This window comes from Arthrobacter rhombi, from assembly GCF_900163545.1.
Lineage (GTDB): Bacteria > Actinomycetota > Actinomycetes > Actinomycetales > Micrococcaceae > Arthrobacter_H > Arthrobacter_H rhombi_A.
This window is the reverse complement of the sequence record NZ_FUHW01000012.1, coordinates 1-42661: the sequence shown is the minus strand read 5'-3', so window position 1 is coordinate 42661 and position 42661 is coordinate 1. Positions and strand designations below refer to the sequence as shown.

Here is a 42661-nt window from a genome sequence, read left to right as displayed (position 1 = left end):
AGGTCTTCCCTATTTCAACTACCCCGGAGCGTTACCAACGTCCGTGGTCAATACAGCTAGCCCTCAAGTTGACTCGATGTTTCTGTATGGTGGAATTTTTATTTCGTTATCTACTGTAACCCCGCTCACATATCGATTGTCAAGACGCCGAGTGGCGATTCTTCACTTCTCTGACTCGCCGGTAGAGCGGTTGTCATGAGGCACTCCTCTGTTGGGAGCAAAAAAATCCCAGGACCCCTTGCCAGCCCAGTGAATCACGTCCATACTTATTCCATATTCCAAAAGTATTTTTCCGACAGACGGAAATTCGTATATCGAGGAGGACCGCATGACCACAGATCAGGATCGCCGGGACGACACCGGGCACCAGCCACGGGTCAGCCACTCGTCGCCACGTCCGTGCACCGAGCCCTTCTACGCCGTCGGGGGCTTGGATCCCGACTTTGCCCCTCCGTTGCACACTCCCAATAAGCCGGGGCTCTTCTCCCGCCTGGGTGCCGGCTGGCGCCGGGTCACCACTCTTCGCTAGGAGATGCAAGGGCCCTCAGCAGGGCTCCCAGACGCTCCAAACCGACCGCGGATGACTGGCACGGCAGAGTGCTCCCGCGTCAGGGACCGAGCGGCACAAGAGAATAATCAGGACAGCACAGCGCTGGCCGGGGAGCATGTGGCCCTGTCCAGCGCTTTTGCGATTCCGGGGACGGGCCCAGCGTTCCGCTGCCGCAACGTTGCGGACAGGAAGTCCACAGCGACACATCGGAAGACCCTGCGGCCCTCGGGATCCGCCTCAACAGCCGCCCTCCGGGACCCGGGCTGATATTGGCGCATTCGATGTCCCACCCCTGCGCATGACACCCCACATGAATCCGCCGTCCGCCCCCGGCAGGGGATGGGCGGCGGACAGCTACGTGATCTACCGAGCGGTCTGGCCGAAGCCGTAACGCTCGTGGGCCTGGCGGGCCGCCGAGGCCTCGACGTCCCCGCGACGCGCGAGCATCTGCAGTGTCCGCACCACCACCGACTGGGCATCAATCCCGAAGAAGCGTCGGGCAGCCGGGCGGGTGTCCGAGAAACCGAAACCATCGGCGCCCAGGGTCGCGAAGTCGTTCGGGACGAACTGGCGGATCTGGTCAGGGACCTGGCTGGCGTAGTCGCTCACCGCGATCACCGGCCCCTGGGCGTCGGCGAGCTTCTCGGTGACGTAGGCCTGCCGCACTCCCTTTTCCGGGTGCAGGAAGGCGTCCCGCTCTGCGGCGACGCCGTCGCGGCGCAGCTCGTTCCAGCTGGTCACCGACCAGACATCTGCCGAGACGCCCCACTCCTCGGCGAGGATCTGCTGGGCTTCCAGAGCCCACGGAACCGAAACGCCGGAGGCCAAGAGCTGGGCCTTGGGGCCTTCGCTCTGAGCGGGCGACAGCAGGTAGATGCCCTTGAGCAGTCCCTCCACGTCCAGGCCCTCGGGCTCTGCAGGCTGGGCAATGGCCTCGTTGTAAACGGTCAGGTAGTACATGACGTTGGGGTCTTCATGCTCGCCCCCATACATGCGCTCCAAACCGTCCCTGATGATATGCCCGATCTCGTAGCCGTAGGCCGGATCGTAGGTCACCACTGCGGGGTTGGTGGAAGCAAGGATCGGGGAATGCCCGTCCGCGTGCTGCAGGCCTTCACCGGTCAAGGTCGTCCGACCGGCGGTTGCTCCGATGATGAAGCCGCGGGCCATTTGGTCGCCGGCGGCCCAGAAGGCGTCACCGGTGCGCTGGAACCCGAACATCGAGTAGAACACGTACACCGGGATCAACGGCTCACCATGTGTGGCATAGGAGGTCCCTGCCGCGGTGAAGGCAGCCACCGCCCCGGCCTCGTTGATGCCGGGGTGGATCAGCTGGCCCTGCGGGGATTCCTTATAGGCCAGGACCAGATCGCGGTCCACCGACAGATATTCCTGTCCGCCGGGGTTGTAGATCTTTGCCGTGGGGAAGAAGGCATCCATCCCGAAGGTCCGCGACTCATCGGGAACGATCGGCACCACGCGGTTGCCGAATTTCTTATCCCGCATCAAGTCCTTGAGTAGGCGGACGAAAGCCATCGTGGTGGCCGCCTGTTGCTTGCCGGAGCCGCGTTTGGCGACCTCGTAGGACTTGTCTTCGGGAAGGTGGAGTTCTTCATGCTTGGTCCGACGTTCGGGGACCGCTCCGCCCAAAGCCGCACGACGTTCCATCATGTACTTGATCTCGGGGGCGTCCATCCCCGGGTGGTAGTACGGCGGGGAGTACGGGTCGGCTTCGAGCTGCTCATCGGTGATCGGGATCCGCAGCAGATCACGGAAGGCCTTCAGGTTGTCTGCCGTGAGCTTCTTCATCTGGTGGGTCGCGTTGCGCCCCTCGAAGCTGGTGCCCAGGCCGTAGCCCTTGACCGTCTTGGTGAGAATGACCGTGGGCTTGCCCTTGAACTCGGTCGCCGCCTGATAGGCAGCGTAGACCTTGTGGTAATCGTGGCCGCCACGCTTCAGGTTCCAGATCTGATCGTCGGTCAGATCCGCAACCATTTCCTTGGTCGCCGGGGTCTTCCCAAAGAAGTGTTCCCGCACGAACCCGCCGGACTCGGCCTTATAGGTCTGGTAATCCCCGTCGGGGGTGGTGTTCATGATGTCCACCAACGAGCCGTCAGAGTCCTTCTCGAGCAGGTCATCCCACTCGCGACCCCAGACCACCTTGATGACGTTCCAGCCGGCACCGCGGAAGAAGGCTTCGAGCTCCTGCATGATCTTCCCGTTGCCCCGCACCGGTCCATCAAGGCGCTGCAGGTTGCAGTTGATCACGAAGGTGAGGTTGTCCAGCTTTTCATTGGCCGCCAGCTGGAGGAAGCCGCGCGACTCCGGCTCGTCCATCTCGCCATCGCCCAGGAAGGCCCACACGTGCTGATCGGAGGTGTCCTTAATGCCACGGTTCTGCAGGTAGCGGTTCGACTGGGCCTGGTAGATCGCATTTGCCGGACCGATACCCATGGAGACCGTGGGAAATTCCCAGAAGTCGGGCATGGAGCGTGGGTGCGGGTACGAGGGAAGGGCATGGCCCTTCTTGGATTTTTCCTGGCGGAACCCGTTGAGGTCTTCTTCGGTCAGCCGGCCTTCCATGAAGGCGCGGGCGTACATGCCGGGGGAGGCGTGGCCCTGGAAGAAGACCTGGTCACCACCACTGGGGTGGTCTTTTCCACGCCAGAAGTGGTTGAACCCGACCTCATACATGGTTGCTGCGCCGGCATAGGTGGAGATATGCCCGCCGACCCCGATATCGGGGTGCTGGCCGCGGTGGACCATGATGGCGGCATTCCAGCGCATCCAGGCACGGTAGCGGCGTTCGACCTCCTCGTCACCGGGGAACTCCGGCTCGCGATCCACGGCAATGGTATTGACGTAGTCGGTGGTCAGTGGCCGCGGAACATCCACGCTGCGGTTGGAGGCGCGCTCCCAGAGGCTACCCATGATGTCCGAGGCATGCCTCGTCCCCCTGGCCTCCACCAGACCGTCAAAGGACTCCAGCCATTCGGCGGTCTCCTCCGGATCGGATCCAGCGGTGGTCGGGGAATCGTCGATGATACTCATGCATGCCTCTCTGACGTGTCCGGAACGGGTGACATTCCGCGGTCAACACAATTCATATTGAATCTCGCCATGTGGAAGTTTCTTCTCACAGAGCAATATCCAGTGAACGCGGTCACAGCCACGCTGTCAATCCGTTCACGAAATATTGATTCTCCATTCTTCGCATCATAAGTATTGCCCGAGCCCGAATCCGGTGATGCACTTCTCCCATGACCACCACAGTGATTGCCATCGGCACGAAGAAGGGCCTCTGGATCGCCACGAGCGAGAACCGTCGTGACTTCACCCTGGGCGAGCCGCATTTCCTGAATTTGGAAGTGCCGTCCGTCGCCATCGACAACCGCGGCCCCCGACCGCGTATTCTTGCCGGCATCAATGACTGGCATTGGGGTCCGACGGTTGTCCACTCTGACGACCTGGGCGTCACCTGGTCCGAACCCGAGGACGGAGCCATCGCCTTTCCCGCCGATACCGGGGCCGCCCTGGAGCGGGTTTGGCATCTTCAACCGGATACCGACGAGCGTCCCGGCGTCATCTGGGCTGGCTGTGAGCCGACCTCCGTCTGGAAATCGACCGACGGCGGGGAGAGCTTTGAACTGAACCGAGGGCTCTGGGACCACCCGCACCGCCCGGACTGGGGCGCGGGATTCGGAGGCGCTGCCGTCCACACGATCATTCCTCATCGCGTCGACCCACAGACGGTGCACGTGGCGATGAGCACCGGCGGGGTCTACTGCAGCCATGACGGAGGCACCACCTGGCAACCACGGAACCGGGGAATCTCTGCGGGCTTCATGCCCGACGAGGAGCCTGAGTTCGGCCAATGCGTGCACCGCATCACCGCCGATGCGGCCAACCCCGACAGGCTCTATGCCCAGAACCATGGTGGCGTGTATCGCACCGACGACGCGGGCGAACAATGGAACGATATCGCCGCCGGCCTCCCCTCCGATTTCGGCTTCACCTTCCTGGCCCATCCCCGCACCCCGGACACGGCATGGACATTGCCGCTCGTGGCCGATATCCAGCGCGTACCGGCCGGCGGACGCCTCAGCCTCTACCGGACCAGCGACGCTGGCGCCTCGTGGACCGAACAGCACCACGGTCTACCGGATAACGAATACAACGTCGTTCTGCGAGACGCCGCCGATATTGACGCACCGGACCCCGAGGGCTCGGCCGGACTGTACCTGGGCACCCGCGGAGGCGAGATACACGCCAGCAACGACGAGGGCAACACCTTCCACCAGGTGGCGTCCCGGCTGCCTGACGTTCTCAGCCTGCGCGCCGGATCGGTGGGGTGAGGGCGTGGCCAGTGCCAGCCTTGAAGTTCCCGGGACGTTGGCACCGCTGTGGGGAGAGCAACGCCGGGCCGTGATCGAATTCGATACCGGAGCCCCCCTGGCCGACTTCCTGGATCAGGCCGCACAGGGACACCCACGATTCGCCCGACGCATCCGCGACGAGACCGGGGCGGTCCGCCGCTACGTCAACGTGTTCATCGACGGTGAGAACGCCAGGGCCTTGGAAGGTTTGGCCACGGTGGTCCCGGACGGGGCCAGCGTGCTGATCATCCAGTCGGTCGCCGGAGGCTGAATCCGACAGCCGAGGATAAGCTGACATCACCCGCCAGCAGCCCGAAGGGATCCAGACCATGCCAGCCGCTCCACACTCTTCGACCCGGCACAGTCCCCACGACACGCCGCCACCCGGGGTCGCCGGAAGGTTCCAGGCAGTGATTGCCGACCTCCCGTCGTCGTGCTTCGCCTTCGTCATGGCCACTGGAATCGTCTCGGCCGCTCTGTTGAAATCTGGTCGGGCTGTTCCGGCGGAAATCCTTTTCTGGGTGGCGATCTCAGCGCTGGTACTCCTAATCGTCGCCACGATTTGGCGAGCTATTGCGTATCCGGGACGGTTCGCTGCTGACATCATCTCCCCCGCGAAAACCTTCGGGTTCTTCAGCTTCGTGGCGGGTCTCAATGTCCTCGGGCTCCACTACGTCATGACCGGACGCCCCGGTATCGCCCTGGCGCTAGGCGGTGTGGCGGCAACAGCATGGCTGGTCCTGACCTACCTGATCCCTGGCGTGCTGTTACTGCGCCCGCAGAGCACCCCCATCCTTAATTCGGCCAACGGCAGCTGGTTCCTCTGGGTCGTGGCCACCCAGTCCATGGCCTCCGCGGCCGCCGCCGCGGCAGGGGCGCATGACAGCGGGGGTCTGGCGACCCTGGCAGCGGCCTTCTGGGGCATCGGAGTCATGCTGTATCTCCTCATCGGCACGCTAATCACCCTGCGATTGATCACCCGCGCCAACCGGCCCGCGGACCTGAGCCCCACCTATTGGATCTTTATGGGCGCGACAGCAATTTCGGTTTTAGCCGGCAGCGCCCTGTTGAAGCTGCCGGATACCTTCGAGGCCATCGCTGCGATGCGTTCCTTCGTCCGCGGTTCCAGCTTCATCCTCTGGTCCCTGGGCCTGTGGTGGGTACCGCTGCTGATCCTCTTCGGCATCTGGCGTCACGTCGTCCACCACCACAACATGCGCTATGAGACGGCCCTGTGGTCCATCGTCTTCCCCCTGGGCATGCTAGCCACATCGTCCATGATGTTCGGCCAGGGGCAGTCGATCGAGATCATCGACCAGATCGGCCACGTGACCGTCTGGGTCGCGGTCCCGGCCTGGAGCATCGCCGTGATCCTCATGGTGGCCGCTGCCATCCGATGGCTGCGCAACCCGCCCCAGGAGCCCAGCCCGAGTCCCGCGTGGGCGGACTCCACCCACGTCGGCGAGAATCAACCGTAGGAAGACGCCGCCGATAGCGAGTCCGCTCCGTCGGTTAGAACCCTCCGCCGCCTTCGGTGGCCATGTTGTTGAAGCGCTGGTAGTGGCCCTGGAACGCAACGACGATGTTCTTGGTCGGACCGTTACGGTTCTTGGCCACGATGATGTCGGCTTCGCCGGCGCGGGCGGATTCCTTGTCGTAGATATCCTCGCGGTGCAACAGGATCACCAGGTCGGCGTCCTGCTCGATGGAGCCGGATTCACGCAGGTCCGAAACCATCGGCTTCTTATCGGTACGTTGCTCGGAACCACGGTTGAGCTGTGAGAGGGCCACGACGGGGACGTCGAGTTCCTTGGCCAGCAGCTTGAGTGCACGGGAGAACTCCGAGACCTCTTGCTGGCGCGATTCCACCTTCTTGCCCGAGCTCATCAGCTGCAAGTAGTCCAACACCACGAGCTTGAGGTCGTGGCGCTGCTTCAAACGGCGGCATTTAGCGCGAATTTCCATCAGCGACATGTTCGGGGAGTCGTCGATGTACAACGGGGCCTCGTTCAACCGCCCCATGGTGGTGGCGATCTTTCCCCACTGCTCGTCCTTGATGGTGCCCTTGCGGAGGTCCTGCAAACCGATGCTCGCTTCGGCGGAGAGCAAACGCATGGCGATCTCATTGCGGCCCATCTCCAAGGAGAAGACCACGGTGGTCATGTTGTTCTTGATGGAGGCCGAACGGGCGATATCCAGGGCGAAGACCGACTTGCCCACGGCAGGGCGTGCCGCGACGACGATCATCTGGCCGCCGTGGAGGCCCTGGGTCAGTTCGTCGAGTTCATAGAGACCGGTCGGCACCCCGATCATCCCCTCCCCGCGCTGGCCCGCCGATTCGATCTCGTCGACGGTGCCTTCGATGATGTCGCGCAGTGGGACGTAGTCTTCGGAGGTGCGGCGTTCGGCCACGGCGTAGATCTGGGCCTGCGCGTCGTTGACGATCGCGTCGACCTCGCCGTCTTGGCTATAGCCCATCTGCACAATCTTGGTGCCGGCTTCAACCAAGCGGCGCAGGACCGCCCGTTCACGGACGATCTCCGCGTAGAAGCCGGCGTTTGCCGCGGTCGGCACCGACTGGATCAGCGTGTGCAGGTACGCGGGGCCGCCGACACGAGAGATCTCGCCGCGTTTGGTCAAGTGGTCCGAGACCGTCACCGCATCTGCTGGTTCACCCCGACCATAGAGGTCGACGACGGCCTCGTAGATCGCTTCATGTGCCGGACGGTAGAAATCGACACCCCGCAGGACTTCGACACAGTCGGCAATGGCGTCCTTCGAGAGCATCATGCCACCGAGCACGCTCTGCTCCGCCACGAGGTCCTGGGGCGGAGTCCGCCCCATGTCAGATGAATTCGACGACCCTGATTCGGTGTGCGTGAGCGTCACGTCCGGTTCCTTCCCTCTCAACGCGGCGCCGGTGATACGGCCCCGCCACGTCCCTTCAGTATCCCAGTGAATGCGCCCTCCCAACACAAGGGTGGCGGGGGTGGTTGCAGACCGGGGAAATCGACCCGGTTGGAGCCGGGGACCCTGTCACCCTATGCTCCCAACCCGTAGAACCAAAGGGAGTTATCCACAGCCCATGTGGAGAACCTGTGGGTGACGCGGCGTGTTGTGTGCACAGACTGGGGATGAGCCTGTGGATTACATTTGATTTTTCTTGATTAATGCGGTCTGACTAGGGGTTTTATCTGTGGATAACATTTGATGGAAATATGTTTTTGGTCAACATTCACCCTGTACTTGCAGGTTGCCAACCAGCACGCCTGTGTGCCTTAGCGACTTATCCACAAGTTGGTACTAGTTCTCCACAGACACGCCGCCTGCTGTGGGTTGCTTTGACATGAGCGATATCCGGCCGAGGCCGGACGCCTCATGCCGCGGATCAGCCGACCTGGCAGACACACTGCATGCCAACAGCCAGCGGCAGCCCTGCGGTGATGTGGGGACCGCGCATCATCGGCTTCGGTGCCTACCATTTCCGTTACGCCGCCGGGCGCGAAGAAGATGCCCCGGCCATCGGGTCCTCTCCCCGGGCCTCGTCATGGACCCCCTCTGGGCTGACGGGCCCCCTCGTGTCCGCGGACCTCTGCGGCGCACTGGGCAAGCACCGACGCGGCGCCTCCTGCCGCTACGTCAGTACCTTGGTCGGCGTCGACCTCGGCATCCTGCGTGACCTCATGGATACTGGACATCACTCCGTGATGGCCGAACTCCACCAGCCCTGAACAAGCATGGGGGGCGGGCAAGTGCCATGATGGACGCAAGACCGTCGTCCGGGCGGCGGCACCTGAACCCCAGGAGGGGACATGTTTGAGATCAGCGGTTCGGAACTGCTCACCACGATCATCGCCATCGTTGTCCTATTCGCGGCTTTTGGCGCCTTGACATGGGTCTTCAAGACACGGCCTTCGGGTCACCCCAACGACGCCGACCAATACATCGCCCGGCTGAACGCCGCCGCAGCCCACCAACAGCAAATCGATACCCAGAAGGCTGAGAAGATCCGAGCGGCCACGACGGCCCGCGCCGCCCAGGCAGCCAGCACCTCCCCCGGACGTACCGGCCAGAGCACCGGATTCGACCACGAGCACCCCCAGGGGATGGCACCGGGGCCCGGAAATCCTAACTTTGAACGCGTGATGCAGCTGGTCAATGAAGGAAACTACGTCTCCGCGGTCCGTAAGATCAGACAGGACACCGGTCTGGGTCTGCTCGAAGCGAAACGGTACGTGGACTCCCTGCGCGGCCTGTAACCGCACCATCGGGCCTTAGACGAGGGCGTCTGCCTGCAGGGTACGGAAGGCCGAACCGTGGAAGACCAGGGGGTCGTTAGCCCCATCGTGGGTGGCATGCCCGTGGACGCGCAACAGGACCACATGGTGGTCCCCGGCCGGGATTTCGTGTTCCACGCTGCAGTCCAACCACAGCGCTGCCTCCTGCAGGAAAAGCGCCCCCTCGTCGGTGGAATCCAGCCTCAATCCGGCGAACCGGTCACCGGATTTGGAGGCGATCTGCCGACAGACCCGCTCATGGGCTTCCCCGAGGACCGAAACACCGATCCGTCCCGCGCCCCGAACAATCGGCCAGGTACGGGAGGTGTTTTGTACAGCGAACATCACCAACGGAGGGTCCATGGAGACCCCGACGGTGAAGGAGGAGGCGACCAGGCCCTGCGGCTCGCCGTCGATGATCGCACACAGTGCAGCGATCCCCGAGGGGTGGCGGGCGAAGGCCTGACGGAGTGCGTCGGGTTGAAGATCATGGGACAGTGTCATCTGCTCTGCTTCCGGCGTTTGGCACGCCCCATGGGTCCAAAGAATCCAAACGGCGTGCGGTACTTGCCGTTCGGGAAGCCGAACGGCCGAATCATCACCTGGAGCACCCCACTACCGTGAGAGGGTTGCCGGCCACCGAGCCAGGGCTTGGAAGGTGGCGCTCTTGATTCACGTTCCACGCTAGAGCCGGTAGGTACACGGGGTCAAAGATCTCCGCAATATTTCGCAAGGTCCATCCCCGGCAGTGACCGGTGGGGCAAGCCAGCGAACTCGGGGGCACCCTTAAACGCCCGAGGGGCCCCACGCTGACGCGTGGGGCCCCTCGGTTCCACCGTGGCCGGCGCACGTCCCCTGGACGAAGCCGGCTACCGGTGGTGGCTACTTCTTCGCGGCGACGACCTGCAGGTCGATGGTCGCGGAGACGTCCTCGTGCAGACGGACGGTTGCCTGATAGTTGCCAGTCGACTTGATGTGCTCGGGGATTTCCACCGTGCGCTTGTCGATCGAGCCAAGGCCTGCGGCCTCGACTGCGTTGGCGATATCGGCGGTCTTGACGGTGCCGAAGAGGCGACCACCCTGGCCGGCCTTGACCGTGATCTTGACCGCCTGGGCGGACAAGCTCTTGGCCAGTGCCTGGGCATCCTCGAGGGATGCGATGGCGCGAGCAGTGCGGGCAGCCTTGATGGACTCGACCTGCTTCTCACCACCCTTGCTCCAGAGCAGCGCGAAACCGCGGGGCAGCAGGTAGTTACGTGCGTAACCATCCTTTACCTCGACGACCTCGCCAGCGGTACCAAGACCGGTTACTTCGTGGGTCAGAATCAGCTTTGCCATGGTGTTATCCCTTCCTAGCCGCGGCCAGCGCCGGAGTAAGGCAGCAGGGCAACTTCACGCGCGTTCTTGATGGCCTGGGCGATCTTGCGCTGCTCCTGGACGGAGACGCCTGTCACGCGACGGGCACGGATCTTTCCGCGGTCGGAAATGAACTTGCGCAGCAATGCTACGTCCTTGTAGTCGATGACAGTGATGTCAGCGGCCTTCAAGGGATTGGACTTTGGTTTGGGCTTACGGAGTTCAGCCTTAGCCATCGTGGAGCTCCTTTATCTGGTGGAGCCCGCAGAATTTTTCCGCGGGATGGTGAATAAATGGTGTTGCGTTAGAAGGGAGGTTCGTCGGACCCGCCGGCGTTGCCCCATCCCCCACTGTTGGAGGAGGAAGCCCAAGGGTCCTCAGCTGGAGCATTCCAGGTACCGCCCTGGTTTCCGCCGGGGTTGCCCCCACCGAAGCCAGCGTTGCCGCCCTGGTTTCCGCCACCGAAGTTTCCTCCGGCATTACCGCCACCGAAGCCGCCACCACCCGAGTTATTGCGCTGGGTGCGGGTGACCTTGGCGGAAGCGTAACGAAGCGAGGGGCCGATCTCGTCGGCATCCAACTCCATGACGGTGCGCTTCTCGCCTTCCTTGGTTTCGAAGGAACGCGACTTCAACCGACCCTGGGCGACTACTCGCATGCCCTTGGTCAGCGTCTCGGCGACATTTTCGGCAGCATCGCGCCATACCGATGCGCGCAGGAACAGCGTTTCGCCGTCCTTCCACTCATTGGTCTGGCGGTCGAAGGTCCGCGGGGTCGAGGCAATGGTGAAGTTCGCCACTGCAGAACCTGACGGGGTGAAACGCAATTCCGGGTCAGCGGTGAGATTTCCGATGACCGTGATGACGGTTTCGCCTGCCATGGTGCCTCCTTGAGTCGGTTTCTACGAACAGTCGGCGCAGATTACTCTGCGACGACCTTCTGGTCTTCCGGGCGGGTGATCTTGGTGCGCAGGATCGTCTCATTGAGCGAGAGCTGGCGGTCAAGTTCCGCGGAAGTAGCCGGGGTTGCGGTGAAGTTAACCACCGCGTAGATGGCTTCTGCCTTCTTCTTGATCTCGTAGGCCAGCCGGCGGCGGCCCCAGATATCAACATTGTCGACGGTGCCACCATCGTTGCGGACGACGTCAAGGAACTTGCCAAGAGTCGGTTCCACGGTACGTTCGTCGACCTCGGGGTCGATCAGTACCATCAGTTCGTATGCACGCATGTGAACCCACCTCCTTTGGGCTAAACGGTCACGGTCTTTCCGTAACAGGAGGTTCTGTGCGTTGGCCGCAGGCGTTTCAGGGGTCAGAAACGGCACAAACAGCCTGACACATCCTACCCGATGTCTGTTCGACCACCCTAACCCGGGTCTGCGGCGCAGCGGACAAGGCCCCTGTAGGCTGTGGATGACCTCCGCTGCCGGTGTCCGGAAGCCATCATCTCCTCCCGTCATCGGGCCACAGCGGTGAGCGCTGCCCTCAGAGGCCAGCACGGGCCGCCAAACCATCTTGACGCAGGGTAGCGGTCAACTGCCGTTCAAACTCCGGAGCGACGGTCGCCATATAGGTATCCGAGATGTGGTTCTGGTCCCGGTAGACCAGCACGTTGCCGACCACCGCCGGGCAAAGTTTTTTCGTACAGAACTGGTCGGTGAAATCCAACAGTTCCACCCGCGGTTCTCGTTGCCGTGCTGCGCCGAACCAATCGTCGCCGGCCAGCGCATCGTCTCGGTCTCGGCCGCAGTGGCGCAACCGGTCCCAGTTCTTGGCAACGCAGTCCCTGGCCATGATGTTCTGGCTTGGGGTGGGGGTGTCCCGGATGGCGATGACCTCCGTGCCGGAGTCTTCCAGCTGCCTCCAATAGTCGGCGGCCCCCTTTTCGGCGGCCACCGCCCCTCCTGCGAACTCGGCACCGGTCCATCCTGCGGTGAGGACCACATCGATATCCTGGCGCCCGGTCAGTTCGTTGAGCCGGGCTCCGTTGGCATCGACGCAGTCGATGAAGCCCTCCTTCTGTGCGGTGCGAACGGCTCCGGTAAAGGCGCAGGAATTCTTCAAATGGGTGATAATCCGCCAGTTATGCTGCCGTGCCAGCGGCTCCAGGGCCTCCCACCACTGGGTGGCATGTGAGTCGCCCACCAGGGCAATGGTGAAGTCGGCTTCCGGCCCTGCCCCGAATTCGCAAGACCCCGACGTGCGGGCCGCCGGGCTGGCAACGCAGCTCCCCAGATCAGGGAAGTCCTGACCCGCGGTGGCGGGTACCGGAATGATCTGATGGTTCCCGGACGCGAACGCCGCGCCGGTGGCAATGGATGCCGCCCCGAAACCCTTCGGCGGTGAATTCCTGAGTTCCTGGACCTCGCCGTCCTGGGCTGCCATGACCTGCTGTTGGCCGATGCTGGGAACCAGCGACAACACGGTGGCCAGGAGTACTGCGGTGGCACCGACCAGCAAGGCCCGGATGTTGTTCTGGGCCACAGGGCGCCACGCGCGAGCCGGGGTTTCGACATACCGGTAACTGATCCAAGCGGCGGCGAGGCTCAGGCCCAGGAGTCCGATGCTTTCCAGCGGGCGGGGCTCCTTCCCGGTGATGAGAACGAAGAAGATGAAGACCGGCCAATGCCATAAATAGAGCGAGTAGGAAAGATTTCCGACCGCCTGGATCGCCGGGTGGTCGCTGAGACGGTTCAGGCTCAAGGGTCCCGAGGTCCTGCCCGCCAGGATGATCGCCGCGGTCCCCAACACCGGCACAAGCGCCGCATAGCCGGGGAAGGAGGTTTCGGCGTCGTACCCGAAGACCGAGCAGCAGATGGCTGCCAGCCCGCCCAGAGCCAGCAGCGAACGGGCCAGGGGGGAGGTGAGGGCCGGTACCGCACGCCACGGGTAGGATTTCGCGCGCGGAGCCATCACGACGGCGAGTATCCCGCCGACTCCCAGTTCCCACATCCTGGCGGGAGTCACGAAATAGGCTGAAGCGTCCCCGGAGGCGGTCAGCTCAATGCTGTAGATCAGAGATGCCGCCGAGCCGACGCCGAAAAAGACGAGCAGCAGGGGGACCACGTCCCTGCTCCTCGACACCCTACGGCCCTGCCCGCGGGGTTTGCGGACCAGCGCCAGGGCCGCCAGAACCAACAACGGCCACAGCAGATAGAACTGTTCCTCCACAGCCAGCGACCAGAAGTGCTGCAATGCGGTGGCAGGGTTTTCGGCGGCGAGGTAGTCCACCGAATCGGCGGCCAAAACCCAGTTCTGCACCGAGAAGACCGAGGCCAGCGCCTGGGTACCGATGGTCCCCCACAAGGTGACTGGGCCGAAGACCAGGGTGGCCGTGACGACGGCGGCGATGGTGACGAGGGCGGCCGGCAGGATGCGTCGGACGCGTGCCGCCCAGAAGGCCGGCAGGCTGATCCTTCCGGTCCGACGTGCTTCGCGCAGTAGATGGCCGGTGATCAGGAAACCGGAAATCACGAAGAACACGTCGACCCCGACGAACCCACCCGGAACCACCCGTGGTTCGAAGTGGTAGGCAACGACCACGAGGACGGCCAGGGCACGCAATGCCTGGATTTCCGGGAGGTACGACCTGGGGCCGGCGGATGGTGAACTCATGCCCGTGAGCACACCATCCCCGGATGGCCCGCGCGTGACCATCCGGTGTCCACCGGACGGCCATCAGGATACGTCTACTTAGCCGGCGAAGAATCCCCGGGTCACGCGGGCCAAGGCCAGCGGATCCTCGACGGCACACATTTCACGTGCCGAGTGCATCGAGAGCAGGGCGATGCCGACGTCGACGGTGCGGATGCCCAAGCGGGTCGCGGTCAGCGGTCCGATGGTCGATCCGCAGGGCATGACGTTATTTGAGACGAACTCCTGATAGGGGACGTTCACGGCTTGGCAGAGGGCAGCCCAGAGACCGGCGCCTACCGCATCGGTGGTGTACCGCTGATTGGCGTTGATCTTCAGCAACGGGCCGCCTCCCAGAACCGGGCGGTTGGCCGGGTCATGGCGTTCTGGGTAGTTCGGGTGGACCGCATGACCGGCATCGGCAGAAATGCAGACGGAGTCGGCGAAGGCCCGGGCCCGTTCTTGGACCCCGCCGCCGGCAGCGTCCACGATGCGTTCAAGCACATCCTGCAGGAAGGGCCCGCTGGCCCCCGAGCGGGAGGCCGAACCGACCTCTTCGTGGTCGAAGGCGGCCATCACCGCAATATGTCCTGGGCCGTCGTCGTTCTCCGACGTGGCTTCAGGACCCCAGCCACGGTGTTCTGCATGGTCGATCAGTGCGACCAGTGAGGCGTGCACCGAGGAGAGGTTGTCCAACCGCTGGGAGGCCAGGAACTCGCCCCGGCCACCGAAGAATGCGGGTTCCTGGGCAATGGTGGTGACGATGTCGTACCCGGTGATCGTTTCCGGGTCGACCCCCGCATCCGCTGCCAGGATGGCGAGCAGGTCCGCTTGGCTCGGGTCCCCGAGCCCCCACACGGGGTTCATATGTTGCTGCTTATCCAGGGTGAGCCCGTCGTTGACCGCCCGGTCCAGGTGAATGGCCAGCTGCGGGAAGCGCAGCAGGGGGCCGGTCCGCACCAGGTGTTCGGTGCCGCCGGAGGTGACCACCCGGCCGGAGAGGATCAGTTCTCGATCGAGCCAGGAATTCAGCAGGGGTCCACCGTAGATCTCGACGCCTGCCTGCAGCCAGCCTTCACGTCCGGTCGTCGGTTTCGGTTTGAGTTTGAACCCGGGGGAGTCGGTATGGGAACCCAGGATGTGGAATCCGGTGGTGGCGGTGGCTCCTGCGGGAATGAACCAGGCGATGACCGCACCGTCACGCACCGTGTAGTAGCCGCCGGGGGTGTGGTCCCAGGTATCGGACTCTGCCCGGGCACTGAACCCGGCGGCGGCCAGCCGGCGGGCGACCTCGGCGGCGGCATGGAAGCTCGACGGCGATGCCGTGACGAACGCCCCCAGATCCTTGGCGTGTTCCTGTGCTTCCGACGTGGCCATACCCATCCTTAGGTGTTGTGTGTTCCGTAACTCATCCGCGGTTCCTGCCATTCCACCCGCCGTGACGATAAACGGCAAATGCCACCGCCACCACGCCGACGCCCATCACGACCGGTCCGGCCACCGGCTGGTGGAGTACCGCGACGAGGAAGGCCCCCGAAGCAAAGAGCACCACGGCCAGCATGAACCACGGATTGCGCAGGAATTCTATGTTCATGTTCTAGTAGTCCAGACCCTGGCTCGGGACCACCAGGCCGGTCTCGTAGGCGTAGACGACGGCCTGGACGCGATCGCGTAGATGCAGTTTCGTGAGGATCCGCCGCACATGGGTCTTCACCGTTGCTTCGGAGAGGAAGAACCGGTGGGCGATCTCCGCATTGGAAAGACCCTCGGAGATGGCTCCGAGGACCTCGAGTTCGCGGGGGGTCAGATCCTGCAGGAGGGGGTCGCGTTCGGGGTGTCCGGCGGACGTCGCCCCCGTTCCCGCCCCGTGCTGCTTCGTGCCATCCGACGGCGCACCATCGGGACGTCTGACATAGGTTTCGAGTAGCCGGGCGGTGATCCGCGGGGCCACGACGGCATCACCGCTGGCCACCAGCCGGACGGCGTTGACCAGTTCGGCGGGGGCCACGTCCTTGAGCAGGAACGCCGAGGCGCCGGCCCGCAGACCGGCAAAGGCATATTCGTCCAGGTCGAAGGTGGTCAGGATGATGATCTTCGCGCACGGGACCTGCTCGGCGATGCGACGGGTGGCCTCGATCCCGTCCACCTTGGGCATCCGCACGTCCATGAGCACCACGTCGGGGGTGGTTTCCAGCGCGAGGGCCACCCCCTCCTCCCCATCGGAGGCCTCCCCGGTGATGAAGAGGTCATCTTCGCCTTCGAGGATGAGCCGGAATCCCATGCGCAGTAGCGGCTGGTCATCGACCAGCAGGATGCGGATGGGGTCCCCGGGTCGACGTTCGGGAACCTCCCCCTCGGGCGTCTGGGCTTGAGGCTGTGGTTTTTCGGTGCCGGATGGTCCGGGGCTCTCGTTCATCGTGTGGCTTCCCCCTGGGATGGCTGGTGTTCGGTGGCCTGTTCGGGAACGGTCAGAATCGCGTGGACGACCCACCCTCCGCGTGGTCCGGGGCCGGCGTACACGGACCCGTCGTAGATGGCTGCACGTTCGCTCATGCCCTTGAGGCCCTGGCCGCTGCCGATGGCATCACGTTTGGCGCCCAACAGTTGGCCATTATCGGTGACCTTGATCCGCACGGTGTCCTCATCGCGGGAGAGATCTACGTGGACCCGGGTCACCGCTCGCCCGTAGCGCAGCACGTTGGTCAACGATTCCTGCACGATCCGGTACGCGGTCAGCTGGAATGCCGCATCCACCGGCAGGGCGGAGCCGGTATGAGTGATCTGCAGGGGGAGCCCGGCGACCCGGAACCCCTCGAGCATGTCGCTCAGTGAGGACGACGCCGGTTGGGGCGCCAAGGGGGCATTGGAGCCATCGCGGAGCACACCGATGACCCGGCGCATATCGGCCAGGGCGCTACGGCCCGTGGAGGAGAGTTCGTCCAGCACCTCGGCGGCCCGTTCGGGGTCGCGACGCAAGACGACCCGCGCCCCGTCGGAGAGGGCGATCATCACCGACAGTGAGTGGGCGACGACGTCGTGCATTTCCCGGGCTATGCGGTTGCGTTCTGCCACTTGGGCCAGTCGTTGGACCCGGGAACCCCAGTTGGCCAGCTCGGCTTCGTGGAGCCGCTTATTGCGGATGGCGGCGCCGATGCCCACCACGGAGAAATTCGACAGGACGGTCAGCGCAGCCATCATCCAGACGAACGTTTCCGCCGGAGGGGTGTCTTCGACCAGGAACCGGGTGGCCGCCTCGGGGACTTGGAAGGCCGGCAGGACGACGACGAACTGCACGAGGAGCTGCATGGCACTCAGCAGCGCAGCCATCGTGAACATACGCCGAGCGGTATATAGGGTTGCCGTTGTATAGAGGACGAGCCAAACGGCGATGCTGGTCGCCGAAAAGTAGGGGTCCACGAGTTGCATCCCGATTTCAATCAGGAAGACGACCCCCAAGACGGCCATCGGCCAGCGCCGCCGGACGACGAGCAGAACCGCAATGAGCAGCACTCCGGCCCACGGCACCCACCGGCCGTTGAGCGCCGATTCCAGCCCCGAGGCGGCGGTGACCAGGAAGTAGGTGACGGCCAGCAGGACGTCCATGAGCGTGCGGTGTGAACGCATGAAACGACGCGCTGGACCTCGCCGTTGTTCGGTGAGCTCGGCAAAGGTCTGCGCCGGTGCGTCCTGGGCCTCCCCCAGCGGTGCTGTGCTCATGTTCTCAGCTTAGCTTTCGGTCGCAGCAGGTGGGTGGGCCCACGAGAACCGCGGATGGTGGCGGCCGTTCGTTCCGCCACCATCCGCGGTGGTTCGTGGCGCCGGCCGGGGAAACCCCGGGCGGCGGTGTCGGTCTAGACGTCGCGACGCCGAATGACCAGCAGGGTGACGACCACCGGAACCAGCGCCCACAGCCCCAGGACCACCCCTGACTGCCACTGCTCCAGGGCGCCCTCGGCGGGCGTGGCGCCGATGAGGTTGCCGAAGGCGGCATCCGGCAGGAAACGGCTGGCGTCCTGGATGAAGTCGTTGGTAATCAGGGCCAGAACATTCGGCAGGACGAAGACGATGCCGACGAGCGTGACGATCGCCCCTGCCGAGTTGCGCAGCAGACCACCCAGCGACATGCCGAGCAGGGCAATGACGGCCACATAGGCGGCGCCGATCCAGAGGTAGCGCTGGAACGTCTCACTGGAAAGGTCCTGTTCCAGCGAATAGTTGGACAGGATCGGCATGATCACCAGAGCCGCCAGCAATGTCGAGACCACGGTGACCACGAGGGACACCACCGCGACCAGCAGGGTCTTGGCCAGGACGACAGGGAACCGTTTCGGGATGGCGGCGAAGGTGGCCCGGGCCATGCCGGTGGTGAATTCCGAACTCATGACCAGCACGCCGATGGAGCCGACGATGAGCTGGGAGAACATGATGCCCGAGGAGGCAATCGAGTTGCCGAGCGCTTCCATATCTCCCATGGCCGCCGCGGCCTCGGGATCACTGCTGAGGGCCTCCTGCGAGGAGCCGATGCCCCAGGCTGCCACTGCGGCGATGCCGATCATGATGACCAGGGTGGTCAGCAGCAGGATGAGGGAGGAGGGCACCGAGGTGAATTTGATGGTCTCCGAGCGGACGGCCCTGCCGAAGGAAGTTCCCTTGCCCTCGGTGGCCCTGGACTGCTGGGCCGCGGGTGCCTGGTGGGTTTCGGTGCTCATTTGCTGGCCCGCCTTCCGGTTTCACGTTCTGGCTCGGCCCCGGTGACGGGACCCGAATGGTATTCGACGTCGTCGCGGGTCATATCCATGTAGACGTCCTCCAGGGAGGCCTGCAGCGGGGTGAGTTCATAGACCAGCACGTTGGTATCCAGCGCCCTGCGGGCGATGTCGCGGGGGGTGATGCCCTGGATTTCGAGGGCATCGGGGCCCGTGGTGGTGACCGTGACTTCCGGTGCTGCCAGCGATCTGACCAGTTCGTCGGGGGTGTCGGTGCGCACCCTGGTGCGGGCCCCGCCGGCCCCGGAAAGGACGTCGGCCATGGGGGCGTCGGCCAATAATTTGCCGCGTCCGATGACGATCAGGTGGTCTGCGGTCTGCGCCATTTCGCTCATCAAATGTGAGGAGAGGAAGACGGTGCGGCCCTCGGCGGCCAGGCCTTTGGCCATGTTCCTGACCCAGAGGACGCCTTCGGGGTCCAGCCCGTTCACCGGCTCGTCAAGGATCAGGGTGTGGGGGTCCCCCAGCAGGGCGGCGGCGATGCCGAGGCGTTGGCCCATCCCCAGGGAGAACCCGCCGACGCGTTTGCGGGCCACGGGCGCCAGCCCGGTGAGTTCGATGACCTCGTCGACCCGGCGGTTGCCGATCCCGTGGGTGGCGGCCAGGGTGCGCAGGTGGTTGCGGGCGGAGCGCGATTTATGCACCGCCTTGGCCTCGAGCAGCGCCCCGACTTCACGCAGCGGGGCGGCGTGCTCCGCATAGCGTTTGCCGTTGACGGTGACGTCGCCGCCCGAGGGGCGGTCGAGGCCCACGATCATGCGCATCGTCGTGGATTTGCCGGCGCCGTTGGGGCCGAGGAAGCCCGTGACCTTACCGGGCTGGACGGTGAAGGACACGTCGTCCACCGCGCGTTTCGAGCCATAGTTCTTGGCGAGAGAAGTTGCCTGGATCATGCTTCCACGCTACGCACCCGCGCCGGTGCCGTCGCCGCCCCTACGGATGATCTTCGGCCGTGGCGGTGTACGACTTCAGGAGGATGCCCCGTCTCCCGTCAGTTCCCCGGACCGGCCGCTCAAGGTTTCACCTGATGAGCCGTAGCGTGCGGGCCTGGTCGATGGCGGCGGTGCGCGTATCCACCCCGAGTTTGGCGTAAATGTGGATGAGGTGGGTCTTGACCGTCGATTCGGAGATGAACAATTCCTTGGCGATCTGTCGGTTGACCAGCCCTCGGGAGAGCAGGCCGAGCAGTTCGAGTTCGCGCGGGCTCAAATCGGTGGCCGCGTTGCGGGCCGCGGGGTCCATTCTGGCGGCCACGTCTTCGGAGAGGACCCGACGCCCGCGGGCCGCATCCCTGACAGCAGCGGTCAGCCGTTCCAGCGGGGCATCCTTGAGCAGGTAGCCGGCGGCCCCGGCGTCGAGGGCGGTCCGGATATCGGAATCTGAGTCATAGGTCGTGAGGATGAGGACGGGCGGTCCGCCGGCCGTGCGGATCCTGCCGGTGGCCTCGACACCGTCCATTCCGTCCATCTGCAGGTCCATCAGCACCACGTCCACGTGTTCGCCGAGGGTTTCCAACCGGTTCAATTGGGCGATCGCCGCCGCACCGTCGGCGGCCTCTGCCACGACGTGTAGTCCTGCCTGTTCGGTCAGGACTGCCTTGAGCCCGGCCCGGACGACCGGGTGGTCGTCCACCAGCAGCAGATTTAGTTCATCCATGTCCATCCTCCGTTGCGCAGGGGATCCTTACGGCCACCACGGTGCCCTCCCCGGGCGCCGATTCGACCTCCACGGTTCCGTTGAGGGCACCGATCCGCGCCTTGAGTCCGCTGAGCCCGAATCCCGTCCCATCGTTCCTCGGCGCGGCGGGCAGCGTGTCGGGATCAAAGCCGACCCCGTCGTCGTACACATCCAAGGTGACCTCCCCGGCCAGGTAGCCCAGACTGAGGATGGCCCGCGAGGCGCGGGCGTGGGCCAGGACGTTGGCCAGACAGGATTGGGCGGCCCGCAGCAGGGCGCCGGCGACGTCGGGGCTGAGGGCCTGTGCCTCGCCATCCTCCCGGAACCGGCATTCCAGCTCATCCCCGGAGGCCTGTGCGGTGCGTTCGGTGGAGGCGCAGAGCCGGGCGAAGCGTCCGGCGAGTGCCCCGGCGGCAGCTTCGGCGGTTCCTGCGGACAGTCCACGGACGAAGTCGCGGGCCTCACCCAGGTTATCGGAGGCCGTCGTGGCCACCGTTTCGAGGCGGTGGCCTGCCAGTTCCGTATCCCCGGCGTCCAGGGCGGCGCGGGCCGACCGGGAGACCAACACAATGCTGGAGAACCCCTGGGCGAGGGTGTCGTGGATATCGCGGGCGAGTCGCTCGCGTTCGGCCAGGACGCCGGCCCGGTGCTGTTCACCGGCCAACGCTGCCCGGGTGCGGCGCAGTTCATCCAGGGCCCGGCGCTGGTTGACGCCCTCGGTGTAGAGGGCCTGGTAGGCGAATCCCATGACCACGGAGAACGTTGCCCCGAAGACCGGCCCGAGGATGCCGGCGACGGTGACCGACCCGGCGTGCGCCCATTGGGCGCCGATGACGACCAGGGTCAGCCCGATAATGGCGAAAAGTGCGGTGCGGGTGCGCAGCAGGTGCATCTGCAGGAAGAACAGCGGGAAAGCGAGCCAGCTGAAATCCGGGTGCAGGGCCATCAGCGCCAACCAGAGGACGACGACGATGAGCAGCCAGCTCCGTGAAAACCGGTTGGGGTCCGAGGTCAGGCCGCGGGCGAACCGGTTTTCCCAGGTGGTGCCCCAGAGGTAGATCGCGGCCAGGACCCCAGCCAGCAGAATCGAAGCCAGGCGCGTGGAGGCGCTGGTATCGGTGACCAGGACCCTGATGACGCCCACGCCGAGCAGCAAGGCGAAGCCCACATGCAAGGACACCCTCAGCACGCGCAGGACGACACCACCGGGGGTCGCCGGCAGCGCGGTGGCCTCGGAGCCCGGTGGGTTGGCCTGCTGATTCGGTGCGTTCACGTTCCCAGCCTAGGGCGATTGAGCGGCAGGTGGTTCAACCGTTTGGTGGACCCGCTTCCGCCGCGGCCTGCCGATCCACCGGAAGGCCGGCAGCGGATCACGTTCTGCCCCCGCATAGGGTCCTGCCTGCGGGTCGTCCTGGCCGACCCGTCGCACCGGATCGGTCTGCGGATCCCAGATGCTGCGCGCGACCCGATACATCAGGTACGCGGTGGCCAGCATATGGGCGGCTACCGCCAGGACGTAGAACGCCTCGGGGAAGGTGTTTTGCTCCTTGACGCTGGTACTGCCCGTATACAGATACATCCAGATCGCCCAGAAGTGCAGGGCCTCAACGAGCTGCCAGATCAGGAAATCGCGCCAGCGCGGCCAGGCCAAGGCAGCCAGCGGGATGAGCCAGACCACGAATTGGGGCGAGTAGACCTTATTGAAGAGCACGAAGGCAGCGACCACCAGGAAGAGCAGTGAGGCCACCCGTGGCCGCCGGGACGCCAGCAGCCCCAGTACCGCGATGCCTGCACAACTGGCGGCAAAGAGCCAGAAGGCTGCCGAGTTGATGACCTCCGAGGTGAAGGTGGGGGCACCGGGAAGCACGGTGGCCGTGACGTTCCAGGCATGCCAGAGGGAGGACAAACCCGCCCCGCGATCACGCGTGAATTCCAGGAAGTAGCTCCAGGCCCCGAAGTTGGCGATCATGAACGGCAGGTTCACCAGCAGCCAGGAACCCGCGGTACCGGCGCTGACGATCAGCAGGGGGCGCCATCGCCCGGTGCGCAGGGCCAACACCAGCACGACGCCCAAAAAGAGGATCGGGTAGACCTTCATGGAGGCGCCCAAACCAATGAGAATTCCGGCCAGCAGCGGTTTCTCCCGGGCGAAGGCCAGCAAGGCGAGGGCCAGGAACGCGACCGCCCACAGATCCCAGTTGATGGTGGAGGCCAGGATCATTCCGGGGGCCAGGGCGACCATGGCAGCATCCCAGGGCCGTCGCCCCGCGGCTCGGGACGTGGCAATGACGATGATGAACCAGAGCACCACCACCATCAGCAGGTTCACGTCGAAGAAGGCCAGCGTCCGGTCATAATCCCCGGGTACCACCAGTAGTGCCGCGAAAGAGGCGACCGCCGACATGAGCACCGGGTATTCGAAGTGGGCGCCGTCGGCGAAGGGGGCGAAGGCGTTGGTGTCGAAGCCGCGGGCGGTAAAGAGGGCCGACCAATCCGAATAGCAGGCCCAAATATAGGCGTTGGAGCCGCCCCACCCGAGGGTGCGGCACATGTTTTTGGCGAGGATGGCCACGATGGCGGCGACGATCGTCAGGGCCACGAGGACCCGTTCGATGGTGAAGAATCCCGGAGACACCCGCCCCGGGGAGCTGAATCGTCCCAAGGGGCCGCCAATGACCTCGGTCAGCCGGCGCAGCAACGGATCATTGCGGCTGGGTACGGTGATTCGCAGCGGCCCACGGCGGGACCCCCGAGATGTGGAGGATCCCCGGTCCGTTCCGTGGCGGGCCGGGGGCCTGGGCTTCTCGCTCATGGAATCAGCCTATCCGGCGCGACCGCACCGAGGATCGCCCCCGGATGTATTGCACACCACACTTTGCGTTAACCCACTGGTCGGTCTGACGACACCTCGGCTCCCTAGCGTCGAAGACATGCAGAAGCCACAGAGTGAAACCGTCCTGGTCGTCATCCCGGCCCGTGGCGGATCGAAGGGCCTCCCGTTGAAGAACCTCCGTCCGGTGGGCGGCAAGTCGCTGTTGGCCCGCGGCATCGACGCCGCCCTGGCCGCCCCGTCGGTCACCGATGTCGTGGTCAGCACCGACCATTCGCAGATCCGCAATGAGGCCCACGCCCAGGGTGCCCGGGTCATCGACCGTCCGGCGGCGTTGGCCTCCGACGGGGCCAGCAGCGAATCGGCTCTCGGCCACGCCCTGGACACCCTCGAGTCCCTTCCCGCCGTCGTCGTCCTCTTGCAATGCACCTCCCCCTTCATCAACCCGGCCCATGTGGAGGCCGCCGTCAGGGCCGTGCTTCAGAACGAGGCGGATGTCTGCTTCAGCGTCACCGAGGACCATTCATTCATCTGGTCGGCGAATCAGGGGACCGTTCATGCCGTGGGCCACGATGCCGGGTACCGCCCACGACGCCAAGACCGGGCCCCCCAATACCGTGAAACCGGTGCCTTCTACGCCATGCGCACCGCGGGATTCCGCCGAGCCAACCACCGGTTCTTCGGCAGGTTGAAGTTCCAGGTGGTCCCGGCCTCCGACGCCCCCGAAGTCGATTCGCCCGAGGACCTGGAGCTGGTGTGCGCGCTGGCGGCCCGCCGCGCCGGCCGGCCGTCTGGCCCGCCACTGCCGGGCATTGACGTCGACGCCCTGGTCACCGACTTCGATGGCGTCCACACCAACGATGCGGCCCTGCTGGCCTCCGACGGTTCCGAATCCGTCACCGTTTCCCGCTCCGATGGGATGGGCGTCGCCCGGCTGCGCCGGGCGGGAGTGCCGATGCTGATCCTCTCCACCGAAACCAACACCGTGGTCGCCACCCGGGCCGCCAAGCTCGGCGTCGACGTCGCCCACGGTGTGCAGGACAAGGCCAGCCGGCTCGACGCCTGGATCGCTGAACACGGCCTGGATCCGGCCCGAGTGGCCTACGTCGGAAACGACGTGAACGATGTGGCGGCCATGGACTCCGTCGGATGGCCGATCGCGGTCGCCGACGCCCGCCCCGAAGCCCTGGCCGCTGCCCGCATCGTGCTCCAGAAGCCCGGCGGCAGTGGAGCCGTCCGTGAGGTCTGCGAACGCATCCTCGAAACCCCCAACCGTCCAACGGCCGCACGGCTGTTGGTCTCAACCCCCTGAAACACCTCCAACGAAAGGGAAACACCATGACCACCGAAGCGATTAAGCAGGACGCCCCCGTGAGCATCGGCACCGAGAAGATCGGCACCGGCCAGCCGGTCTACGTCATCGGCGAAATCGGGATCAACCACAACGGTGATGTCGACGTTGCCAAGCAGCTCATCGACATCTCCGCAGCTGCCGGCGCCAACGCCGTGAAGTTCCAGAAGCGGACCCCCGAGATCTCCACCCCGCAGGATATGCGCGATAAGATCCGCTCGACCCCCTGGGGCGAGATGACCTATTTGGACTACCGGTACAAGGTCGAATTCGGTGCCGCGCAGTACCGCGACATCATCTCCTACGCCCGCAGCCAGGGTCTGGAGGCCTTCGCCTCCCCGTGGGATGTCCCCTCGGTCGAATTCATGGAGGAGCAAGGCGCAGCAACCCATAAGGTGGCCTCCGCCGCGGTGACCGACCTGGAGTTGCTGCGTGCCCTGCGCGAGACCGGCAAGCCGATCATCCTGTCCACGGGTATGTCCACGATCGAACAGATCGACACGGCAGTGGAGACGCTGGGCACCGAGAACCTGGTCCTGATGCACGCCACCTCCACGTACCCCCTGCCCCCTGAGGAAGCGAACCTGCGCATGATCCCGACGCTGCAGGAACGCTACGGCGTCCCGGTGGGCTATTCGGGACACGAGCGCGGCCTCCAGATCTCCTTGGCCGCTGTCGCCCTCGGCGCCGTGACCGTGGAACGGCATATCACCCTGGACCGCACCATGTGGGGTTCCGACCAGGCGTCCTCCTTGGAACCGAAGGGCTTCGAATCGCTCATCCGTGACATCCGCATCCTGCAGGAAGCCATGGGCGACGGCGTGAAGAAGGTCTTCCCCGGCGAGCTCGCCCCGCTGTCCCGCCTGCGCCGCGTCGACGCATAGTCCCGGCCCGTCGAGATGAACACCCCCTTGCTCAGCATCGTCGTTCCGGCGAAGGATCAGGCACCCTTCATCCGCGACACGATGACGAGCCTGACGCACCAGTTCGAGGATCCGCGCGCACTGGAAGTCATCTTCGTCGACGACGGCTCCCGGGACGGCACCGGGGAGCTGGTCGAGGCCTTCGCCGGCCGGCTCCCTGGCCTGAGGATCCTCCGCAACGAGGAGGCCAGGGGCCTGGCCACCGCCCGGAACCAGGGCCTCGAAGCCGCCACCGGCACCACACTGGCCTTCTTGGACGGCGACGACTGGTTGGCTCCCGGGCATCTACAGGCCTGTTGGGAAGCGAGGGACCGGCTGGATGTGGACTTTTTGCGGGTGGACCATGTCAGGGTCACCGCAGGGCGTCGATCGATCCACCGGGCCCCACAGGCCCGGAGGAATACGGTCCTGGACCCGCGGGCCTCGATCCTCCCGCAGACCGAAACCACCCTGATCGATTACCCGTATGCATGGGCAGGAATATTCCATCGTCGGTTGGCCGACGCCGGCCTCCTGCAGTTCCCCGATGGGTTGTTCACCGCCGAGGACCGCCCCTGGATCTGGAGATTGCATTTGCAGGCCGAGTCCTTTGCCGTCGTGGAGGCCCCCGGAGTGCTCTATCGGCGCGGCGTGACCACCTCCCTGACGCAGATCCAGGATCGTCGGCAACTCGATTTCGCGCGGGCCTTCGCCCTCGCCTTCGCAATCGTGGCCGCCGACCGCGAAGCCTCGACGTACTGGCCGAAAGTGATCCGCCAATTCATGGCGGTTTCCTGCCACCACCTCTCCCGCAGCGCGGGGATGACCGCGACGGTGACAGCGGAGCTTCAGGCGGCGATCACCACCACGTTGGCGGCAGCACCCGAGGCCTTCCTCGCGGCGGCCTTCGCAGGACTCGATGCCCGACGACGGCGCCTCCTGCTGCCCTTGTACCCCACCACCACACACCCCGAAAACCCCACGGGACGGGACCGAGACCTGGTCCCCGGAGGAACCAGATGATCCAACTGCTCACCGCTTCAACACTGTTCCAGGTGGCCTCCCTGGCGGCCATGGTCGATGCTGGAGCGCTGCCGAAACCCGAGGGGGAACGCGTGCTGCTGCTCGTTGACGGTTCCCAGCAGCCCGAACTGACCGGCAGCATCGCCGACACCCCCGGATTCGGGGACCTCGCCGCGCGGTTTGACCGGGTGCTGGATTTCGGTGAACTGCTGTTGCCGCGCCGGCCCGCCCAATTCAATCCGCGCGAGGAGGAGCTGTATCTGTGGCAGCGTCTCCTCCGGCAGTGCTTCGGGCTCGGTGACGAGGAGCTGCAGCTGGTTGTCGATTCGATCCAAACCAATCCGAGCCGGGCGATCCTGCGGATTTTCCACGACTCACCGTTCCTGGTCCATTCGGACGGGCTGATGTCCTACGGTCCCACCCGCAACCTGCTTCCAGCGTCGATCCATCAACGTCTCGACGGGTTGGTCTACCTCGATCTGGTTCCCGGTCTGAAGCCGCTGCTCTTGCGCGAATTCTCCCCGCAGCTCAGCCCGGTACCGCCGCAGCCGTTGGCTGAGATCATCAACGATCTCGCCCACTCCGCCGAGCTGGTGCTGCCACTGCCCGCCCAGGCCCGGCCGGCGACGGAGATCGGAGCACCCAAAACAGCGGTGGTCCTCGGCCAGTACCTCGCCCACCTGGGGCTCATGGACGACGAGGAGGAACGGATTCTGCATCGCGAAATGCTGCACGAAGCCGAACGCCGTGGGGCCACCACGGTGATCTTCAAACCCCACCCCTCAGCCGGCCCGGCCTCCGGACGCCAACTCGAGCGCGACGCCGCCGCCCTGGGACTGCAGTTCACCCAACTCGGGGAGCCGATGCTGGCCGAAACGGCGGTCGCCCTGCTGCGCCCCGACGTCGTCATCAGCTGCTTCTCCACGGCACTGCTGAGCATCCGTGCCCTCTTCGGCACCGAATGCGCGGCGGTGGGCACCGAAATGATGCTCGAACGGCTGAGTCCCTACGAAAACTCCAACCGGATCCCCGTCACCCTCATCGACGCCCTCTTCCGTCGGGGCCTGCCACTACCTGGCGAGGACCCCCTTGGCTCCGAGGGGGCTCTGACACAGCTGGTCACCGCCGTCGGCTACTGCATGCAGCCGCAACGCCTGGCCGCAGAGGAAGCGGGCGCCCGAGGATTCCTGGCCGGCCACTACCCGCGCTTTGCCAAGTATTTCAAGCGTCGTCGGCTCACCCGCCTGGACCTTCCCGGGGCCCTCCCCCCGGGCAGGCCTGCCACGGGGCTGGCCTCACGGTGGGGACGGCGTCTGCCGGCCTCGGTGCGTCGCCGGTTGAACCGTGGCATGCGTCGGATGCCACGCCGGCTGGTGAAGGTGGCCAGACGTGTCCCCCGCAGTTGACCTACCGGGCAATTCCGGAAGGGCGGGCCGGACCCGCAGGGTGGAGCTGGTGCCTCAGGTCCAACGGCCCCGCTTCGGACGGGCCGACGTCTGGGTGGAATCCCCGCTGCAGCTGCTCAGCGCCATCGAAGCCCACGGGGCGGGGCTTCTGGGCCGCCACTCAACGATCCACTCGCGGGGAGGAACCGCGGCAATGGACACCACGGTGCGCACACTGATGGCCCAGGCCCCCGCCGGTGTGACCTTCGACGAGGCCAACGCCCGGGAACCCTCGACCCCCGACCGTCCCGCGGACCGCTGGGTCACGGGCGACGCGTTCTCCGGCAGAATGCAACGTCGCCTCATCGGGCCGGTGCGCGCCGACGAGTTCGTGATCATTGATGACGGGTTGGCGACGGTAAAACTCTTGCAACTGCTCACCGGGGACCGTCCGACCCCTCTCGTGCGGTCCCGCGCCCCCCACAGCACCTCACGCAACGCCCTGGGTGTGGCCAGCTGGTACCGGTTGCGTTCCCTGGCCCGTCAGGGACGCCTGCTGGCCTGCACCGCACTGCCCATCGGTCGGGAGGTCGAACGGGCGTTCAGGGATCTCGGCGGGCATCTGGAGCACCACCGGTTCGAATGGTTGGGGACCCAGCCGGTGACCGAGCAGTTCCATGAACCGACGATCGTCATCGGCTCGGCGCTGGCCGCCGACGGTCTGATTGGTGAAGCACCCTATTTATCCTGGGTTCTGAAACAGACCGACGACGGACCGGTCGGCTATTTCCCGCATCGCCGCGAGGAACCGGGGTTCTTGGCCGAACTGGCTCGCCACCCGCTGATCACCGTGCACCCGAACACCCTTCCCGTGGAGATGCGCCTGCGGGGTCTTCGCCGAGGCCAAAAGGTCAGTGCCCTACCCTCCACCGTGCTGCCCTCGTTACGTTTGCTGCTGCGCCCCCACCGGGTGAGGATCACCGGTCATCCGGTCCCCGAGCGCTGGTGGACCGAGGCAGCCTCCCCGGCACTGCGCACCCACCTGGGAACGTCATTGGAGGACCCCACCGCGTGAAGATCCCCCCGGACGCCCCACCGCGCATTCTCGCCGTCGCCGACAGCGACTCGTACTTCAAATTCGCCTGCGCGACCCTTGACGGGCTCGGCCCCGGCTGGGACCGCACCGTGGTTTTGGCCCGTACCCCCCTCCTGCCCACCGCCGAACAACGGGTCGGCGCGGTGACCGGGACCTTCCTGCAGGACGCCGATCCCACGGCCGTCGTCCCCCTCCACCGCCTCGGCCCCCTGCTCGACTCCGCCGACGTGGTGCTGGGTGCCGCCACGGGCCCCGTGGTCCAGGAAGTCTTCCGTCGCGCGGCGTCCCGCCAGCGGGGAACCGGCAGAAGCACGGCCCTGGTCTCCGCCCTGCCAGGAGTCGCCTACCCGGCCACGGCGAAGGCCATGGGTTTTCGTTCCCTGGGTGATCTCTTCCTCACGCATGGCCGGGCCGAGGCCAGGGATTTCGGCGGCCTCTTGGCCCGGCTGGGGAGTGACCAGTCGGTTCTGGCCACCCGGCTGCCCTTCCTGGTGTCCACCGGGGAGCCGGCCAAGGATACGACGCCGGTGCATTCGGTGGTCTTCGCCGCCCAGGCCAAGTTCCCGATCCACCGGCACGAACGGGAACAGGTCCTGCGGGCGCTGGCCCGCACCCAGCGGGCGAACCCCGGGGTGGAGGTCATCGTGAAACTGCGGGCCAGGGACGGCGAACCGCAAACCCATCATGAACGCCACCCCTATGACAGGCTCTGGGCCGAGCTGAGCGCCGGCGGGGCCGTGGCAGGAGATGAAGTGCGTTTCGCGACCGGGACGATGGCCTCCGTGTTGCGACCGGGGACCCTGCTCGTGACGGTTTCTTCCACCGCGGTGTTGGAGGCCATCGACCGGGGGCTTCCCGCCGTCGTCCTGACCGACTTCGGCCTGGACCGTGACCTCTACAATCTGGTGTTCGAGGGCAGCGGGCTGATCGGGTCGCTGCAGGATGTCGAAGAATTGACGGTCTTGCGGCCCGACGCCGCCTGGCTGGCCGAGCACTATTTCCACCACCCCGATACGGTGGCCGCGGAGGCTCTGGAGCGCCTGGCTCGGCGCGCCCGGGCCGGCACGTTGGCTACCTGTCCCGAAGCACTGGCCGGGGCGCGCCGGATGGCCCTGCATCACCGGCTGCGCACCTCCCTCCCGGGGCCCGCCCTGCAACTGATTCGTGCCCTGCGCCAGTGACGGTTGCGTACCACATCCGCCCTGGCGATGAGCCCCGGGCGACCCGCTGAAAACCGGTGGGGAATAACCTGGCCGCTGCGTCACTTAGAATCGTTATGGCCTTCGGCCGCCCAAGAATCGTTCTGCTGTAGGAGTCACTGTGTCGGGAAACCCCATTCGGGTCGCAATCATTGGCGTGGGAAACTGCGCCACATCGCTCATCCAGGGCGTTGAATACTATAAGGATGCGGACCCGGAGACGAAGATTCCCGGCCTGATGCACGTCGAATTCGGCAAATACCATGTCCAGGACGTCTCCATCGTCGCCGCTTTCGACGTCGACGCGAAGAAGGTCGGCCTGGATCTCGCCGCGGCCACCACCGCCAGCGAGAACAACACCATCAAGATCGCCGACGTGCCCACCACCGGTGTTACCGTCCAGCGCGGCCACACTTTGGACGGTCTGGGCAAGTACTACCGCGAGACCATCGAAGAGTCCGACGCCGAACCGGTCGACATCGTCGCCGCGTTGAAGGACGCCTCCGTCGACGTGCTGGTCTGCTACCTGCCCGTCGGCTCCGAAAAGGCGGCAAAGTTCTACGCCCAGTGCGCCATCGACGCCGGCGTCGCCTTCGTCAATGCCCTGCCCGTCTTCATCGCCGGGACCAAGGAGTGGGCCGATAAGTTCACCGCCGCCGGACTGCCGATCGTCGGGGATGACATCAAATCCCAGATTGGCGCGACCATCACCCACCGCGTCATGGCCAAGCTCTTCGAGGACCGCGGGGTGACGCTGGACCGGACCTACCAGCTCAACGTCGGTGGCAACATGGACTTCAAGAACATGCTCGAACGTGAGCGCCTCGAATCCAAGAAGGTCTCCAAGACCCAGGCCGTCACCTCCAACACCTCCGCACAGCTCGGCGCCGACGACGTACACATCGGCCCCTCCGACTACGTGGCCTGGCTCGATGACCGCAAGTGGGCGTACGTGCGCCTGGAGGGCCGCAACTTCGGTGATGCCCCCGTCTCACTGGAGTACAAGCTGGAGGTCTGGGATTCACCGAACTCCGCGGGCGTGATCATCGATGCCATCCGCGCCGCCAAGATCGCGTTGGATCGCGGCATCGGCGGACCGCTGCTCTCGGCCTCCTCGTACTTCATGAAGTCTCCGCCGGAGCAGTTCAATGACGAGGCAGCCCACGAGAGCGTCGAAGCGTTCATCCGCGGCGATATCGAACGCTAACCTCCACACCCGCTGATGCGACGGCGGTCGGCCCCCGAACAGGGAAGCCGGCCGCCGTCGTCGTTCTCAGAAGAGTCCTACGGCATTCCCGCTCTCATCCACATCCATGCGCATGGCCGCCGGGACTTTGGGCAGGCCCGGCATGGTCATCACCGCCCCGGTCAGCGCGACGATGAACCCCGCCCCGGTTTTGGGGATGAGATCGCGAACCTGGAGGGTGAACCCCTCGGGGGCCCCGAGGAGCTTGGGGTCATCGGAGAACGAGTACTGGGTCTTGGCCATGCAGACCGGAAGAGTATCCCACCCGTTTTCCACGATCCCGGCGAGCTGTCGGCGCGCAGAGGCTGAGAACTCGACGTCGGCACCACCGTAGATGTCCCGCACGATGGTCCGGATTTTCTCCTCCACCGATAGCTCCACATCGTAGAGGTGGTGGAAATCCGAGGGCCCCTCCACTGCGGCCAGCACCTTGGCGGCCAACTCACCGGCACCCTCGCCACCCTGACCCCAGACGTCGGCCACGGCCGCCTGAACCCCTTCGGCGGCACACCATTGAAGAACAGCGTCGAGTTCCGCCTGCGTATCCGTGGCGAACTGGTTGATCGCCACCACAGGCGCCAGCCCGAACCGTCCAATATTGCGCACATGCCGGGCCAGGTTCGGCAAACCTCCCCGCACTGCCTCCACATTTTCCGGACCCAATCCGTCCTTCGGGACTCCCCCATGCATTTTCAGCGCCCTGACCGTGGCCACCAGAACGACGGCGGAGGGCGGGCAATCCGCGTAGCGCGCCTTGATGTCCATGAACTTTTCGGCCCCCAGATCGGCGCCGAACCCGGCCTCGGTGACCACAATGTCCGCCAACCGGCGTGCCGTATTGGTGGCGATCGCCGAATTGCAGCCGTGAGCGATATTTGCGAAGGGGCCACCATGGACCAGTGCCGGGGTCCCGGCGATGGTCTGCACCAGGTTGGGATTGATGGCGTCCTTGAGCAGCAACGTCAGAGCCCCTTGGACGTCGAGGTCCGCCACGCAGACGGGACGACGATCGAAGGTGTACCCCACCGTCATCTTTCCGAGCCGCTCGCGCAGATCGTCCAGGTCGGTGGCCAGACAGAAGACCGCCATCACCTCGGAGGCGACGGTGATATCGAAACCATCCTGGCGGGGCATCCCTTCCGTGGGCCCGCCGAGACCGATGACGATGCTGCGCAGGGACCGGTCGTTGACGTCCATCACGCGTTTGAAGGTCATCCGCCGGGGATCGATCCCCAACTCGTTGCCCTGCTGGATGTGGTTGTCCACGAGGGCCATCAGCAGGTTGTTCGCACTGGTGATCGCATGGAAGTCGCCGGTGAAGTGCATGTTGATGTCTTCCATCGGCAGCACCTGCGAGTACCCGCCGCCGGCGGCCCCTCCCTTCATCCCGAAGATCGGCCCCAGGGACGGCTCACGTAAGGCGATCATCGTGCGCGTTCCGGTAGCTGCCAGGGCGTCACCGAGACCGACGGTGACCGTGGACTTCCCTTCTCCGGCCGGTGTGGGGGACATCCCGCTGACCAGGACCACCCGCCCCGGCTCCGAGGTGGCCGCGGGCAGCTCGGCCCGATTGATCTTGGCCTTGTATCTTCCGTAGTTCACCAGCGCCTGCGCCGGGATTCCGGCAGCTGCGGCGATCTCCTCGATCGGTTTCAACGTCGCCCGTTGGGAGATGGTCAGATCGTTCATGGCTTCCGGGGCACCGTCGGGTTGCTCGGTGGTACTGCTCATCTGCTCACGGACCTTCCCGGCCAATGGCCGTCCTGTCATGCGGCGGACCACCTTGTCGCGCCGATGAACCCCAAGCTACCAGCGATCGGTGGCCTCGTCCCGGGATCGGGAGGCGCGATTTAAGCGGCAAAGCCCGCCGGTGAAGCCGGCGGGCTTTGCGGTGGGACCTGATATCTCGTTCATGCTCTTCCTCCTGGGGTCGGTCGCTGATCTGGCCGGATGAACCGGCGGCGTACCGACTTAGCGGAGACGGAAGAGGATTTCCGGGGGGAGCTGGGATTCGTAGCGGTTCTTGGGCCCCGGGTTGTACAAGGTGTTCAACCACTGCGGGCCGTTGGGCTTGCTGCGTTTCTTCTGCATGTTATTCACCTCCCCGGGACATATCGGGGAGGCATACCTGACGGGCAGCCGGCTCGTTCATCAGGGGCCTGGCGCGCAGAACGTCGGGGCCGGTGACGAAGAGTTCGGCGGAACGGAGGCCGGAGGGGCGGGTGGTGCTGGATTGCGCGGACATCGCTGTTCTTTCGTTCGGAACCTCGGGATGGGGAGGTCTGGAACAGCGGCGCTGGTATCTAGCGGTTCGCCGTTCCGAAGGTGGGGAACAAGGCACGATCACGGATTCCGTCAACGTGCGCAGTGGTAGCCACTGCCGTCGTATTTTGGATGATCATCACGATTCCCACCTCCTTCGGTGAACGGGCCGAACGCGTCGGCGGTTAATAGGTCCACGGGCCAAGACATCTCATTGAGATCTCTCAATCACCGGTATCAACGTAACTTAAGATCGGCCTCGAGCGCCAGCCCGGGCCGAAACTTTCTGCTGATTTCCTGCCAGAATCCGGCGCGTCGAAGGCGACACGCCGGATTCGTCGTCGTCCTTCTACAGCCCCCAGGCTTCGACGGCCGGGGTCTTCTTATCCCAGCCGAGGCGGCAGACTTCGGCCGTGCCCAAGAGGAAGTGGCGTCCCTGGCCGACGCCGAGGCGCAACCACGTCGCCGCAAGGATGCGGGAGAAGTGCCCGTGGGAGAAGAGCACTGCGTTGCCGCCATCGGCCAGCTCGGTACGGACCCGCTGCACGATCCGTTCCGCGCGGACCCCCACCTGCTCGATGGTCTCCCCACCGGGGACCCCATCATCCCAAATCAGGTAACTGGGGTTTCTTTCGCGCACCTCGGCCGAACGGATGCCTTCGTACTCGCCGTAATCCCATTCATGCGCGTCCTGGACGGTTTCCGCGTGGGGGAACCCTGCCAGGTCGGCGGTATGGGCAGCACGCTGCGACGGGCTGGTCATCACGAGGTCGAAGGACGTGCCGGCCTTCTGGATGGCTGCCAGCTTCCGTCCGGCGATGCGCGCCTGTTCCTCACCATGGGCCGTGAGCGGCAAATCGGTCAGCCCGGTGTACTGGCCACTACGGGACCATTCGGTCTCACCGTGGCGGACCAGCCATAAGCGGGGCAATTCAGTCATCGTTCATCCTCTTTTCGTCAGTTTCACGATCGGACCCCTGCCCCGACCACCAGGCGACCAGCGCCTTCGATGCAGCGTCGGGCCCCAATGGGCCGTGGTCCAGCCTGAGCTCCAACAGGAATTTATAGGCTCGACCGACCTCCGGTCCGGGCCCGATCCCCAGCAGTTCCATGATCCGTCCACCGTCGAGGTCGGGACGGATGGCGTCCATTTGTTCCTGCTCGGCCAACTCGTCGATCCGACGTTCCAGGTCGTCGCAGGCAAAGGCCAGGTAATCGGCCTTGCGCCGGTTGCGGGTAGTCACATCCGAACGGGTGAGCCGCAGCAGCCGTGGCAGCACTGCCCCGGCATCGGTGACGTAGCGCCGTACCGCCGAATCCGTCCACCCGGCATCGCCGTAGCCGTAGAAACGCATATGCAGTTCCACCAGGCGGGCGACGGCCTTGATGGTGTCATTATCGAAGCGCAGCGCCCGCATCCGCTTCTTGGCCAGCTTGGCGCCGACGGCATCGTGATGACGGAAGCTGACCGCCCCGTTGGGTTCGAAACGCCGGGTCGCCGGCTTGCCGATATCGTGCAGCAGCGCCGCGAAGCGCAGCACGAAGTCGGGGCCGGGCACCTCCCCCTCGGGTCCGGTTTCCAAGGAGGCTGCCTGATCCAGGACCTGTAGGGAGTGTTGGTAGACGTCCTTATGCCGATGGTGCTCGTCGACTTCCAGGCGGAGTGCCGAGACCTCGGGCAGCACGTGGTCGGCCAATCCGGTGCGCACCAGCAGGTCGACCCCTTCCCGGGGATGGCGCCCGGTCATCAGCTTGATGAGTTCGTCGCGGACCCGTTCGGCGGAGATGATGTCGATTCGCGCGGCCATATCGGTCATCGCCTCCTCGACCTCGGGGTCCACGCGGACGCCCAACTGGGCGGCGAACCTCGCGGCACGCATCATGCGCAACGGGTCGTCGGAAAAGGAGGAGGCAGGGGTTCCGGGGGTACGGATCAGGCCCTGTTCCAGGTCTTCGAATCCTCCGTAGGGGTCCACCAGTTCAAGCTCGGGCAGGCGAAGTGCCATCGAGTTCATGGTGAAGTCGCGGCGGTACAGGTCTTCCTGCAAGGAAGTGCCAAAGGCCACGATCGGTTTACGGGAGGCCGGGTCATAGGCGTCCGCTCGATAGGTCGTGACCTCGATGGTGTGCTCCCCGCGCCGCAGTGCGATCGTTCCGAAGGCCCTGCCGACCTCCCAGGTCGCATCCGCCCAACCGGAGACCGCTGTCAACGTCTGGTCCGGATCCGCGTCGGTGGTGAAGTCAAGGTCCGGGGAAACACGCCCCAGGAACAGGTCCCTCACGGGGCCCCCCACCAGGGACAGTGCGTGGCCGGCCGAGGTGAAACGGTCGGCCAGTTCGAAGACGACGGCGGGAAGGAGCGTCCTGAGGGCGGATGGTGCGGGTAGCTGCTGCATAGTCCGTTAAGCTTGTCAGATTTTTCCGTTGCCACCTGACGCGCGTCATACGCGGGGCAGGCAGAAGTGCACAGCAAAGATGGATAGAGTGGTTTCCATGGCCCATCCAGTACCCCGCGCTCCGAAGCGCACACCGCTGAACGCCTCCATGGCGTCTGCGCAGCCGGGCCAGCACTCCCTGCCCACCGTCGAGGAAATCTCCTCCGGTGGGGTCATCGTCGATACGGCGTTGCCCGGACTCCCGGTGGCGATCATTGCCCGCTATAACCGGGGCGGTCGGCTGGAATGGTGCCTGCCCAAGGGCCACCCCGAAGGCGAGGAAACCAATGAAGAAGCAGCCGTGCGGGAGGTCGACGAGGAAACCGGCATCGCCGGGAGGATTCTCGCCCCGCTGGGCAGCATCGATTACTGGTTTACCGTGACGAACTACCGCGTGCATAAGACGGTCCATCATTTTTTGCTCGAGGCCACCGGTGGAGAACTAACCATCGACAACGATCCGGATCACGAGGCAGTGGACGTTGCCTGGATCCCGATCGCCGATCTGGGCAGGAAGCTCTCCTTCCCCAACGAGCGCCGCATCGCGGAGTTAGCCCGCGACCTCCTGACGCAGCATGGCAACTGAGACCACCACGGACCGGAAAGCTGGTTCGAACGCCAAGGCTTATCACCTCATGGCCTCCGGGACGATTGTGTCCCGGGTCCTGGGCTTCGTCCGCACGGCCCTGCTGGCCGTGGCCATCGGCTCCAACGCCATGGTGGCTGACATCTTTGAAAAAGCCAATGTCATCCCCAACATCATCTTCATGCTGTTGGCCGGCGGCATCTTCAATGTCGTGCTGGTTCCGCAGCTGATCAAGGCCTCCCGGGCCGCGGATAAGGGCTCTGACTACACCAGCAAGCTCATCACCCTGACCATGGTGGTGATGGGCGTCTTCACGGTGTTGTTGACCCTGGGCGCAGGTCCCATCATCACCATCCTGACCAAGGACTGGTCGGCACCGATGCTCACCCTGGGCACCGCTTTCGCCTACTGGTGTCTCCCGCAGATCTTCTTCTACGGCGTCTACGCCGTCGTCGGTCAGGCGTTGAATGCCCACGGACGATTTGGCGCATACATGTGGGCGCCGGTCGCCAATAACGTCGTGCAGATCCTGGTCATCATCGGGTTCATGATGTCCTTCGGCAAGTACGACGGCGATCCTGACCAGTTGGCGAACTGGACGTCGATGCAGACCCTCTGGATCGCCGGCGGTTCGACCCTGGGCATCGCCATCCAGGCGCTGGTGCTCTTTATTCCGTTGGCGCGTTCAGGTCTGCGGATCCGTCCCAAATTCAACTGGCGTGGCATGGGATTACGTCACGTCGGCAAGCTGGCGGCCTGGACACTCGGTTCGATGACCATGGGCAATGTCGCTTCGTTGATCTATGCCCGGCTGGTTTCCAGCGCGGCAAACGCCCGGAGCTCTCTGCCACCGGAACAGGCCGCAGCCGTCCCGGGCGAACAAGCACTGAACGCGATGCAGCTGGTCACCGTCCTGCCGCACTCGATCTTCGCCCTGTCCTTGGCCACCGTCCTCTTCAACGAGCTCTCGCGCGCCTTCGCCGATAATAAACGTGAGAAGGTCGCTCCCACCCTCTCGCTCGGATTGCGCACGACGGCGGTGCCCGTCGTGTTCGCCACGATCGCCTTCATCGTCCTCGCCGGTCCCCTGGGACGGCTCTTCAGCGGTGCCGGTGCCAATTCAGCCATTGCCGGGGCAGCGATCGGACAGCTCCTGCTTCTGACGGCCTTGGGCCTGCCCTTCAAGAGCATCCATTTCTTCCTCATTCGGGTCTTCTTTGCCGAGGAGGACACCAAGACGCCGATGATCATCCAATCTTCCATCGCCGTGATCGGCGTGGTCATCGCCTACGCCCTGGCAGCGGTCCTGCCGGCGACCAAGATCGCCCTGGGCATCGCACTGCTCTACGGGGTCACGAACATCCTCTCGGCCGTCATCGCCCACTTCCTCGTCGTCCGCCGCTACGGCGACTACGGCACGAGGAAAGTCCTTAACACCTATATCCGGATCGGCTGGTACTCGGCCATTTCGGGGGCCGCCGGGGCCCTCGTGCTCTGGTTCATGGGCGGGTATTCCAACGGATTTGCCTGGGAATCGATCTTTACGGCGCTCATCAGCATCGTCGTCGTCGGTAGCGTGATGGCCGTGGTCTACCTGCTGTTGCTCAAGGCAGCCAACGTGCCAGAACTTGAAGATTTCATCGGCCGTGCGGCCAAACGGGTGCCGGACCTCGGCAGAAGGTTGCGCCGCTAGGACACAATGTCCCGCCCGCTGGGTAGGGACACCGGTAACATGGTCGAAGCATGGCAACAGCATGCCCAGCTACACACCATCAATCCCGGGAGTCAATAGTGTCGCAGCCCATCGATGTCGGAGCCGTTCTTGGGGGCCGGTATAAGGTCACCGAACTGGTTTTGACCTCCGCCGACGGCGACGCTGTCCTGGCTGGGATGGATCAGGTGCTGAATCGCTCGGTGAGCATCCTCGTGGCCTCACCGGAAAACGCGAGCCAGGTGGCGACGAGTGCCCGCGAGATCGCCACCGGTGAACGCTATGGGGCCATGCAGGTCCTGGACCTCGGCATCTCGGATGGCAGTACCTACCTCATCACCAACACCGCCAGTCCTGCCGATCTGCTCGATCTGGTCATCCAACGCGACGCTCCCTTCATCGAACCCTTCTATACCGACACCCTGGGCTCGGAGATCTTCGGTGTCACCCGCAGCGCGGAACCGGAGGTCTATGACGATGAGGAAGAATACTGGGAAGAACTTCAGGCCAATGAGGAACGTAATGTCGGAGGCCGGGTCGCCAAGAAACTCACCGGCTTCACCAGCCGTCTAGGACGTGGCAAGAAGGCTTCGGGATCACCCGAAGCGGACGCCGAGGCCGCCGAAATCGACGCGGCAGCCGACGAATCGCCAACCCCCGCTGCTGACGCCTCGACCGAGGCCGACGAGCCCACGGAATCCACTCCACCAACTGCGGCCGCAGCCAACGTTCCACCGCGCCCGCAGACTCCCCCCACGACTCCCAAGGAGCCTGCGGAATCACTCGCTGAAGTGGACGATGACGCCACGGGTGAAACGGAGAAAGTTTCCCTGTGGGGCGCCGACGACGAGGATGCTTCGGATGCCGACTCCCACGCAGCGGACCGGGGCGACGGCCAGCTCGCCGCCGGTGCCGCTGCAGCAGCCGCGGGAACTGCCGAGCGCGGCAGCCAACCGGTTGCGGAGGACCACTACGAGCGTCCTGCAGCCATCTTCCCTGCCGGCGCCCGCCACTTCTCCGCTCCCGAGGAAGAGCTCGACGACGAGGAGCCGGAGGATAAGCCAGCAGGAAGTGGCTTCAGCCGCCTGCTGGTGGGGGCCCTATTGGTCGTCGTATTGGTCATCGCCGTCGTCTTCGCGTTCAACACCCTAGGCAAGAACGATGCACCCAAGACGGCTGCGGAAACCAGCCAGGCACCGTCCGCACCGGGAGCTTCCTCCAAGAAGGGCGAGTCAAAGGCTCCCTCACCGAAGACGGCAGTAGAGCCCGAGGTCACCGGAATTTCACGAGTCGTTCCCGGTAACCAGGCCCTGAACGCCGAGACGGATTCCACCTTGCCCAAGGCCATCGATGGTAACCAGGGCAGCTTATACAGTTCCTATTCCTTCACGACCCCGCAATTCGGCGGTTTTGCCTCCAACATGGCCTTGGTCGTGGAGCTGAAGGAAGAAGCCACCATCTCCGAAGTCGAATTATCCGGACTCAACGGAACCGGCGGTGCGTTCCAGATCAGCGTCGGTGATTCCGAAGACCTTGGTTCGGCCAAGGAAGTAACGTCAGGATCCTTTACTGGTCCCACCGTGACCGTTCCGGTCTCCGGGGATGACGATCAGCCGGTCAAGGGCAAATACGTGTTCTTCAACATCACCGAGCTTCCCCGTCTGGCCAGCACATCCAATAGTTCACGCCCGTATGGACTGCAGGTCGCCGAGATCAAGGTGTCCTAGGACCACTGAGGGAATAGAGCCCGGCACCGCTTCGTTGTGTAGGGCAAGAGATCATCAATACCCGTGCATCGCAGCTGCGACAACGCACGGTCTGAGAGGGAAGGACACACCGCGTGGCAACAGATACACCCGATGCCGTTCGCGACGTCATCATCATCGGTTCAGGACCGGCTGGCTATACGGCAGCCGTCTATACGGCCCGCGCCAATCTGGCTCCGTTGGTCGTCGCTGGCTCCGTCACCGCAGGTGGCGAACTGATGAACACCACCGACGTCGAGAACTTCCCGGGATTCCGTGAGGGAATCCTCGGACCGGATCTCATGGACAACATGCAGGCTCAAGCCGAGCGGTTTGGCGCGGAGATCCAGTATGAAGACGTGTCCAACGTCGAACTTGAAGGGGATATCAAAACGGTCACCCTCGCCAGTGGCGACGTCTACCGGGCCCACACGGTCATCATCTCCACGGGCTCCGCGTACCGTGAATTGGGTCTACCCAACGAAAAGCGGCTGTCGGGACACGGTGTTTCATGGTGTGCCACATGCGACGGTTTCTTCTTCCGCGATCAGGAAATCGCCGTGGTGGGTGGTGGCGATTCTGCCATGGAAGAGGCGCTCTTCCTCACGAAGTTCGCGTCCAAGGTGACCGTCATCCACCGCAGGGAAGAGCTACGTGCCTCCAGGATCATGGCCGACCGCGCCTTGGCCCACCCCAAAATCGAATTCCTCTGGAACTCCGCTGTTGACGATGTATTGGGCTCGGAGAAGGTCACCGGCCTGAAGCTTCGCAATCTTCTCGATAACACCGAGACCGAACTTTCGGTGACGGGCGTATTCGTTGCCATCGGCAACGACCCGCGGACCGAACTGGTCAAGGATCAATTGGCCCTGACTACCGACGGAACCATCGCCGTCGAAGGTCGAACGTCCAAGACCCAGCTCCCTGGCGTCTTTGCGGCCGGTGACGTCATCGACCCGACCTACCGTCAGGCAGTGACCGCTGCCGGCTCCGGCTGTGTTGCAGCTTTGGACGTCGAACACTATCTCTCTGCTCTGCCTGCCTCGGCGGAGCAGACCGTAGCAGTTTCCAACTAGTACCCCCTTTAGAAAGGACGACCAACCATGAGCCAAGCAAAAGATGTCACCGACAGTTCCTTCCAGGCAGACGTGTTGGATGCACCGAAGCCCGTCATCGTGGATTTCTGGGCCGAATGGTGCGGCCCCTGCCGTCAGCTCTCCCCGATCCTCGATCAAATCGCTGCTGAGCACGCCGAGAAGGTCGACGTGGTTAAGGTCAACGTCGACGATAATCCGGGCATCGCCGCAAAATACGGCATCACCAGCATTCCGGCGGTTTACGTCTTCGACAAGGGCGAGCACGTGGCTAGCTCAATCGGCGCCAAGCCCAAGCAGGCACTCGAGCAGGAATTTGCCGCCTTCCTCTAGAGAGTGATTCCGGCGAACTGCGGTTCAGCAGCTCCGTCACGGGGCCGTTTCCATGCGACATGGGAACGGCCCCGTTTTCACGTGATGCCTCCATCGCCATTCTTGTCGCTTGGAATTCGCCGCGACGCTGCCGGAAGTTGGTGCCTCGGAGCGACGACGCGACGGCTTCAGAGACCACCTTCGGATAGATCGAAGTGTGCACACGGAAACTCGTCCTTCCTTGCCGTTTGTAACCCGGGGACCAGGCGCGGCTGCTTCCAGCAGACCTCTGCTTTCCAGAGCCCTGAACTCGGGACTCTTCGCCCTCGGTGAGCCCATCCTGAATCCATACAACTCGCTGGTAACTTGCGCAGATGCATCACCTTTCGGTTGCAACGATTTCCCGAATGACGAATGACCCTGTTCACCAGCTGATATTAGTTGCTTAATCCAGGGGGAACGAGCCTCGACTCATGGAGTCCCGAAGACGTCTTTCTTGAGTGATGTTCTCGCGACCTGGTTCTTCCTGCAACTTCCCAGAACGAGGACGTCCGCGAAATCATGTGCCGCGCTCGGTGGACAAATCTGGATGGTGGCCAGGTGTACCACTCCCGGTGTTTCACGTGGAACACTCATCTTTGACTTATCCACAGGATATGCACATTCCTCATTTTCTGGGGATATCTATCGGACTGATGCGTCCATAGCGCTGACTCAGGGAAGAACCGAACTAAATCAAGCCATCGAACCGCTCGAAGAGTACTCGCACGACGCCGTACCTTAAGTACAAGTCCTGTTGGCGAGTAGCGCTTGACGGTAGCGCGAGTCCACGTAGTTGGTAGCGTTTCTGA

39 protein-coding genes and 1 riboswitch are annotated in these 42661 nt (G+C 64.5%); of the genes, 18 read left to right on the top strand and 21 right to left on the bottom strand.

Annotated features, from left to right (window positions below; genetic code table 11):
• The first annotated feature begins 328 nt into the window (after nucleotides 1-328).
• Nucleotides 329-529, top strand: a complete 201-nt coding sequence (locus FM101_RS02505) for a hypothetical protein (RefSeq protein WP_086994978.1) — start codon at nucleotides 329-331, stop codon at nucleotides 527-529.
• A 384-nt stretch (nucleotides 530-913) separates the two neighbouring features.
• Here FM101_RS02505 and aceE read toward each other — a convergent pair whose 3' ends face one another.
• Complete coding sequence (gene aceE / locus FM101_RS02500; RefSeq protein WP_086994975.1) at nucleotides 914-3601, bottom strand: pyruvate dehydrogenase (acetyl-transferring), homodimeric type; 2688 nt, start codon at nucleotides 3599-3601, stop codon at nucleotides 914-916.
• 209 nt (nucleotides 3602-3810) lie between these two features.
• On the opposite strand from aceE, the gene FM101_RS02495 reads away from it, so the two are divergent.
• From FM101_RS02495 to FM101_RS02485, 3 genes are all read left to right on the top strand, one after another.
• Nucleotides 3811-4905 carry a WD40/YVTN/BNR-like repeat-containing protein gene (locus FM101_RS02495; protein ID WP_086994972.1) on the top strand — a complete coding sequence of 365 codons (1095 nt, stop codon included), beginning with the start codon at nucleotides 3811-3813 and terminating at the stop codon, nucleotides 4903-4905.
• Between the two features lie 4 nt (nucleotides 4906-4909).
• Nucleotides 4910-5197 carry a MoaD/ThiS family protein gene (locus tag FM101_RS02490; RefSeq protein ID WP_198962456.1) on the top strand — a complete coding sequence of 96 codons (288 nt, stop codon included), beginning with the start codon at nucleotides 4910-4912 and terminating at the stop codon, nucleotides 5195-5197.
• 139 nt (nucleotides 5198-5336) lie between these two features.
• The gene (locus FM101_RS02485) at nucleotides 5337-6404 is read left to right on the top strand and encodes a tellurite resistance/C4-dicarboxylate transporter family protein (protein WP_158225977.1); all 1068 of its coding nucleotides are present in this window, start codon (nucleotides 5337-5339) and stop codon (nucleotides 6402-6404) included.
• A gap of 34 nt (nucleotides 6405-6438) precedes the next feature.
• Here the strand turns inward: FM101_RS02485 and dnaB are convergent, their stop codons facing one another.
• Nucleotides 6439-7770, bottom strand: a complete 1332-nt coding sequence (gene dnaB, locus FM101_RS02480) for a replicative DNA helicase (protein ID WP_428844134.1) — start codon at nucleotides 7768-7770, stop codon at nucleotides 6439-6441.
• Nucleotides 7771-8339: 569 nt separating this feature from the next.
• Between dnaB and FM101_RS02475 the strand changes: the two genes are divergently transcribed.
• Entirely contained in the window at nucleotides 8340-8657 is a 318-nt protein-coding gene (locus FM101_RS02475; protein WP_143269175.1) for a DUF1801 domain-containing protein, read from the top strand.
• Between the two features lie 81 nt (nucleotides 8658-8738).
• The gene (locus tag FM101_RS02470) at nucleotides 8739-9185 is read left to right on the top strand and encodes a hypothetical protein (RefSeq protein ID WP_086994961.1); all 447 of its coding nucleotides are present in this window, start codon (nucleotides 8739-8741) and stop codon (nucleotides 9183-9185) included.
• A 15-nt stretch (nucleotides 9186-9200) separates the two neighbouring features.
• On the opposite strand, the gene FM101_RS02465 is transcribed toward FM101_RS02470, so the two are convergent.
• From FM101_RS02465 to FM101_RS02395, 15 genes are all read right to left on the bottom strand, one after another.
• Nucleotides 9201-9707, bottom strand: a complete 507-nt coding sequence (locus tag FM101_RS02465; protein ID WP_086994959.1) for a flavin reductase family protein — start codon at nucleotides 9705-9707, stop codon at nucleotides 9201-9203.
• Between the two features lie 54 nt (nucleotides 9708-9761).
• Nucleotides 9762-9876, bottom strand: a riboswitch (SAM riboswitch).
• Between the two features lie 209 nt (nucleotides 9877-10085).
• Nucleotides 10086-10541 carry a 50S ribosomal protein L9 gene (rplI, locus tag FM101_RS02460; RefSeq protein ID WP_086994955.1) on the bottom strand — a complete coding sequence of 152 codons (456 nt, stop codon included), beginning with the start codon at nucleotides 10539-10541 and terminating at the stop codon, nucleotides 10086-10088.
• 14 nt (nucleotides 10542-10555) lie between these two features.
• Nucleotides 10556-10795 carry a 30S ribosomal protein S18 gene (gene rpsR / locus FM101_RS02455; protein WP_007269381.1) on the bottom strand — a complete coding sequence of 80 codons (240 nt, stop codon included), beginning with the start codon at nucleotides 10793-10795 and terminating at the stop codon, nucleotides 10556-10558.
• Nucleotides 10796-10863: 68 nt separating this feature from the next.
• The gene (locus tag FM101_RS02450; RefSeq protein WP_086994952.1) at nucleotides 10864-11439 is read right to left on the bottom strand and encodes a single-stranded DNA-binding protein; all 576 of its coding nucleotides are present in this window, start codon (nucleotides 11437-11439) and stop codon (nucleotides 10864-10866) included.
• 41 nt (nucleotides 11440-11480) lie between these two features.
• Nucleotides 11481-11786, bottom strand: coding sequence for a 30S ribosomal protein S6 (rpsF, locus tag FM101_RS02445; RefSeq protein ID WP_086994949.1), 306 nt, complete (start codon nucleotides 11784-11786; stop codon nucleotides 11481-11483).
• A 256-nt stretch (nucleotides 11787-12042) separates the two neighbouring features.
• A complete protein-coding gene (locus FM101_RS02440; RefSeq protein WP_086994946.1) occupies nucleotides 12043-14172 on the bottom strand; it encodes an acyltransferase family protein in 2130 nt (709 codons plus the stop codon).
• A gap of 78 nt (nucleotides 14173-14250) precedes the next feature.
• Nucleotides 14251-15567 carry a M18 family aminopeptidase gene (locus tag FM101_RS02435; RefSeq protein WP_086994943.1) on the bottom strand — a complete coding sequence of 439 codons (1317 nt, stop codon included), beginning with the start codon at nucleotides 15565-15567 and terminating at the stop codon, nucleotides 14251-14253.
• Nucleotides 15568-15598: 31 nt separating this feature from the next.
• On the bottom strand, nucleotides 15599-15784 hold the full coding sequence (locus tag FM101_RS02430) for a hypothetical protein (RefSeq protein ID WP_086994940.1): 186 nt from the start codon (nucleotides 15782-15784) through the stop codon (nucleotides 15599-15601).
• Nucleotides 15785-15787: 3 nt separating this feature from the next.
• Nucleotides 15788-16471, bottom strand: a complete 684-nt coding sequence (locus FM101_RS02425) for a response regulator (protein ID WP_241895488.1) — start codon at nucleotides 16469-16471, stop codon at nucleotides 15788-15790.
• A gap of 131 nt (nucleotides 16472-16602) precedes the next feature.
• Nucleotides 16603-17907, bottom strand: a complete 1305-nt coding sequence (locus tag FM101_RS02420; RefSeq protein WP_086994934.1) for a sensor histidine kinase — start codon at nucleotides 17905-17907, stop codon at nucleotides 16603-16605.
• Nucleotides 17908-18041: 134 nt separating this feature from the next.
• Nucleotides 18042-18899, bottom strand: a complete 858-nt coding sequence (locus tag FM101_RS02415; RefSeq protein WP_086994932.1) for an ABC transporter permease — start codon at nucleotides 18897-18899, stop codon at nucleotides 18042-18044.
• Nucleotides 18896-19849 carry an ABC transporter ATP-binding protein gene (locus FM101_RS02410; protein WP_086994929.1) on the bottom strand — a complete coding sequence of 318 codons (954 nt, stop codon included), beginning with the start codon at nucleotides 19847-19849 and terminating at the stop codon, nucleotides 18896-18898. Before FM101_RS02410 ends, FM101_RS02415 begins: the two co-directional genes overlap by 4 nt.
• Before the next feature lie 127 nt (nucleotides 19850-19976).
• Nucleotides 19977-20612, bottom strand: coding sequence for a response regulator (locus tag FM101_RS02405; RefSeq protein ID WP_086994991.1), 636 nt, complete (start codon nucleotides 20610-20612; stop codon nucleotides 19977-19979).
• The gene (locus FM101_RS02400; RefSeq protein WP_342744343.1) at nucleotides 20605-21906 is read right to left on the bottom strand and encodes a sensor histidine kinase; all 1302 of its coding nucleotides are present in this window, start codon (nucleotides 21904-21906) and stop codon (nucleotides 20605-20607) included. The genes FM101_RS02405 and FM101_RS02400 overlap by 8 nt, the downstream gene beginning before the upstream one ends.
• Nucleotides 21907-21915: 9 nt before the next feature.
• Nucleotides 21916-23445, bottom strand: a complete 1530-nt coding sequence (locus tag FM101_RS02395) for a glycosyltransferase family 87 protein (protein WP_086994926.1) — start codon at nucleotides 23443-23445, stop codon at nucleotides 21916-21918.
• 118 nt (nucleotides 23446-23563) lie between these two features.
• On the opposite strand from FM101_RS02395, the gene FM101_RS02390 reads away from it, so the two are divergent.
• From FM101_RS02390 to FM101_RS02360, 7 genes are all read left to right on the top strand, one after another.
• Nucleotides 23564-24775, top strand: a complete 1212-nt coding sequence (locus tag FM101_RS02390; RefSeq protein WP_086994923.1) for an acylneuraminate cytidylyltransferase — start codon at nucleotides 23564-23566, stop codon at nucleotides 24773-24775.
• Between the two features lie 26 nt (nucleotides 24776-24801).
• Nucleotides 24802-25698, top strand: a complete 897-nt coding sequence (locus tag FM101_RS02385) for an N-acetylneuraminate synthase family protein (RefSeq protein ID WP_086994920.1) — start codon at nucleotides 24802-24804, stop codon at nucleotides 25696-25698.
• Between the two features lie 15 nt (nucleotides 25699-25713).
• Nucleotides 25714-26739 (top strand): glycosyltransferase family 2 protein, encoded by a 1026-nt coding sequence (locus FM101_RS02380; RefSeq protein ID WP_086994917.1) that lies wholly within the window; start codon nucleotides 25714-25716, stop codon nucleotides 26737-26739.
• Complete coding sequence (locus tag FM101_RS02375) at nucleotides 26736-28145, top strand: polysialyltransferase family glycosyltransferase (RefSeq protein WP_086994914.1); 1410 nt, start codon at nucleotides 26736-26738, stop codon at nucleotides 28143-28145. The genes FM101_RS02380 and FM101_RS02375 overlap by 4 nt, the downstream gene beginning before the upstream one ends.
• Nucleotides 28129-29199: a hypothetical protein gene (locus tag FM101_RS02370; RefSeq protein ID WP_245806602.1), complete on the top strand. Its 1071-nt coding sequence runs from the start codon at nucleotides 28129-28131 to the stop codon at nucleotides 29197-29199. The genes FM101_RS02375 and FM101_RS02370 overlap by 17 nt, the downstream gene beginning before the upstream one ends.
• On the top strand, nucleotides 29196-30401 hold the full coding sequence (locus tag FM101_RS02365; protein ID WP_086994912.1) for a DUF6716 putative glycosyltransferase: 1206 nt from the start codon (nucleotides 29196-29198) through the stop codon (nucleotides 30399-30401). Before FM101_RS02370 ends, FM101_RS02365 begins: the two co-directional genes overlap by 4 nt.
• A gap of 139 nt (nucleotides 30402-30540) precedes the next feature.
• Entirely contained in the window at nucleotides 30541-31626 is a 1086-nt protein-coding gene (locus FM101_RS02360; RefSeq protein ID WP_086994909.1) for an inositol-3-phosphate synthase, read from the top strand.
• A 66-nt stretch (nucleotides 31627-31692) separates the two neighbouring features.
• On the opposite strand, the gene FM101_RS02355 is transcribed toward FM101_RS02360, so the two are convergent.
• The 4 genes from FM101_RS02355 to FM101_RS02345 form a co-directional block, all read right to left on the bottom strand.
• Complete coding sequence (locus FM101_RS02355; RefSeq protein WP_428844133.1) at nucleotides 31693-33354, bottom strand: formate--tetrahydrofolate ligase; 1662 nt, start codon at nucleotides 33352-33354, stop codon at nucleotides 31693-31695.
• A 403-nt stretch (nucleotides 33355-33757) separates the two neighbouring features.
• Nucleotides 33758-33910: a hypothetical protein gene (locus tag FM101_RS15685; protein WP_158225978.1), complete on the bottom strand. Its 153-nt coding sequence runs from the start codon at nucleotides 33908-33910 to the stop codon at nucleotides 33758-33760.
• A 366-nt stretch (nucleotides 33911-34276) separates the two neighbouring features.
• Nucleotides 34277-34867: a histidine phosphatase family protein gene (locus FM101_RS02350; protein WP_086994906.1), complete on the bottom strand. Its 591-nt coding sequence runs from the start codon at nucleotides 34865-34867 to the stop codon at nucleotides 34277-34279.
• Nucleotides 34860-36323, bottom strand: a complete 1464-nt coding sequence (locus tag FM101_RS02345) for a CCA tRNA nucleotidyltransferase (protein WP_086994903.1) — start codon at nucleotides 36321-36323, stop codon at nucleotides 34860-34862. Before FM101_RS02345 ends, FM101_RS02350 begins: the two co-directional genes overlap by 8 nt.
• Before the next feature lie 97 nt (nucleotides 36324-36420).
• On the opposite strand from FM101_RS02345, the gene FM101_RS02340 reads away from it, so the two are divergent.
• From FM101_RS02340 to trxA, 5 genes are all read left to right on the top strand, one after another.
• Nucleotides 36421-36948: an NUDIX hydrolase gene (locus tag FM101_RS02340; protein ID WP_086994979.1), complete on the top strand. Its 528-nt coding sequence runs from the start codon at nucleotides 36421-36423 to the stop codon at nucleotides 36946-36948.
• Nucleotides 36938-38641, top strand: coding sequence for a murein biosynthesis integral membrane protein MurJ (gene murJ / locus FM101_RS02335; protein WP_086994900.1), 1704 nt, complete (start codon nucleotides 36938-36940; stop codon nucleotides 38639-38641). The genes FM101_RS02340 and murJ overlap by 11 nt, the downstream gene beginning before the upstream one ends.
• 98 nt (nucleotides 38642-38739) lie before the next feature.
• On the top strand, nucleotides 38740-40386 hold the full coding sequence (locus FM101_RS02330; RefSeq protein WP_086994897.1) for a discoidin domain-containing protein: 1647 nt from the start codon (nucleotides 38740-38742) through the stop codon (nucleotides 40384-40386).
• A 113-nt stretch (nucleotides 40387-40499) separates the two neighbouring features.
• The gene (gene trxB, locus FM101_RS02325) at nucleotides 40500-41480 is read left to right on the top strand and encodes a thioredoxin-disulfide reductase (protein WP_086994894.1); all 981 of its coding nucleotides are present in this window, start codon (nucleotides 40500-40502) and stop codon (nucleotides 41478-41480) included.
• Between the two features lie 27 nt (nucleotides 41481-41507).
• Complete coding sequence (gene trxA, locus FM101_RS02320; protein ID WP_086994891.1) at nucleotides 41508-41831, top strand: thioredoxin; 324 nt, start codon at nucleotides 41508-41510, stop codon at nucleotides 41829-41831.
• Nucleotides 41832-42661 lie beyond the last annotated feature (830 nt).

Excerpts from the sequence above, each read along its gene's own strand:
- FM101_RS02505 (WP_086994978.1), top strand. The coding sequence starts at position 329 with ATGACCACAGATCAGGATCGCCGGGACGACACCGGGCACCAGCCACGG.
- aceE (WP_086994975.1), bottom strand. The coding sequence starts at position 3,601 with ATGAGTATCATCGACGATTCCCCGACCACCGCTGGATCCGATCCGGAG.
- FM101_RS02495 (WP_086994972.1), top strand. The coding sequence starts at position 3,811 with ATGACCACCACAGTGATTGCCATCGGCACGAAGAAGGGCCTCTGGATC.
- dnaB (WP_428844134.1), bottom strand. The coding sequence starts at position 7,770 with ATGGGGCGGACTCCGCCCCAGGACCTCGTGGCGGAGCAGAGCGTGCTC.
- FM101_RS02475 (WP_143269175.1), top strand. The coding sequence starts at position 8,340 with ATGCCAACAGCCAGCGGCAGCCCTGCGGTGATGTGGGGACCGCGCATC.
- FM101_RS02470 (WP_086994961.1), top strand. The coding sequence starts at position 8,739 with ATGTTTGAGATCAGCGGTTCGGAACTGCTCACCACGATCATCGCCATC.
- FM101_RS02465 (WP_086994959.1), bottom strand. The coding sequence starts at position 9,707 with ATGACACTGTCCCATGATCTTCAACCCGACGCACTCCGTCAGGCCTTC.
- rplI (WP_086994955.1), bottom strand. The coding sequence starts at position 10,541 with ATGGCAAAGCTGATTCTGACCCACGAAGTAACCGGTCTTGGTACCGCT.
- rpsR (WP_007269381.1), bottom strand. The coding sequence starts at position 10,795 with ATGGCTAAGGCTGAACTCCGTAAGCCCAAACCAAAGTCCAATCCCTTG.
- FM101_RS02450 (WP_086994952.1), bottom strand. The coding sequence starts at position 11,439 with ATGGCAGGCGAAACCGTCATCACGGTCATCGGAAATCTCACCGCTGAC.
- rpsF (WP_086994949.1), bottom strand. The coding sequence starts at position 11,786 with ATGCGTGCATACGAACTGATGGTACTGATCGACCCCGAGGTCGACGAA.
- FM101_RS02440 (WP_086994946.1), bottom strand. The coding sequence starts at position 14,172 with ATGAGTTCACCATCCGCCGGCCCCAGGTCGTACCTCCCGGAAATCCAG.
- FM101_RS02435 (WP_086994943.1), bottom strand. The coding sequence starts at position 15,567 with ATGGCCACGTCGGAAGCACAGGAACACGCCAAGGATCTGGGGGCGTTC.
- FM101_RS02430 (WP_086994940.1), bottom strand. The coding sequence starts at position 15,784 with ATGAACATAGAATTCCTGCGCAATCCGTGGTTCATGCTGGCCGTGGTG.
- FM101_RS02425 (WP_241895488.1), bottom strand. The coding sequence starts at position 16,471 with ATGGGATTCCGGCTCATCCTCGAAGGCGAAGATGACCTCTTCATCACC.
- FM101_RS02420 (WP_086994934.1), bottom strand. The coding sequence starts at position 17,907 with ATGAGCACAGCACCGCTGGGGGAGGCCCAGGACGCACCGGCGCAGACC.
- FM101_RS02415 (WP_086994932.1), bottom strand. The coding sequence starts at position 18,899 with ATGAGCACCGAAACCCACCAGGCACCCGCGGCCCAGCAGTCCAGGGCC.
- FM101_RS02410 (WP_086994929.1), bottom strand. The coding sequence starts at position 19,849 with ATGATCCAGGCAACTTCTCTCGCCAAGAACTATGGCTCGAAACGCGCG.
- FM101_RS02405 (WP_086994991.1), bottom strand. The coding sequence starts at position 20,612 with ATGGATGAACTAAATCTGCTGCTGGTGGACGACCACCCGGTCGTCCGG.
- FM101_RS02395 (WP_086994926.1), bottom strand. The coding sequence starts at position 23,445 with ATGAGCGAGAAGCCCAGGCCCCCGGCCCGCCACGGAACGGACCGGGGA.
- FM101_RS02390 (WP_086994923.1), top strand. The coding sequence starts at position 23,564 with ATGCAGAAGCCACAGAGTGAAACCGTCCTGGTCGTCATCCCGGCCCGT.
- FM101_RS02385 (WP_086994920.1), top strand. The coding sequence starts at position 24,802 with ATGACCACCGAAGCGATTAAGCAGGACGCCCCCGTGAGCATCGGCACC.
- FM101_RS02380 (WP_086994917.1), top strand. The coding sequence starts at position 25,714 with ATGAACACCCCCTTGCTCAGCATCGTCGTTCCGGCGAAGGATCAGGCA.
- FM101_RS02375 (WP_086994914.1), top strand. The coding sequence starts at position 26,736 with ATGATCCAACTGCTCACCGCTTCAACACTGTTCCAGGTGGCCTCCCTG.
- FM101_RS02355 (WP_428844133.1), bottom strand. The coding sequence starts at position 33,354 with ATGAACGATCTGACCATCTCCCAACGGGCGACGTTGAAACCGATCGAG.
- FM101_RS15685 (WP_158225978.1), bottom strand. The coding sequence starts at position 33,910 with ATGTCCGCGCAATCCAGCACCACCCGCCCCTCCGGCCTCCGTTCCGCC.
- FM101_RS02350 (WP_086994906.1), bottom strand. The coding sequence starts at position 34,867 with ATGACTGAATTGCCCCGCTTATGGCTGGTCCGCCACGGTGAGACCGAA.
- FM101_RS02345 (WP_086994903.1), bottom strand. The coding sequence starts at position 36,323 with ATGCAGCAGCTACCCGCACCATCCGCCCTCAGGACGCTCCTTCCCGCC.
- FM101_RS02340 (WP_086994979.1), top strand. The coding sequence starts at position 36,421 with ATGGCCCATCCAGTACCCCGCGCTCCGAAGCGCACACCGCTGAACGCC.
- murJ (WP_086994900.1), top strand. The coding sequence starts at position 36,938 with ATGGCAACTGAGACCACCACGGACCGGAAAGCTGGTTCGAACGCCAAG.
- trxA (WP_086994891.1), top strand. The coding sequence starts at position 41,508 with ATGAGCCAAGCAAAAGATGTCACCGACAGTTCCTTCCAGGCAGACGTG.